Annotated in this window: 58 protein-coding genes, 2 pseudogenes and 1 other annotated feature (1 of these 61 cut by a window edge); of the genes and pseudogenes, 14 read left to right on the top strand and 46 right to left on the bottom strand. The window is 51.0% G+C overall.

Annotated elements, in window-relative coordinates; translation table 11 throughout:
- The 41 genes and pseudogenes from OGW16_RS22740 to OGW16_RS22540 all read right to left on the bottom strand — a co-directional run.
- Window positions 1-435 (bottom strand): annotated as a pseudogene (locus OGW16_RS22740) (gp53-like domain-containing protein); the annotation flags it as partial.
- Window positions 435-1,115, bottom strand: a complete 681-nt coding sequence (locus OGW16_RS22735) for a baseplate wedge 1 family protein (RefSeq protein WP_286518962.1) — start codon at window positions 1,113-1,115, stop codon at window positions 435-437. The pseudogene OGW16_RS22740 and the gene OGW16_RS22735, both read right to left, overlap by 1 nt.
- The gene (locus tag OGW16_RS22730) at window positions 1,112-2,311 is read right to left on the bottom strand and encodes a baseplate J/gp47 family protein (protein WP_286518960.1); all 1,200 of its coding nucleotides are present in this window, start codon (window positions 2,309-2,311) and stop codon (window positions 1,112-1,114) included. The genes OGW16_RS22735 and OGW16_RS22730 overlap by 4 nt, the downstream gene beginning before the upstream one ends.
- Window positions 2,312-2,665 carry a contractile injection system sheath initiator gene (locus tag OGW16_RS22725; protein ID WP_286518958.1) on the bottom strand — a complete coding sequence of 118 codons (354 nt, stop codon included), beginning with the start codon at window positions 2,663-2,665 and terminating at the stop codon, window positions 2,312-2,314.
- The gene (locus OGW16_RS22720) at window positions 2,665-3,417 is read right to left on the bottom strand and encodes a Gp138 family membrane-puncturing spike protein (protein WP_286518956.1); all 753 of its coding nucleotides are present in this window, start codon (window positions 3,415-3,417) and stop codon (window positions 2,665-2,667) included. The genes OGW16_RS22725 and OGW16_RS22720 overlap by 1 nt, the downstream gene beginning before the upstream one ends.
- A 61-nt stretch (window positions 3,418-3,478) precedes the next feature.
- Entirely contained in the window at window positions 3,479-3,862 is a 384-nt protein-coding gene (locus OGW16_RS22715) for a hypothetical protein (protein WP_286518954.1), read from the bottom strand.
- Window positions 3,846-4,664, bottom strand: a complete 819-nt coding sequence (locus OGW16_RS22710) for a hypothetical protein (RefSeq protein ID WP_286518953.1) — start codon at window positions 4,662-4,664, stop codon at window positions 3,846-3,848. The genes OGW16_RS22715 and OGW16_RS22710 overlap by 17 nt, the downstream gene beginning before the upstream one ends.
- 170 nt (window positions 4,665-4,834) lie before the next feature.
- On the bottom strand, window positions 4,835-5,188 hold the full coding sequence (locus tag OGW16_RS22705) for an STY1065/STY2022 family phage-derived protein (protein ID WP_130061015.1): 354 nt from the start codon (window positions 5,186-5,188) through the stop codon (window positions 4,835-4,837).
- A 2-nt stretch (window positions 5,189-5,190) separates the two neighbouring features.
- Window positions 5,191-6,255, bottom strand: coding sequence for a hypothetical protein (locus OGW16_RS22700; RefSeq protein ID WP_115455350.1), 1,065 nt, complete (start codon window positions 6,253-6,255; stop codon window positions 5,191-5,193).
- Between the two features lie 2 nt (window positions 6,256-6,257).
- Window positions 6,258-6,560, bottom strand: coding sequence for a phage baseplate plug family protein (locus OGW16_RS22695; protein ID WP_044702738.1), 303 nt, complete (start codon window positions 6,558-6,560; stop codon window positions 6,258-6,260).
- Window positions 6,560-7,147, bottom strand: a complete 588-nt coding sequence (locus OGW16_RS22690) for a phage baseplate protein (RefSeq protein WP_044702737.1) — start codon at window positions 7,145-7,147, stop codon at window positions 6,560-6,562. Before OGW16_RS22690 ends, OGW16_RS22695 begins: the two co-directional genes overlap by 1 nt.
- A complete protein-coding gene (locus OGW16_RS22685; RefSeq protein ID WP_286518948.1) occupies window positions 7,147-9,129 on the bottom strand; it encodes a lytic transglycosylase in 1,983 nt (660 codons plus the stop codon). The genes OGW16_RS22690 and OGW16_RS22685 overlap by 1 nt, the downstream gene beginning before the upstream one ends.
- Complete coding sequence (locus OGW16_RS22680) at window positions 9,119-9,283, bottom strand: DUF6889 family protein (RefSeq protein ID WP_023229521.1); 165 nt, start codon at window positions 9,281-9,283, stop codon at window positions 9,119-9,121. Before OGW16_RS22680 ends, OGW16_RS22685 begins: the two co-directional genes overlap by 11 nt.
- A 23-nt stretch (window positions 9,284-9,306) precedes the next feature.
- Window positions 9,307-9,759 (bottom strand): phage tail assembly chaperone, encoded by a 453-nt coding sequence (locus OGW16_RS22675; protein WP_278085809.1) that lies wholly within the window; start codon window positions 9,757-9,759, stop codon window positions 9,307-9,309.
- 3 nt (window positions 9,760-9,762) lie between these two features.
- Entirely contained in the window at window positions 9,763-10,203 is a 441-nt protein-coding gene (locus OGW16_RS22670; protein WP_003826314.1) for a DUF3277 family protein, read from the bottom strand.
- Between the two features lie 11 nt (window positions 10,204-10,214).
- Complete coding sequence (locus OGW16_RS22665) at window positions 10,215-11,360, bottom strand: DUF3383 family protein (protein ID WP_286518946.1); 1,146 nt, start codon at window positions 11,358-11,360, stop codon at window positions 10,215-10,217.
- 3 nt (window positions 11,361-11,363) lie between these two features.
- Entirely contained in the window at window positions 11,364-11,909 is a 546-nt protein-coding gene (locus OGW16_RS22660) for a phage neck terminator protein (RefSeq protein WP_048236530.1), read from the bottom strand.
- Window positions 11,902-12,306 (bottom strand): head-tail adaptor, encoded by a 405-nt coding sequence (locus OGW16_RS22655; protein WP_181633535.1) that lies wholly within the window; start codon window positions 12,304-12,306, stop codon window positions 11,902-11,904. Before OGW16_RS22655 ends, OGW16_RS22660 begins: the two co-directional genes overlap by 8 nt.
- A complete protein-coding gene (locus OGW16_RS22650; protein WP_286518944.1) occupies window positions 12,306-12,812 on the bottom strand; it encodes a hypothetical protein in 507 nt (168 codons plus the stop codon). The genes OGW16_RS22655 and OGW16_RS22650 overlap by 1 nt, the downstream gene beginning before the upstream one ends.
- Window positions 12,812-13,228, bottom strand: coding sequence for a DUF4054 domain-containing protein (locus tag OGW16_RS22645; protein ID WP_286518943.1), 417 nt, complete (start codon window positions 13,226-13,228; stop codon window positions 12,812-12,814). Before OGW16_RS22645 ends, OGW16_RS22650 begins: the two co-directional genes overlap by 1 nt.
- Window positions 13,197-13,481 (bottom strand): STY1053 family phage-associated protein, encoded by a 285-nt coding sequence (locus tag OGW16_RS22640; RefSeq protein WP_286518941.1) that lies wholly within the window; start codon window positions 13,479-13,481, stop codon window positions 13,197-13,199. The genes OGW16_RS22645 and OGW16_RS22640 overlap by 32 nt, the downstream gene beginning before the upstream one ends.
- 42 nt (window positions 13,482-13,523) lie before the next feature.
- Window positions 13,524-14,465, bottom strand: a complete 942-nt coding sequence (locus OGW16_RS22635) for a DUF2184 domain-containing protein (RefSeq protein WP_286518939.1) — start codon at window positions 14,463-14,465, stop codon at window positions 13,524-13,526.
- A gap of 13 nt (window positions 14,466-14,478) precedes the next feature.
- Window positions 14,479-14,973: a structural cement protein Gp24 gene (locus OGW16_RS22630; protein ID WP_286518937.1), complete on the bottom strand. Its 495-nt coding sequence runs from the start codon at window positions 14,971-14,973 to the stop codon at window positions 14,479-14,481.
- Between the two features lie 3 nt (window positions 14,974-14,976).
- A complete protein-coding gene (locus tag OGW16_RS22625; protein ID WP_286518936.1) occupies window positions 14,977-16,179 on the bottom strand; it encodes a DUF2213 domain-containing protein in 1,203 nt (400 codons plus the stop codon).
- A gap of 261 nt (window positions 16,180-16,440) precedes the next feature.
- Window positions 16,441-16,974 carry a phage minor head protein gene (locus tag OGW16_RS22620; protein WP_163184071.1) on the bottom strand — a complete coding sequence of 178 codons (534 nt, stop codon included), beginning with the start codon at window positions 16,972-16,974 and terminating at the stop codon, window positions 16,441-16,443.
- Window positions 16,975-17,044: 70 nt separating this feature from the next.
- Complete coding sequence (locus OGW16_RS22615; RefSeq protein ID WP_286518934.1) at window positions 17,045-18,496, bottom strand: DUF1073 domain-containing protein; 1,452 nt, start codon at window positions 18,494-18,496, stop codon at window positions 17,045-17,047.
- Window positions 18,497-18,501: 5 nt separating this feature from the next.
- Entirely contained in the window at window positions 18,502-20,115 is a 1,614-nt protein-coding gene (locus OGW16_RS22610; RefSeq protein ID WP_286518932.1) for a TerL protein, read from the bottom strand.
- A gap of 198 nt (window positions 20,116-20,313) precedes the next feature.
- A complete protein-coding gene (locus tag OGW16_RS22605) occupies window positions 20,314-20,916 on the bottom strand; it encodes a hypothetical protein (RefSeq protein WP_286518930.1) in 603 nt (200 codons plus the stop codon).
- A gap of 246 nt (window positions 20,917-21,162) precedes the next feature.
- A complete protein-coding gene (locus tag OGW16_RS22600; RefSeq protein ID WP_094542901.1) occupies window positions 21,163-22,167 on the bottom strand; it encodes a tyrosine-type recombinase/integrase in 1,005 nt (334 codons plus the stop codon).
- 76 nt (window positions 22,168-22,243) lie between these two features.
- Window positions 22,244-22,789, bottom strand: a complete 546-nt coding sequence (locus OGW16_RS22595; protein WP_286518928.1) for a hypothetical protein — start codon at window positions 22,787-22,789, stop codon at window positions 22,244-22,246.
- Window positions 22,786-23,271, bottom strand: a complete 486-nt coding sequence (locus OGW16_RS22590; protein WP_239043391.1) for a lysozyme — start codon at window positions 23,269-23,271, stop codon at window positions 22,786-22,788. Before OGW16_RS22590 ends, OGW16_RS22595 begins: the two co-directional genes overlap by 4 nt.
- Window positions 23,226-23,501 (bottom strand): phage holin family protein, encoded by a 276-nt coding sequence (locus tag OGW16_RS22585; RefSeq protein ID WP_286518925.1) that lies wholly within the window; start codon window positions 23,499-23,501, stop codon window positions 23,226-23,228. The genes OGW16_RS22590 and OGW16_RS22585 overlap by 46 nt, the downstream gene beginning before the upstream one ends.
- Window positions 23,498-23,896: a putative holin gene (locus OGW16_RS22580; RefSeq protein WP_177711779.1), complete on the bottom strand. Its 399-nt coding sequence runs from the start codon at window positions 23,894-23,896 to the stop codon at window positions 23,498-23,500. The genes OGW16_RS22585 and OGW16_RS22580 overlap by 4 nt, the downstream gene beginning before the upstream one ends.
- Before the next feature lie 125 nt (window positions 23,897-24,021).
- Window positions 24,022-24,594 (bottom strand): hypothetical protein, encoded by a 573-nt coding sequence (locus tag OGW16_RS22575; RefSeq protein WP_048236548.1) that lies wholly within the window; start codon window positions 24,592-24,594, stop codon window positions 24,022-24,024.
- A gap of 12 nt (window positions 24,595-24,606) precedes the next feature.
- Window positions 24,607-25,527 (bottom strand): hypothetical protein, encoded by a 921-nt coding sequence (locus OGW16_RS22570; protein WP_275222593.1) that lies wholly within the window; start codon window positions 25,525-25,527, stop codon window positions 24,607-24,609.
- 211 nt (window positions 25,528-25,738) lie between these two features.
- Window positions 25,739-26,521, bottom strand: a complete 783-nt coding sequence (locus OGW16_RS22565) for an antitermination protein (protein WP_124020986.1) — start codon at window positions 26,519-26,521, stop codon at window positions 25,739-25,741.
- On the bottom strand, window positions 26,518-27,378 hold the full coding sequence (locus OGW16_RS22560; protein WP_286518920.1) for a helix-turn-helix domain-containing protein: 861 nt from the start codon (window positions 27,376-27,378) through the stop codon (window positions 26,518-26,520). Before OGW16_RS22560 ends, OGW16_RS22565 begins: the two co-directional genes overlap by 4 nt.
- Window positions 27,378-28,346: a toprim domain-containing protein gene (locus OGW16_RS22555; RefSeq protein ID WP_286454099.1), complete on the bottom strand. Its 969-nt coding sequence runs from the start codon at window positions 28,344-28,346 to the stop codon at window positions 27,378-27,380. The genes OGW16_RS22560 and OGW16_RS22555 overlap by 1 nt, the downstream gene beginning before the upstream one ends.
- Window positions 28,343-29,959 (bottom strand): DEAD/DEAH box helicase, encoded by a 1,617-nt coding sequence (locus tag OGW16_RS22550; protein WP_286454098.1) that lies wholly within the window; start codon window positions 29,957-29,959, stop codon window positions 28,343-28,345. The genes OGW16_RS22555 and OGW16_RS22550 overlap by 4 nt, the downstream gene beginning before the upstream one ends.
- A gap of 428 nt (window positions 29,960-30,387) precedes the next feature.
- Entirely contained in the window at window positions 30,388-30,690 is a 303-nt protein-coding gene (locus OGW16_RS22545) for a hypothetical protein (RefSeq protein WP_286518918.1), read from the bottom strand.
- Complete coding sequence (locus OGW16_RS22540) at window positions 30,662-30,886, bottom strand: helix-turn-helix transcriptional regulator (RefSeq protein ID WP_032625779.1); 225 nt, start codon at window positions 30,884-30,886, stop codon at window positions 30,662-30,664. The genes OGW16_RS22545 and OGW16_RS22540 overlap by 29 nt, the downstream gene beginning before the upstream one ends.
- Window positions 30,887-30,984: 98 nt before the next feature.
- On the opposite strand from OGW16_RS22540, the gene OGW16_RS22535 reads away from it, so the two are divergent.
- The 11 genes from OGW16_RS22535 to OGW16_RS22485 all read left to right on the top strand — a co-directional run bounded on the left by OGW16_RS22535 (window position 30,985) and on the right by OGW16_RS22485 (window position 34,778).
- Complete coding sequence (locus tag OGW16_RS22535; RefSeq protein ID WP_048214552.1) at window positions 30,985-31,653, top strand: LexA family protein; 669 nt, start codon at window positions 30,985-30,987, stop codon at window positions 31,651-31,653.
- A 170-nt stretch (window positions 31,654-31,823) separates the two neighbouring features.
- Entirely contained in the window at window positions 31,824-32,039 is a 216-nt protein-coding gene (locus OGW16_RS22530; protein WP_047343663.1) for a hypothetical protein, read from the top strand.
- A complete protein-coding gene (locus OGW16_RS22525) occupies window positions 32,036-32,254 on the top strand; it encodes a hypothetical protein (protein WP_286518916.1) in 219 nt (72 codons plus the stop codon). The genes OGW16_RS22530 and OGW16_RS22525 overlap by 4 nt, the downstream gene beginning before the upstream one ends.
- A gap of 60 nt (window positions 32,255-32,314) precedes the next feature.
- Complete coding sequence (locus OGW16_RS22520) at window positions 32,315-32,701, top strand: S24 family peptidase (protein ID WP_193156936.1); 387 nt, start codon at window positions 32,315-32,317, stop codon at window positions 32,699-32,701.
- 107 nt (window positions 32,702-32,808) lie between these two features.
- The gene (locus OGW16_RS22515; protein ID WP_286454095.1) at window positions 32,809-33,000 is read left to right on the top strand and encodes a hypothetical protein; all 192 of its coding nucleotides are present in this window, start codon (window positions 32,809-32,811) and stop codon (window positions 32,998-33,000) included.
- Entirely contained in the window at window positions 32,993-33,355 is a 363-nt protein-coding gene (locus OGW16_RS22510; protein WP_137382969.1) for a hypothetical protein, read from the top strand. The genes OGW16_RS22515 and OGW16_RS22510 overlap by 8 nt, the downstream gene beginning before the upstream one ends.
- Window positions 33,348-33,560 carry a hypothetical protein gene (locus tag OGW16_RS22505; protein ID WP_080859101.1) on the top strand — a complete coding sequence of 71 codons (213 nt, stop codon included), beginning with the start codon at window positions 33,348-33,350 and terminating at the stop codon, window positions 33,558-33,560. Before OGW16_RS22510 ends, OGW16_RS22505 begins: the two co-directional genes overlap by 8 nt.
- Window positions 33,526-33,753, top strand: a complete 228-nt coding sequence (locus tag OGW16_RS26490) for a ParE family toxin-like protein (protein WP_437124552.1) — start codon at window positions 33,526-33,528, stop codon at window positions 33,751-33,753. Before OGW16_RS22505 ends, OGW16_RS26490 begins: the two co-directional genes overlap by 35 nt.
- Window positions 33,750-33,974 carry a hypothetical protein gene (locus OGW16_RS22495; RefSeq protein WP_109017438.1) on the top strand — a complete coding sequence of 75 codons (225 nt, stop codon included), beginning with the start codon at window positions 33,750-33,752 and terminating at the stop codon, window positions 33,972-33,974. Before OGW16_RS26490 ends, OGW16_RS22495 begins: the two co-directional genes overlap by 4 nt.
- 100 nt (window positions 33,975-34,074) lie before the next feature.
- Complete coding sequence (locus OGW16_RS22490) at window positions 34,075-34,440, top strand: hypothetical protein (protein WP_251119773.1); 366 nt, start codon at window positions 34,075-34,077, stop codon at window positions 34,438-34,440.
- Window positions 34,441-34,586: 146 nt separating this feature from the next.
- The gene (locus tag OGW16_RS22485) at window positions 34,587-34,778 is read left to right on the top strand and encodes a helix-turn-helix transcriptional regulator (protein WP_061549023.1); all 192 of its coding nucleotides are present in this window, start codon (window positions 34,587-34,589) and stop codon (window positions 34,776-34,778) included.
- Here the strand turns inward: OGW16_RS22485 and OGW16_RS22480 are convergent.
- On the bottom strand, window positions 34,759-35,940 hold the full coding sequence (locus OGW16_RS22480; protein WP_239043399.1) for a tyrosine-type recombinase/integrase: 1,182 nt from the start codon (window positions 35,938-35,940) through the stop codon (window positions 34,759-34,761). The two genes, OGW16_RS22485 and OGW16_RS22480, sit on opposite strands and share 20 nt — an antisense overlap.
- Window positions 35,941-36,115: 175 nt before the next feature.
- On the opposite strand from OGW16_RS22480, the gene sbcB reads away from it, so the two are divergent.
- Window positions 36,116-37,546 (top strand): exodeoxyribonuclease I, encoded by a 1,431-nt coding sequence (gene sbcB, locus OGW16_RS22475; RefSeq protein ID WP_286518913.1) that lies wholly within the window; start codon window positions 36,116-36,118, stop codon window positions 37,544-37,546.
- Window positions 37,547-37,606: 60 nt separating this feature from the next.
- Here sbcB and plaP read toward each other — a convergent pair whose 3' ends face one another.
- The 4 genes and pseudogenes from plaP to OGW16_RS22460 form a co-directional block, all read right to left on the bottom strand.
- Entirely contained in the window at window positions 37,607-38,968 is a 1,362-nt protein-coding gene (plaP, locus tag OGW16_RS22470; RefSeq protein WP_016153551.1) for a putrescine/proton symporter PlaP, read from the bottom strand.
- Complete coding sequence (gene yoeI, locus OGW16_RS26405; RefSeq protein ID WP_100194947.1) at window positions 38,958-39,020, bottom strand: membrane protein YoeI; 63 nt, start codon at window positions 39,018-39,020, stop codon at window positions 38,958-38,960. Before yoeI ends, plaP begins: the two co-directional genes overlap by 11 nt.
- A gap of 164 nt (window positions 39,021-39,184) precedes the next feature.
- Window positions 39,185-40,169: pseudogene (locus tag OGW16_RS22465) on the bottom strand (LysR substrate-binding domain-containing protein).
- Window positions 40,170-40,209: 40 nt separating this feature from the next.
- On the bottom strand, window positions 40,210-41,034 hold the full coding sequence (locus OGW16_RS22460; RefSeq protein WP_286518911.1) for an SDR family oxidoreductase: 825 nt from the start codon (window positions 41,032-41,034) through the stop codon (window positions 40,210-40,212).
- A 174-nt stretch (window positions 41,035-41,208) separates the two neighbouring features.
- On the opposite strand from OGW16_RS22460, the gene hisL reads away from it, so the two are divergent.
- A complete protein-coding gene (gene hisL, locus OGW16_RS22455) occupies window positions 41,209-41,256 on the top strand; it encodes a his operon leader peptide (RefSeq protein ID WP_100250077.1) in 48 nt (15 codons plus the stop codon).
- Window positions 41,232-41,354 (top strand) — a sequence feature (His leader region). It overlaps the preceding gene by 25 nt.
- Before the next feature lie 45 nt (window positions 41,355-41,399).
- Window positions 41,400-41,669, top strand: partial view of an ATP phosphoribosyltransferase gene (gene hisG / locus OGW16_RS22450; protein WP_003030161.1) — the 5' end (the start) only. The gene runs 630 nt beyond the window's last position; only the first 270 of its 900 coding nucleotides appear in the window; it begins with the start codon at window positions 41,400-41,402; its stop codon lies off the right edge, out of view.

Raw genomic sequence — 41,669 nt, 5'->3', positions numbered from 1 at the left:
ACCAAGGTATGTGAGAATGTCTGCAATAGTATTTTTCCCGATAATGTCACGGCCTACAGAAGTTAAATCAGTCTGCGCTGCTGTATCATTTCCAGTGAAATACGGGAGTTTATTTGCACCGGTTTCGAGCCCAGCCAATGCCGTCAGCGTGGCATCAAGCGCCTGGAAATCCTTCCCAAAAGCGGTCCCCATTTTGGAGATAAAGCCGTTCAGGTCACCATCATCAAGCACGTCCATCCCACTTTTGTTGGCTGTATACTGTGCCAGTGCTGCCGCAATAAAGCTGGCCTGTCGAATGGCTTTGTTTACCTGCGCTGATTTTGCTGGCCCGCTAATAAAGCCGGACAAAAGCGCCGGTAGTGCTTCCCAGTCAGCCTGAGACATCACGTTAGCATTCGCTGCTGTCGCGAACGGTTTAAAGTTGTTTGTTGCCATTAGAGTATTGTCCCCCATGCTCCAACATCGAACCCGCCGATGTATTCGTTATCCATATCAAACCCAAAGAATTTAGAGCCCTCAGATGGTGCTTCTACCGAAGGCGTTTCAACATCACCGGCCCATACGCCAGCAGCTTTAACGGTGAGATAGCCCTGTTTGATAGCAGCTATCAGTTCGAGTGACACATCAGAAATATCAGTCTCGGGGAATACCCAGACCGATATCGTCATGTCCTGGTTGTCGACAATTTGCATCCTCAGGCCTGAGCCTGCAGTCGCAGCGTCAAGGATGGGAGGCAGAGAGTCGTTCCGACCGTCCCAGTTGTTGATAGCGATTTTCGCTTTCAGAATGATGCGGTACGTCTCATCACTCAGCGTCGTATAGCCAGAATCAGGATCATATGGCCCTTGCCAGATGCCCTGGTCATACCCAACCCCGTCAGTGTCCCAGCTGAAATAAACGCCGCTAATTGGCTGGCTGACGATTCGACTGCGCCCAATCCACAGACCGAGGATATCGAGCTGGACGCCGACAGCGGTATCAATATCGAAAGCGCTCACCAGTCCCTTGGTGGCCGCAGTGATATCAATCAGTGGCCGTGTACTCAGATCAACGTGATCAAAGAATCTGGGCTTAGTGGCGTGATAGTTGGTGATTAAGTCTGTGTACTTGCTCATGACGTCACCGTTAGAACAATATTTTCAGGCTTACAGGATGCTGACTCGTTGTATGCAATATTGATATTTGCCGCCGCTACAGTTCCGGTTGATTTGCCAATTAGCAGCTCCTGAATATCGTAATAACGAGCACTGCCACCACTGACCACGCCCAAGTTTGCCGGAGAGTAAATGCGACTCAGCAGAACCGAATCACCGATCGTCAGCCCGTTGATGTAATCCGCTACTGCCTGTTGAATCTGCACACCGATTTGCGACGTGTAACCGGCAAAGGCTTTCAACGTGATATGTCCGTAAATTGGGACATCAGTAGAACGCGAAAAACTGATCACGTGTGGATTGCCGTAAGTGTCCGGTACCGTGACAGAGGTCGTCCCGTAAGTCGCCGTTCCCTGCCCCTTATTCCCCCGGATTGTCTGGGCAATTTCTGTCACATCGCCACCGTCAACAATCGCGGAAATAGAGTGCGGGGGCAGCCCGTTACTATCAGTTGTCCCAGTATCGTTCTCGTAGAGCTTGTGACGTGTCACACCAGCGACGTTGGCGATCGCGCCGTCGACGCCTTCAAACGGTGTGATGGACGGTAGCGCGACGCTCTGCCCCTGCCTGATGCGCAGCTCTGCGTCGGTTTCTGCCGGTGCGCCTACAGTGGCCGCTGCTGGGTTTGTTACCGATGTCCAGCCGCGAGTCGGCGAATTGATGGTCGTGATGGTCCCCGTCAGCGCGGCTACCGCTCCACTGTTTGAGCAGGTTGCAGTTACCGTCACAGTGCCACCAACACCGATCGTCACCGAGACAGGAAGACGCCAGATCACATTATTAGTATCCTTCACGGTGCCATTAATGATGGTTGTCCCTGCGGTACCGGTTAAAACCAGATCCACGGTAGAGTTCGTCGCCCCTTTACGCGCGATACCGTTAATTTTCACGTTACTGGTCAGCGCTGCGCCGTAACCTGTAGCAGGTGAAAAGCAGTTATAGACGGAAATGGCCGTGTTATTGGCATCGTGAATAGCCAGCGCCACCAGCGCCACCATCTGACCGTCTTTGCTGTCCGGCTCCAGATAAGCGTCACTACCATAAATCTGCTGGAAATAGCTCGTCAGGGTATCGAGTATCGTCTGGTAATCAGGCGCACTGATCCCCTCAGCGGTTACCGTTGCCGATAAGCCGAGTGTGTCCAAATTGAGGGCCATTTATGCCTCGCTGGTTACTGTCGTTGTTCCGTAGAAAGTGTCGATTTCAGCGAAGAACTGGACGCGGCGCGTCGTTGTGTTCACTGTCGTATTGAAAGAGAGAATGGATTTAACGCCCCGTGTTTCGAGGATGCGCTTACGGATCGCCAGGTTGTAGGTTTCGGGTTTCTGTTTACCGAGCACAGACTGAATCCACGGTGTTCCCTCTGTGGTATCGAGAAACCACTGCCCATACCATAATTCGAACCGCGTTTTCACAGCCTGCGCCACGGCTTCAGGCGAGTTAATCAGCCAGGTATCATCGCCGCTGCCAAAGGTGTAATCACCATCGGCACCTTCACGTCTGTATCGCATTAATTCACCTCATCCGTATCATCGTTGCCACGCTGTACCCCTCCGTGGGTGTGCGTATTGTCGATGGATTTACCGTTAGCTTTGACGGTACCGATAAACTCGACTGCGCCAGTAATTTTGGATGCGACGCCTGAGACAACAGAACCAACCATGCCGCCCAACCAGGACAGGAGCCCGTGAATAGTGACTTTCTCCGAGAAGTCGGCCAGAGGGGTAACTACATCCAGACCGCCAGGCGCTACGATTTTAATTTTCTGCGTAGTGGGGTTGAGCTCAAAGAACGTGCTTCCGTCGTCGCTGCGCAACTGAGCAGCCCCCGTGTTGATTCCGCTGATTTTCTGCGCCTGCGACTGTGGCCCAACTATACAGAATGCATCTGATAAATCATGCAGCCGCTCGTCGACAGGCTCCTGCACCCCGCCGTTCTGCCACCAGAAATCGATGCAGCGATCGGCAAAAATCACCAAGCATTCATCACCGGCTTTAACCGGGAACGTTAGCGTGCATCCCCCGCCGCGCGGAAAAACCACTGGCACATCCACCAGCAGCGGGTAGTTATTGGTAACGCGGTTCCCGTCGTTATCGGTTTCAACCGAACGGATAGCAGGCTGCACAACTACCGTAACCGCGCCGGGATCGAATGACTGAACGATGCCAGGCAAAGCTACGCGGATCTGGTTTTTAGTGGTTTCCCGCTCAGATTTGAATGTTTCGGCAAGGTCGCCGCTGCGGGTCTGGTCAGATAATGCCATTTGGTCGGCTCCTAAAAGCAAAAAACCCGCCGTTAGGCGGGTTTTCTTTTCGAATACTGAATTAAGGTAGCATTGACTTGATTTGTCTGGCATTCGCTATCGCTGTGTCTTTGTCATACTGAGTGACTGTTTCTGATAGCTTATAATCGGACTTAGTGCGCAACTGTTTAGTTAGGTGCAAAATGCCTGCCAGTTCATACTGTTTGGTCGGAGGCATGCCTCCATTGAGTGCTGCACAAAGATTTGAATTTAGAGAATTAATCAGTTTATCGTGCATTCCTGATGGTGCAGTCGACAGAGCTATACCAGCCTTTTGAACCCTATCGATAACATGCAAATAACCGGAATAATATGCCCGGCTTACCGAGTTTCTGAGTTGCATTTCGTCAACCGCTGATTCGAAATCACATGCTAAATCCAAGAAATCATCAGACGTTACAGGCATCAGTTTTATCTTCCTCTGACTCACTCACAAAAACAGCGCCAACCTCCCAATCAATCAATCCTTCATCAGCACGTTTAGCTATGAGACTTAAATTCATGGCTGCACAAACTTGAGGATTAAGATTAGGAACATGCAATTCATAAAGCAATGATGTTTCATCAGGATATTCCGAAACATCAATTAAATGGTTTACAGCTTGCAATTTTTGCCCAAGATTCAATTCGTCGTACATGATTTCAGCGAGATGCTTAATAGTCTTTGACTTGCCAGTTTTTTCAGCAAGTTCTAAGTAGCTCATTCCGTTATCCATGTCGCACCTCTCTTTCTCATAACCTTTCGGGAAAACCTCTTCCAACATATTGGTCTTGGTAAGTAGAGAATACATTTCACGCATGAACCCAAAATCACCAGTATTCATCGCATAAAACAAGGCATCACGAGCGATCAATGGGCTCACAACATAGCATTGTGAACGCCGCGTAACTTCTCGCGCTTCAATAGGCCCACAACGCCAAAAGCTACACAAAGAAAACTGACGCCAAGTTATCCAATCTTGAGGGCGCAACGCTAGCGCCTCTTCCATTAGCTCAGAACCAAGCTCAGGATTGTTTAAAGAATAGTAGATCGTACCCAAAGTTACAGATTTTAAACCTTTTGTTCGGATCTCTTCTGCCTGAGCCAACATACGTTTTGCAACGAAATCCGTAATTTTCTGCTCTAAGAACAAATACGGCCTTATGTTTGCAAGTATACGATTGGTTGTATCAATATCCCTATCTTCTTGCGTCTTGAGCTGCGTCACAAAGTCTCACTCTATGGTGTTTGTCCAGAAAGAACCCTTGAACAGGGGCAAGAGATTGTCTGTGTTATTATGGTTTGAGTCAACCAGCCACAACAACTTATGTTGTGCATTTATTACAATGTAGCTTTACAGGCATTGGGTTGCCACGATTTAAAGCGCAATATTGAAATTCAACCATCAACTTTCTTACACGGGAAAGATCCGATGATTTTCGGCGCGTCCATGCTGTTCTGCAGCAGTTGGACATTCAGGAATCGCGTTTCGGTACCCGGACGGCGAATGTATTCAAAGCCGTAGTTGTTACCGTCTTTGGCAGGCATAAGCCCCATGTCTGCCTTCATACCGTTTCCATTACCGAGAGTTTTGATTTTCTGGGAGGTAACAGTCTCACCATTAATCCTGAACAATGAGTCAGGAACCAACTCCAATTTGTAACCACCACATTGCAATGTGATGCCGCCGGGATTTGCAGCAAAAGCTAACCCAGGCAGGAAACAGAGTCCGATAACAATCAACTTTTTCATTCTTATCCTTCCCGCTGTAAAGACGACGACGAACGGAGGTCCGCCGCGCCACGCGCTTCGCACATCATATCCATGTACCACGCCTGGCCCCTTGTATCGCCAGTGTACATAATCCCGCGCACAATATAAACGCCATCCGTTGCGATGCTGGCAGGTTGTGCTGTGGTGCCGCTGAGCGTGATATTACCGTCCGTGTTCTGGTCGGTGATCTGCCCACCAGCCATAGCAATATCGTTATTTGACAGCGCGGTGCGGTACACGGAAGCCTGATCCAGCTGAATGAGCCCGTTAACCCGGATGTTCGGGTTAATCAGCGCACGGACGTTTACGCCGTTGCCGATAGTCTGCTGCGGCATGCCGATAAGCCCGGTGGCGCTGTTGAGCGCAATCGCGTCGTGAACATACTCGTTATTCGCCACCATCTGGCGTTGACCGTCCACGAACTGCCATGTTGCGCCACATTGTCCGGCCACGTTATCCATAAGATGCCGAGTCATACCAAACAGCACCCGCCCTCGAGGGAATACGGTAGCAGGCATTTCAGGCGTCAGGCCTTCGGCCGCGCCTTTGGCCTCGAAGTCTTTCATCAGCGCACGGTTCACATCTGCGACCGTGTAACCGGCTGCCAGAGTCTGCGAGGTTATGCTGGTGGCAAAAGCCAGATCCGTATCGGCTGCCTGAATCAGGACATAGGAATCAATGGGGCTGTCTTTTCCTGTGACCGAGTAGCGAATTTCACCGCTGAAAATCAGTCCGTAGTTGCGTCCATCACTCTGGCCCACCGTGTCGGCGTCGACTTCCCGCGCAATGCCGACGTCACTGGCTGCCACCTCCGACGCTATGCCATCATAGCCAGCGATGAGCCGCACCTTAGAAAATTCCTGCCCGGTGATGCGGTTCACCGTATCAGCTGACAGGTTATAGATTTTGAACGTTCCCACGCGTGACGCGCTACTGATGTTGAACCAGTCAATCGTAAAGGTCACTTTAAAATCGCTGAGCTCAATACCCTGCCCGTTCTCGTCCACGAGCTGCAGCTCGAAATGTCTCATCCAGTTCTGTGACATACTTACTCCGTTGATACCAGTAAATGACTGCGTCCGCCGAGGTCAGTTTTCGTCGGATAATCCTGAGTGCTGTCATCGCAGACCACCACCAACTTAAAACCAAGCCCCATATAGGTGTACTGCGCCAGCAGGTCAGCACCCGTGACGAGAGGAATACCGGAGATTACCGGCTCCCCTCTGTCGTTCTGCAGATCCATAATCCAGTACAGATCGCGCCAGGTGATGCTAATCCGCCAGGTGGTACCAGCCAGGATGATGCTGAATTGTTGATTATCCGCTGTCAGCGGGATTTCCTGAATTGCCATTAGCCGAGCCCCAGTAATGACGCCGCGTTGTTCGATATGCTTTGCAGCAGTGAGGTATTTGGCGGCTTAGTAGTTTTGGTGCCAGTATTGAGTACCGCCGACGTGCTGGCGCCGTCCTTCATGTTGGTTTTATCCGCAACGGTGATTTGCTGCGTCTGCGAGATAAGAACCTCCCTTAGGGTGAGGACAGCAGACAGGACGTTTTCGGTTGTCTTGTCTGTCGTCACTTCCAGCGCGCGGATCAGCATGTTGCTGTACAGCCGTTTGCCGGTCACCACATCGAAAGGAATACGGCTAGCCTGCAGGTCGAGTATCTCCTGATACGTCTGCTGGGGACTCAGCCCGAGCAGGCTGGTAGCCGTCAGGTTACTGGCAAAATCCAGCAACGCTCCGCCACCAGCGAAACCAACCTCCATCACCACTTCAGACGGTTTTTTGTAGGCATGGTCAGCGATGGCGGCCCCGACCTCGACCGGGTGCTCTGTTATCTCCAGCGTGTCGCTGTGCTTTTCAGAAACAACGACGTCGGGGACAATCATTCCTATTTTCCGGCTCTGCTGCTGAAAGAGCGTAGAGAGAATATCCATTAGCCCACCTTCGTTTGATTGCCGCGCATAACCTGGGCGTTCGCCGACTGCTGCCGGCGCTCGACCTCAGTACCGACAGAACGCGGATCACCTCCACCGTAGATGTGATAAGTGTTCTTCTGGCTAACCTGAGCACCGCCAATTCCTGCGATGGCAGCCTTCCCGATTAGCTCCCTTGAATAGATGTTTCGCCCATTTTCATGGTGAATAATGCTACTCATTAATGCAGACATGGTTTGTGGATCTTTCATATTCAGGGCAACACGAGGATCTACCCCCAGCCGCTGAGAAACAGCCTGAATATAAGCAGCGGTGTTGTTGTTATCTGATGCGGGAGCCCATGTAGAGATAATTTTCTCCACACTGTTAATTCCTCGTCCGGCATATAACATCAACTGTCGCGAAAGCGCCCGTAAACCGTCAAAGGATGTTTCGAATCTGGCAAACCGTCCGCCAGGACTTTCCAGTGAAGCTCCCGCCTGACCTGCAAAATTCAAATTTCCGGGATTATTATTCCGTTCACCACGTTTAACGGCTTGTGCATGTTGTTCTGGTTCATCATCGCCAAACCAGCCGCGCACCGTTCGGCCCACGCTGCGAGGATCGAAGCCCCAGTGCTCTTTAATCCAGTCGGCGGTACCGTTGGCGCTGTCGGTCACCATTGGCATTGCTGACGGCTTATCGCTTCCCTGATTAAGCAACTGTTTGCCGATGCTGGCAGCATCAGCCCAGCGACCATCTTTAATGGCGTTGAGCAGGTCGGCGATCATGTTCAACATCTTGCTGAACTCGCCCATCTGGTCGATGAAGTTGCTGAAATCCCACTTCAGGGACCATGATTTCGGATCGATATTGAGTAGTTTCGTCAGTGCTTTCGTCAGGTCGTTAACGGTCGCTTTCAGGTCACGAACCATCTTCAGCGCGGCGTCGACTTCAGGTTTCCATTTCCCCCAGTCAATCAGGCTCTGACCGCCTTCCTTCCAGGTCTTGTAATCCTCCCACAAGAGAGCAATACCCGCCGCCATCGCGGTTATCAGGCCAATCGGTGACATCCAGAACGTACTGTTCAGAATGCGCAGCGCTATCGTCAGTGCGCCGAACAGCGAGATCAGCTCCCGCGTCTGCTTGTCCAGCGATTGCCACCAGGTGATAAGGTCTGATGCACCTTCGATAAGCCGGAAGAACAGCCGCCCGATAATATCCCCGAGTGCCAGAATGCCTTTTATGGCTTTCGTCAGGGTCTGCTCAATGCGCGGGAAGTTATCGAGGATGTGGCGGCGCAGCGTGTCCAGCGAACCCGCAAGGCCACCAGCAAGATTAGAGCCGATTTTGTCACGGGCCATGCCTGCCATCGCGCCGAACTCGCGCAGGGAGGTCATGAATTTATTGGAGCTTCTGGCCGCTTCGTCAGCATTGAAGCCGATAGCCTTCGCCATCGCACTGTACTGCCCGGAGAAACCGCCCACACCCCGGCGCATTGCCATGAGGGTATTTTCATCAATACCCAGCATCTGCGCATACTGGTTAGCCCGGTAATACGGCATGCTACTGAGCTTCTGGCCGACGCCCGTAAAAATGGCGGCCATGTCGCGCATGTTACCGCTGGCGTCTCTCGTCTGTACGCCCAGACGGTTCAGGAAACCTTCCGCACCGGGATTGTTACGTACAAACCGGGAGAGGCTTTCCAGTGATCCGCGTGCTGCGTCCACGCTGCCGCCCATTTGAGAAACAGCGTAACCAATCGACTGAATGCCCTGAACGGTGGCACCAGTACGTTGTGACGCCCAGTAGAGGTTATCCAGACCGGAGGCAATTTTCGCCGTGTAGGCCACTACCGAAAGCGCAGCCCCCTCGACGGCCAGTCCCATTTTGATGGCGTTTGCGGTCGTACCAGCAAGGACTGAATCAAATTTAGCCGCACCAGCCTCGTCGATATCGAAGCCGAGCGAGACGAGGAAATCTTTAATAGTCTCAGCGTTCATTATCCTCTCTCCATTTCTCAATACGGCGCTGGTTGTCAGCCTTAACGGCCAGATGGTCATTCATCAGCGCGATATCGCACAGATCGACTGATCCATCCTTCAGCGCGTAATAAGGGATTAACCCGGCATCAACCGGGTCAAGGAGATAAGACAGCCCGTCAGGCAGGCTGTTGAGGGTTAGCCCTGAGGCTGGTCCGGCGTCACGCTGGTAGGGCTCACGGGCAAAAAATTTCCCAGCGAATCGGCGACCACCCGCGCCACCAGCTGGAGCATGGTCAGCAGGTCGATATCGTCGAACATCAACTGCCCGCTGTTAAATACTGGCGTCCATCCGTCCATATGCTTACGTGAAACCACAGACAGACACGGATGAATAATCGCGTTGGTATCTTCTTCGCTCAGGGAAGACAGTACATCAGCGATGCGCGGTAGCAGGGTTTCAAACACCGGCTTAAGCGCATCAAACTTAGCACTATCGATTTTACCGTCAGCAGGCAGAAGGGAGCGAATGCTCCCGAAATCTGCCATCATGCCCGCCAGTACCGGCAGCAGTTTGCGCGTCACTTTCAACTGATCAAACACACTGAGTTTTGCCACGCGGTAATCGTGGTCTTTGATTTTGCATTCCATCTATCAGAACTCCCCGAGAACCTGGTCGATTTTGCCGCAGTCAAACACCCAGGGCATCGTATTACCGGCTTTAGCGTTGGCGTTATCCGGCTGTTTCTGGAACGCCACGCTGCGCGCCGTGATGATGTCTCCGCTCACCTTGTTTCGGATCACAATGACGTTGTTTCCCCAGGTGCCTGAGGACTGACTCTGTGCGTTATACGCCAGCGACAGCTTTTTGTTTGTCGGCGAGGTCTTCAGCAGATTGACGGTTACCGTGCCGCTTTTATCCGCGTGCAGGCTGTGCATCACTTCGCCATCAGCACCAATTGTCATGGTGTTTTTAGGACCGCCCATTGCAACGGTGATCCCCTCCTCTGAACTGGCGGAACCGTAGCCCAGATCAATCTCGCCGGTCGGGCCGGAGAGTGACGCCGTGACGTCCATAAAAGAATAGGTAGACATTCATGTTCTCCTTAGCGAACGACGTTGATCTGCACATCAGCGAAATGAACCGCACCCGCCAGCTTACAGGCCACCTGAATAACCGGTGCCTTACGTGCTTCACGGTCTGCCTGCGCCTGCTCGGAAATCGGCTGCGCGTAGACGTAATAGCCTTTTGTCAGCGTGTCGCCGGAATCCAGTTGCCCAATCGGGCCACCATTCCAGACGCCAGCAGCCACCAGCCCGTTCGTGACAGACTGATCCATTGATTTCTCAACATTGGAAAGAAGACGTGTAACACCCGCATCAGTCTGTGGGACTTTGGTTGTGCTGGTGTAGAGCAGGTTATAGAGGTTGGTCTGAACGTAGTTCTGCAGCCAGTCGAGCCCGTGGCGCTCATCGAAGAAATCACCGCTGGACATGACGCCCTGCTGCAAAATTGCCGTATCGTTCTCGTAATACACGTAAACGTTACAGTTTTTGGCATCCAGCGCCTTAGCCTGGCTGAGATCCAGAGTCTCGTAGGTGATACCCGGTTCCTGCTTGAATTTCAGAGTAATGGTCGTGTTACTGCCGTTGAAATTCACAGTAAACGCACGGCCAAACGCAGACAGCGCGGCGTACTTGCTGCTGGTGGAATACTGCACAAACGTGCGAGCGTATTTTGCCGCCTTCAGCTTATAAGCCAGGTCGGTAGTGGAGGTCGCGTTTACCGTCTCAGGCTCTGCAGTGGTAATCGCCAGAATTCGGCTGAGACTGGAAGACTCGATCGCGGCGGCCACGCTCAGCCAGTCAGCGTCGTCGATATCGTCATCATCAGCAACGGCAAGGCCATACCAGCTCGTGTAATTCAGTACGGCGTTCACAGCCTGCAGCAGTGTTTCCGTCGAACCGCTTTCAGCCGATACCAGCGTTTTAGCCCAGCGACCGACATACACCTGCTGAGGTTTCGGTGATTGCGAGAAATACACCGTAGCGGCTTCATATTCCGGGCTATCCACGCCGAAATCTGTGCCGATATCTTCCGGGGATGAGTAGAGGCGAATGCGCTCAGAAACCGGGATAACCGTTGAGCTCCCGAGAATGAGCAGCGAACCAAAGTTTCGACCAGTAGCCGCACGCGGCCCAATGATCACGTCGACATTCACGACGTTAGATACAGGTAATCCCTGCGGCATAATTTAGTCTCCGAAAAATGAGACGGGCGCATCTTGCAGCGTCCGGACGTTGTAGGTACGAATGTTTTTGCGGGACAGCGTTATGGTGAGGTCGTAGCGCCTCACCCACTGGTTATTAATGAGCTCTGGCAGGTTGTAGATAGTCCCGGCCTCCACCAGCGAAAGTCCCGAGCGATTCAGCTCGGCGTTGTTTTGCTCGACGAATATCCCCGCGCGGAAAGTTGATGCCGTGCTGGCTCCCTGAGGCCCATAGAAGCAGCAAATCACTGTGACCTGCTCCCATATCCATTGCTCGGATTGTTCTTCCGACACCTGAACATCGGACTGGCTTAACGGCTGCGGAACGGTAGTGATACCGAAGCCACACCACGTCACCCCGTTGTTGGGGATCTGCGGCTGCGGGTCAGTCCATCGGGGAAAAACCAGAGAGGCCGGCAGGCCAGAAACACCACGAATCCACCGGCTAATTTCTCGCTCCAGCGCCTCGTCATACTGTGGGCTATCCCCGACAGGCGTCAGATACCCGCGCACGGTGCTGTCGTTACTCAACTGGCGTCCCTCCGTTAAAATCCACCAGCTCACAATGTGCCTGGACGAATCCGGCGCCGTAACTGGTGTACGGGTCGACGAACGTCACGCGATAGTCGCGTCCGTTATAGGTTACGATATCGGCATCAAGTCGCGGGGTGCTGTCTGTACCGGGCTGGCCCTGAGTTAATCTGAACTGCGTCACGATGAGGATCGCACCGCTGATGTTCTGGCCTGCCTCCATTCGCCTGGCTTCCAGAGAACGGTCAACCGTCACCACGCCAGAGAACGGGATATCCTGAACGGTGTTTTTCGCGAAATTGTCCTCATCCACCGTCTGAACCTGCCGGTGACACACCAGACTGGTGTCCATGAAGTCGGGATCGAGAAGAACATCGCTCACATCGAGAAGAGGCATTATTTTTTCCTCACGACGTAGTTAATTGAGCGCAACAGGTAACCGTGTGCATACAGCGGCTTGTCGCCGGGAATGCCCTCAGCACGTCTGCGTTCGAGGGTTTTCTCAGAAAGAGGGTGCAGTCGGTCGCCAGCACCGATAACAGCTTTTGCAGCATCACGGGCAATCTGTCCGGCGCTCTCCAGCTCACGCACTGCTGATTCAGTCTGCCCCTCCAGCGCGGCGTTTGCCGCTGCTTTGAGGTGCGCAGTTGTTCGGGGTTTTGAGTCCTCGATCCCCATCTCCAGAAAAGGACGCGGGGGAAGTGTGACTGTCGTACCGTCGATTTCCACCGTTGCGCCCGTTGAGTGGAGGTAGCCCAGTTCCGCGTTATTAATCGGTGAGCCGTCCTCACGCCCTGCCTTATCCTCAGGTATTCCCACCAGCACATCCATTCCGGATAACTGTCTGAGGGATTCCAGAACAGACTCGGCATTGTCCGCACGTATCGCCAGGCCACTTTTCATTACGGCGTCCCCAGTTGAATAGCCCCGGCACCGAAAATCATCAAGTATTCCCAAAATTCAGCGCCGTAGCGGGTGTTGTTCCAGAAACCCGCATCAGGATTCATGGTCATGCTGGCGTCATAACTCACAGAAACCTTGTCCACTGATTTCGATGTCTGTACCCCGCTGTTTGCACCACCGGCACTCCCGATCGCCGCACCGCGCATGTCAGCCGCGTAAAGCGCCATGTAATGCGCGACGAATAACTCAACGACATAGGAGAAAATGTCTTCACCGAACCGGGATTCACTCATCAGCACATCCGCCAGAGAGAGGCGGGCCTGAATCATCGTCGTGGGGTATTTTGTTTCATCAGCGAACTGCGGGAAGTCAGCGCGGAATTTCTCAGGCGTCGGCAGGCTTTTGTTTTTTGCCATTGGCTTTAGCCTCTGCAAGTTGTTCTTCAAGCTCGGCAATGCGGGTTGCCTGCTCTGCCGCCAGCGCTTCAAGCCCGGCAATGCGCGGGTCGTCCTCAAGCGCCGGAGCTTCACCGTCAGGCGAGCAATGCGCTTTCACAAACCAGTGATCCGCCACGTCGCCTTCAACGTCATGAAAGCCTGCTGCAAAAGCGGTAATACTGGTGCCATCGTTAAAATTAAACGGGGCCAGTACGTAGATTTTCTTTTTCATCGCAAATCCTCAGGGGTTAGCCCCGTTTCCGGGGCTACAGGCTTAGATGCCGTCCATGTAGTTCAGGGTTTCCGGATAGACCGGTTCAACCGCACCCAGCTTGCCGTAATAGGTCACCAGTTGGTAAATGCCGCGGTACTGGATCGGAACGCTCTGCAGAGGGACCATCGGGAAGCGGACAAACTTTTTATCGTTCGTGTACGCCACCATGCGGTCTTTGTTTGCAACGCCGCGACCGATAGCCCATTTCACCGGACGGATGTTCAGCGGTTTGCCGTTCTGGTGGAAAGCGATGGTGTTGGTCTCCAGGTAGGTCAGCAGAGACTGGTTACCCGCAGAAGAAACAATCGTGCTTGCCAGGAAGGAATACTGGTCCGGCGGGATCAGCAGGTCTTCCGGTACCTTGGAATACGCGGAGCGGGTCCATGCATTGCTCAGCACCTGGTTGATGGCTGCGCGAATTTCGTCAGGGGTGGATGTTGCGAAAGTCTTCGCCGCGTTTGTCGGCGTAACCTGCGACAAGTTCAGCAGCCCTTTAGCACCTTTTGCCGCATCCCCGATATACACTTGCTCGTCCGTGTCCATGTTCCACTTCAGCTGCATGCCTTCGTACTTCTGGGTGTCAATCGGACGGCCAACCTGAGCGGCAGCGGCGAGTTCAACCACCGTCCAGCCCAGCTCCATCCCCCACAGTTCCAGAGGAAAACCTGTTTTTGTGATATCGACATTCAGCCCAGAGATGGCAGTGGCTAACTGGTTAATCCAGTTCTTACCGTTCGCGTTCGGAGAGCCAGCGGCCGCAAACGTGGTGTTGGTGAAAGAGCTCATCTCATCCGCGATAGAAACATCTTCACGCAGTTCGATATCGCGGCTCCACGTCTGAGACGTCAGGGGGAGGTTCAGCGTCTGGTCGAGTCGCTCCAGCTCGTGAACCAGAAAAGCACCAGTGCTGTCGACTGTTGCCTGATCGAAGGTCATTGGCATTTGTCATGCTCCCTTAAATGTTATATGCCAGTTCAATGTTGCCCTCGGCGTCGCCGGGACCATTGAAATAGGCATTGGTGATCTGAACGGTGTTTGCATCGTCGGCAACCGCGAGGAATGCACCCAGCGGGCTTGCGGCGGTCGGAGTACCGACGCGCATAAATACCGGGGCATAGAGAGCAACAGCAGAGGCGTCACCGCCGATATTGACCGTGACATAGCCGCGCTTCAGATTGTCGCCGGCAAAGTTGTAGCCGGTGCCAACCTGGCGAATCTTGTCGGGCTGCGAAGCCGTCGGATAAGGACGCACAAAAATACCCGCCATTACTGTCACCGGGTCGGCTGCCTCGATGGGAACAAACTTACCCGCGACAATCTTCCCGCCCAGCCCATACGCCGGGAACGGTTTATTCGCATCGAGAATATGCGGCTCTACGGTTAAATCCTGTGGGCGTGAAATACCCCCGGCAATGCCCGCAGGCATCCGGTAAAGAATGGTGTTAGCCATGTTTTAGCCTCGTTTAGCCCAGAGTTCTTTCGCGGCTTTATTGATTTCCGCGATAGATTTTGTGGTGTTGGTTGTCATCGTGCGGAAACTGTCGACAGTCTGCGCGGCGGTATTGCGGTTTTTAGCCAGTTCAGACACGGCGTTAAACGCCATATCTACGGTGGCTTTTTTCAGGCCAGTAACATCCGCATCGCCAACGATGGAACGAACCAGCGTCTGATCGGCAGCGGCAAGGATCTGGCGTTTAAAGGCCGTGGGCTTCGCTTTCGTCGGCAGTTGAATACCCGGCTGAATCAGGTCGGCACGGTAGGCGGCATCACCTGTCACAGCGCCTTCCACCTCGCCTTTTTCGTCCTCATCCTCATCGACCGTAGTCGGTGCAGTCGGGGTGAGCTTTGCCACTGCGGCAATCAGCGCCTTACCCCATTCCGGGATATCCTCTTCCGCATCAGTGGTTACTGGCAGTGTCGGTGCAGGCATCGGGGCCTGAGGCGAGAGATTAATCACCACCCCGCCAGGCGTCATGGATGACGTCACATCGTCGTTATCACCAGTCATATTGTCTGGCGGGTTATCGATCAGGTTCGCCATTTCGGCGGCGTCGTTGGTTTTACGGGCCTTTAAAAGCCGGGTAAACCAGTTTTTAGTCGTGCTAGGCATAGCATCCCCTATTTTGCAGCGGAAACCGGCCCGCCCGTTTGGGACAAGGGCCAGATGGTTACCGGTTATCGCAGACTGATTTGCGAGGCCGGGTGAGATTTGTTCATAATCAGCGTCATATCCACAACTGACCTCATCATCACCATCGTCGATAGCCTGTAGGCCCTCGGGGGTTTTAACAATGACATCAGCAAGCAACAGGTCGGATACTGAACCTTGCCCGCGCCTGACGTTCTGAATGTGCCCGTTGGCTAACTGGCGCCAGTTCTCCGGAGTGACAAAGATAATTTCCCCGTTGAAGTCTCGAGGGTGACCGATTGTCACCGCCATACCTTCAAAGGAAGCCATCGCACGTTCGCTAAAAACCTCTTCCGGCGTGCGTCTGACAATCACCTTTCCTCGTGCATCCGGCTCCAACTCAGGACGTTCTGTGGCGTCATACTCCTGCTCGCCGGTGCGCCCTATCGGCACGTCCTTAAAGAGCACCGAGCCGTCTGCCAGTTGGAAACGGGTGTTACCCAGGCGGGTTTTAAAGAAATATTTCATGGTTTACCTGCTGGATTGCGGGCAGTAAAAAGGCCGCTCAGCGGCGGCCTTGTGAGATGGGAAAAATGTTCAAAATTACGGGCTATTTAACATAAGAGTTCTTACCCGCACCGACGAAAATGAACTCGATTAAAATGTCCCCTTAAAGCCGTAAAAGTAGCGATTAACTGGGCTGAAAATCGGTCTTTTCGAATACAACATTTCCATAACATTTCGCGGGTATTTCAGCTCGCATAAAATGAATGCTCAACGCCGTATTTTTCACTTTCTCGGCTCTGGTATCTGTACTTCCGGCCAGCATTTGCAGTTCGGTAAACATCCGGCGTGTCCGGTCATGCCGTCCAAGGTCGGCGGGTTATCCCAGCGAACGAATTTATCTTTCATTTTTCGATGAGAATTACGCGTCCCTGCACCTTCAATACGCCACCAGTATCCCTCTGAGCCAACCGAAAGGGCCCGGGCCTGAGTCAACGCACCAGTTGCGCGGCCAATCTCCGTACGGGCAATCAGTTGCGCCCTGCTGGCGGTCACATCTCCGGAAGCCATAATCATCTCGTAGAGCTGATCCGGACGTTCGCCAGTGATAACCGCCTGCATTGCGCGTTGCTGAATGTCCATCACGCGATCAGCAGCCTCCAGAGGAAGGGACTTCATCAGTTGGATCTGACGATAAACGATATCCTGCGCCACCAGCCCAACAGGAGTGTTACCCACCACATCACGCAGACCAGCGGCAATTTCTTCCGAGACAGATCGCCACTGGTTCCACTCTTCACGCTCAACCTGGGCAAACATTTTGCGACCAACCATTTCCGCCCAGTCGCTGATGACGTCCGAATAGTCCACAAGGGTGCTGGCGGTTTTGTCAGCGCTGGCCTGTGAACCATCGTAAGAGCCTGCTACGATTTCCCCGATTTGGTTTGCTATCGCCAACAGGCTTTTGCGGTACTGTATTTCCGAACGTCGGCGGAGGGCTGGTTTCAGATTCATCCTCCGACCACTGGGTCTTCGCATGGTCGATATCCTCATCGGTAATTGATGCGCCGATACCTGTCACGCGCGCCGTTTCCCTGAGGTCGGTTAGTGCAGCGGCAGGAGGCATTCCCAGTTCACGCACAGCGGTTGCCAGTGCGGTAGTGGTATTGCTCGCTACGGTTGAACGGTCAACGTCTGACATCTGCCACAGAGGGTTAAATTCAAAAGTGAAATCGTCAGGCAGTGGTTCGCCAAACTCCGAACGATGAAGCACGTCATAAAGCAGCCGAACCGGTGCTCTCAGGGTGTTTTCCTGTAGTGCACCAATATCGTCGTAGTAGTTAGCCAGATCGGAATCGCCCGTTGAAAACCCCTTCGGTGACTGTCGAAACAATCGAACCAGCGGAATACCAACGGCACCGGCAATGTCTTCTTTGAACTCACTCAGCAGGTCTGATAACCCGGCAAACGAGTAGGAATGCGTCTCGAAGGTATCTTCTGAATCAAAAAGAGACATCCCCTCATTAGTCTGGAACTGGCGTACCATGTCCATTTGTTTGAGCAGCGCTTCGTATGGCTTTCCACCCATTGCAATAATTTTGCGCAGTTCCTTGATTTTTGCCGTGCGCAGATGCGCTTTGTAAGCGAGTTGTGCCGCACCAACACTCGTACTGTCATACGATGTCAGGCGGTCGAAGATCCGCTCTACAACGGACATCCCCCACTCGTTTTCCGTGAGGGCCTGCTGATACGGGAGGGTTATGCCATCCATGCGAATCAGTCGGCTATAGTTCACCGTCCACGGGGGAATACCCTGCGCCGAGGTCACAATATCGTAGGTTTCAGGCTTACCAAGCTCCGGTCCAAGCGTCTTGATACGCCGCCCGAGGTTCGGGTTAATCATCCAGCGGTCAAGCACGGCGAGGCCTTTAAAGCTGCCTTTCCCTACTTTATCCAGCACCAGCGGCGTCAATGGTGCCTGACCCTCGATGAGGATTAACCCCACGGCACCGCCATACAGCCTTGACCATTTCAGAACGAGATTCAGCCGTTCCCATAACTTCAGCTCTTCAAATCTGGCTTCCAGAATACCCCGGCGCTTCGGATCGATTTCGCTGGTGATTCTGGCCCCTTTTTTCGTCATATCGTCAGGCTTGGCATCGACAGCAGCACCGATAATCCACGATGAACGATAGGCCCACTCCACCAGCAGACGGTTGCGGCTAGTGTAATTGGCACGGTAAGTTGATGCTGCATGCTGATTTGGCTGCTGCAGGCCAACACGAGCAACAAAGTTATCGTAAGAGTCCGCTGTGGCGACTCTTCCTGTTTTTTTCGCCATAGCGGTTATGCTCCAAGTTTGGACCAGATGTCGAGAGAGGAATCCATCGGTGCGTAGTTGATCATCACGGAGTCAGCCAAGTTTGGTGATTTCGTTCCTTCCGGCTGTTTATCCACGAGGATTTTACCGACGGCGTTTTTCGACCACGTAGGCTGTGAAAGCTCCATCAGCAGGCGGTCAATATTTTCTATCTCGCTGCTTATAGAAATGATTTCGTCGGGGTTGTAGTCCATCCCGTTCAGCGCGCGGAAGGTGTTCCGAAACAGCTTGCGAAGATGCCACCAGCTCTGTGCTTTAGCGTTCGCGAAGAAGTCTTTATTCAGGCGCGCCGCTTTACCGTTATCACCAGGAACGGCTTCATCTTCCGGATCGAATACGCTACCGCTACCACGGAAAGGCGTAGCTGTGATTGTTCCCCGGCCTTCAGCCTGCCTGAGTTCGTTTATCACGCGAGCATCACCACGCGCACCGGCCCCCAGACCGTCCTCATCGAAACGGAACTCATCCAGACCGTAATCGTCACAATACCCAAACGATTTAACGACAGAGGCGTAGATGTCGCTGCCAATGCCAGACCATTCGTGAACGTTCTGCAGAAGGAAGCCATAGCGGCAGGAAAAGCCGTTTTTGTCTTTCCCCTCGTCTGCGATATCCATTGCGCCGAGGCGCTGGCCGCTGGGCTGAATACCCAGTTTGATATGCGCGTCGACAGCAGCCTGCACCCATTCAGAAGGAATGAGAATCCCCTCAGTGGATGCGCTGTAGTTCAGGTCCAGTTCCTGAGCAACGATAATCGGATCATCAATTTTCAGACATTCATTGCGGTACCACTCATCATCCTTGCGCGGGTCGCTGCGCCAGTGGAACGTAAACACCGGGATATTTCCGCTGTGGCGCTTACGGGCAAAAGGGTTATTCATGCCGTTGACGGATGAAAGGTCTATACGGCAGCGGGTCGTCTGGGAGAGCGCAGCATCGATGAGTAATGGCCGTTTGAGGAATGCCGACTCATCCACGAAATAAAGCGTGGTACGGTCACCACGGCCAATGTTATCGCCAGCCTCTCCCTTAATCACCGCGCCCGTTTCCGGGAACTCCACGCGCATGTAAGGAGCATGTTTTTTGTCACTCCATGAACCGCGAAACTCTACCGGCAGCAGCTCGACAAACTTACGCGCTTTCCAGAAAAGTGCTTTCGGGTCGCCGGTGCTGTCGACATATTCCTCTTTACGGGAACCGAACCCGATCACCATTTCTTTGTTGAACAGGCAAAGCGAACAGGCCAGACCGATAGAGGTCCAGCTCAGCCCCATTTCGCGGCTTTTTTCTGTAAGTCCATGCTCAAGACTGGCGCGCCTGTCCATGATCCAGTTAATCCATTCCTCCTGGCGGGGGAACAGCAAAAACGGGATAGTGGCAGGCAGGCCATAATCGAGGTTACGCGGGTCCGTCGTCATGCCCCAGTCGATGATGAACTGGGCTGGGTTAGTACGGTAAAACTCACGGAGTGCCGGAAGCATTTCAGGCGCTTTCCTGATCCGCTCCAGCCTCTCCATTCTCCACTCAAACACGGCGGTATAGTCCGGTTTGCGGAAGTCAAAGGGGAACGGGATCGGCACAGAAAAATTCCTCAAAAACGCCCCGATTTAACATAATGGTCGTTACCCGCACTGGCGCAACAGCCCCCATCACGCAAACGGCGTGAAGCCTCTGTTTCGAACAGAAAAGTGGTCAAATCGGGATGAATAAAACGTGCATAAAACGGGTCAAAAAGTGCATAGCGTTTTTTTGGTTCGAAACGCCTGTTTTTGCATTTTTCAGCCTAGGTATTTTTTGTAGATATCTGCTGCTTCCTGTGGGGTCAGGTTCGCCGCGTCAGCTTTGGCTGCCTCGTCCATATTGTTGAACGATTCGAAAATTTTCGGTGCTCCCAGCTCCATAAGCAGAGTGGGCGGAACCTTAATCCCCTCAGCCTCAAGTAGCTGCGCCGCCTCCAGCGCGGAGTATTTCCCGGCCACCTTGTGTTTCATCACATCGCGAAGCACATCACGCTGACGGTCTTCTTCCCCATAAACGCTGCGTCCGAGGCCAAGGGCTTTGGCAAACACCGCAACATCATTGTGTGTTGGCAAGACATCCTCGACCGTTGTTTTCAGGCCATCGGGGGATTTAGTGACAGTCTTTCGCTTACGAACGTCCAGGTTTTTACCTGCAACATTGTTAATCCTTTCCATCAGAACTTCGCGAGCCTCGGTAAAGGCACGGTTAAAGTCGGCATGTTCCTTACGCCAGTTGCGGATAGTCGCCTCGTCAATTTCCAGTCGCTGGGCAACCATGCGGTTTGAGATCTTGTTACGGGCTAAGGCCATGTCAAGAACGATACCGACGTAGGCCTTCTTAAAGCTATTTTTTCGGGCCATACGCTTACCTGAAATCGGGTGCTGTTTATATTTTGTTCAAAATCATTTTTCCGCATTTTGCGTGCGGAATAATTCTGAGAAAAAATCCACTCCGGGGCTGCAAGCCTGCTGGGTTTGAGTGCGGAATTAAAACGTCGAAAAAATGCGGAGTTATCTATTTTTCGCCAAAACTGCGATTTAATGCCATGAGGCCGCGCAGAATGGGGAGATAGTGGATCGCCCTAATATTTCCACTATGTGGATAACTCAGTCTAAATCCATCTCCACTACTTCCCCGAACAGGTGTCCGTAAACGTCCATCGTAGTTTTGATGTTCGAATGTCCAATAAGTCGGGAAACCTTCAGAATATCGACGCCTTTGTTTGCCAGGCGAGATACAGCAAAGTGGCGAAGATGATGGAATCGCTTAATGCCATAGTCGTTCAGGGTTCTGACGAGAATACCCTGAGTGCCATAGCTGGTAGCGAGGCATGCGCCGGTAAACTGGTTGCAGATAAGAGGCTCAGAGGAACCAAGCTTACTTTTATCCAGCAACGCGAAAAGCTCACGCGGCATCCGTACCCGGCGCTCCACACCTCTTTTCAGCCCCTCATGTATCACACCGTCAACTACATGCCCCCGGATGTCGATCCATTCGGCTGACACGTCGTTATAAGTAACCGCCAGAGCCTCACCGATACGAAGGCCACAAATCCCGAGCCAGCACGCGATGCGCTCACGAACTGGCGCGTTATTCAGTAGCTCTCTGACCGATGATGATGGCGGTATGGTGATGGGTCGACGCTTTCGGCGCGCGGGACGGTCAACAGGGTTAAAAGTGGTGAGCCGCTTTTCCACCAGCAGGAAGAAAGCCGAACGAATCCAGCGATGGCAGCCGGTGCGAACCGAATCAACGATATCCCGATGGCTGATATGAAGAATGTTTTTTTCCAGTATCGGCCCGTCTACAGCGAGAAGATCGTGACGGCATTTCGTATAAGACGACAGCCGTATGATATTTTTTTCCAGCTTGCCAGCCTGATAGCCCAGATAAAACAGAATTAACTTTCGGAAAGTCCATGAATGGTTTATTCCGCTCCAGCTGGCAGTTCGACAATCCAGCTCGATATTCTGTTTTTGCCAGAAAAGATGTGCGGCATCATCAATATTCTTAAAAATGCGGCGGCGTCCATGACCGGATTTTTCATCCTTCCAGTGGACGTAATATTTTGATTGTCCATTGGCATCAGTGGATTCTTTTATCGAAGCCATACTGAACAATCCTCACTCAAAAAACATTATCAAAGCCACTCGGTGAACGGCTTTTGTAATGTCATGCTGGCAATAGTCATTGCCTGCCCTTTTCAATTTCACGAATTCCAGCCAGCTGGTTATTCGCTTTTTCGATGGCGGCCAGTAGCGGCTTGATCCAGAGAACAGCCTGGCAATACGTCAGCGAGCTGGTGGAAGTGGCGCCATCACTGGCTGCGTCAGCGTTCCCGGAATCGGTGTGCATTGCGCTGGAACGTAAACGGTGCGTGTATTTGAGCAGCCCACCAGCGACATCAGCAGGAACAGGCAGATCACAGGTTTTTTCACGACGGAGGATCTCCCGGTATTCGATAACCGTTTTATCTGAGCTGGCATCAACCAGCGAGTTAAGTCGGCTGGCGTTTTCGGCCACCTGGTTAAACCGGTTGAAGTTGAAGGCCTGAACAGCGATAACCATACCCTGCAGGGTGTTGTCACTTCGCAGAACGTCATTATCACTCTTCAGGGTAGCAACGTCAGATCGACTGTTTGCCAGCAGGACACACAACACAGCAACAACGATAACCACAGACACCAGCGCTATCGAACGCCATGCAGCTTTTATATCAGCAAAGGTGATCACGACAGAAACAGAGCGCGCTCCGCCTCTCGCCGACGGGTCAGCCCGTTCAGGACTTTGCCACCAGCTTTATTCCAGCGTAGAAACTCGTCTGCAGAGCCGGTGTAATCACCGCAGTTAAGTTTACGCAGGAGAGTTGATGTCGACAGTGCTCTTGAACCGAGGTTATACGTGAACGACACCAGCGCATCGAACTGGCCCTGAGTCAGTCCAACCTTGACCAGCCGCGAGACGTCGCTTTCGTAGCTGACCAGTCCGGTCTTCAGTAGTCGCTCTGCCGTTTCCTGCTTAATGGTCATCCCGGCGCGGATCGGTTTTCCGTCGACAGGCTGAGTCCAGCCATAGCCGATCGTCCAGACGCCGACGCTGTCCTGGTAGGCTGTGAGTTTGCAGCCTTCGAACTCTTTGATCAGGGCGATGCCTTTATCACTGGTTTGCATTACGTTGCCCTCACAAATTTTGCCAGGTTCCCAGCGGCCAGCCATACCGCAACGCAAACCGTCGCATTCAGCATGAACTCACCTGGATCGACCTGCATGTAATCACCGTGGATGATCCGGAATGCGGTATACCCGGCGGACAGAATAATCAGGTACGCAAACAACGAGACGCCCAGCCGATAAGATTTTCCCGTCTTATTGAAGAACATCAGACGGAACATTATCAGCAGACAGATCACCGCGTTTGCGTGAAGCATCAGCGAATCCCATGTCATTCATCACCCCCGTCCAGTCCGGGAAGGCTCCCGTTTTTGGATTTGGACAAAATGCGAAGAAGGATAGCGACCGAAATGGATGCGGCCACCAGCGCACCGATATTTGGTGATACTTCGATGGTAACTGGTGGTGTCAGCAAACTCAGTGCGGAGTTAATAACGCCAGCCATAATTGTCGCCATCGGCACTGCGAAAGAGACACCGCCCAGAAAAGAAATGATCGCGAATATCGCCTGTTTCCATATCTGGTGCGGCTCAGACGTCAACACATAGAGCGCAGCACCTCCGAGGGAGAAAAGCATTACGCCTGGAGTTGCTTCGGGAAATAGGGTAGCAAGTGTCACCCCCACAGTCCCGGCGGTAACCCCACCTGCTACAGTTAATGGATCAGACATATATTTTCCGTGTGTAGGGTTCGGGCTATCGGGCTGGATTTAACACAAAGCACGTAGCGGATGATTCCCGTGAGCCTGAAATAAAAAAGGCCGCCCGAAGGCAGCCTCAAAGTATTTAGATTTTTTTACAGCGATGATTGGTGGAACCGAACTGCAAGGAAGTAAAGTCCCAGCAAAGTAGTTGTTATGATATTCATTAAGATGAATATATAAACGCCAACAAACACCGTTTTAAGCCACAAGATTGCATCAGGGGACCAGAATGTGAGCAGCCACAAATGGAAAGGCTTCCCAATCAGAATAGAAATCATCCCCAAGCAAAATAACATAAAGCTCACAAGAGCTAGATAACCAAAAAGGTAACAAACAAAGCGCCTGCGCGTCAGTTCGACAGTAAGCTTTTGCCCTCGGAATTTCTCTACTAGAGTCGGAGGTACGCCCGCCATTACTTCGTCGATCGAAGAGCTAGAAAAAGTAGAAACCGCAGCCAGTGCTGCGATATAAAAACCAATCAAGACTTGAAGTAATCCATTAACCTGAAGCAGGAGCCCATTAGTCTCGATTAAAGAAATTTTGCTAGCATGGAAATAATAAACAATAGTGACAATAAGAGACACTGCAGCTGGTATTTTGTAATCATACCAGTCCTTTTCCTCATGCTTGATGCGGAGATAACTCAGCGGCGAAAAAAGTTTCATATGAAACTCCCGTTAGAGCAACCCTATCATTTTCGTTTCAAGCTGCAGATGTACTGTGCTTTCACATTGGTTGATGAGGTTACCTAATATTACCCTCTCACTTTTAGTGAACAGTTTTGTGGCAGCATCTTCGTTACGGTCAAGATCCAAACTGGCTTGCTTGCCATCTTTTGAGTAACTAATTGAAACCTTGGTATATCCAGACTGCTGCCCTTTCTTTCTTAAAATCTCTAACAACCTTTCTTTATCTTTCAATGGCGGCTGTCTAATGATTTTATACCTTACGGACCTTTCTGAAAGCTCAGTGTACGCCGTTTGGTCCAATCCACCTTTCCTTCTTGTGCTCACAAGCTTAACGTTATGAAGTTTTGCACCTTTTAGGGCATCCATCAGCGTCTGAGAACCATGGGAGAAGATATCAAGTTTTGGTCTATGTTGACACATGGCCTTTGTTGCTGGATTTTTAAACTCACACCCTACGAATGCTTCTCGCAGCATTGCGTTCAAAAAAGGCTCGAGAACCGACTTGCTTATTCCCGGAACAGATTCAACGAGTGTTTTGTAATGATCTGCTGTGTGCGGTACAACTTCAGTAGAAATCACAATATGACAAGAAACTGCGATGCCTTCCCCTGCAAGCTTAGGCTCTACCCGTAGATTTCCTGTAGTAAGCTCACCAAAAACGGGATCTGATCCGTTCTTATCGCTCAGTTGAATAAGCAACGTGGCTTGTGGCCCCCCGACTGCATATTTCATTTCTGAAATTCTGACCGCTCTAGAACCATTGTTGTAAAGCTTAACAGCATTGCCTGCATTCACCAGCAGGTTAAGCTTTGTAAGAATATCAGCGATCGGAATGCTTGGCGCTGCTGGATGTGTAGGACTCAAAGCAAAATCAAAAAAAGAAACCCAACGCTCGTTGTTAGAAAGCACAATGCCACCACTTAAATTTTGTTCACGAACATACAGTAACTTAGCAGCGAAAAAAATAAAGTGATCACAAATAAAAAACCCGCAAAGTAGCGGGCTTTTTGAGATTAATTATTTACAGGGCGTTATACTCCATAATCAGAAGCATACAGGACGGTTTTATGCAAAGTCAACACCATCATGCGAAAATTTGTCGCCATTTGTTCCGATCGTATTAATTACTGGTTGCCTTCTGAAATTCTGATGATGCCCGACTCTCCTCCTTGTGCAGTACATCAATCAGCATTTCATAGAATGGCTTCCAGTTACGCGACCATGAGGACTGATGGAGATCCGGGAGACGCTTCAAAATAGCGCGGTGTACCGTTGCAGAGGAGACAGCAGAAAAGCCATTGCCTGAGCAACGTTCACACGTTTTGAATACCGGTGCGCCACGCTCCTTGGTAGCGATGCGGTCGAGCACCTCACCTTTGCCGCCGCAACGGCATCGGGCCAACAGCTCACCTTTACCGTTACAGGCGGTGCAAAGACGCTTAACCTGTTCACGTTCTATTTTTGGCGTAACAATCTCGTCACCATCGATGTTGTAGAGTCCAGGGTACTTAACCACGTCCTCACTCACCTCAATAAGTCCGCTACCGCTGCAACAGTGACATGTCACGCTGGTTGCAGCAGAACGGGAATACTCAGCAAAGGCAAATTGCGCCAGCGTCAGCATACATGCTCCAAGAGCATCACCAGCGGCTTTGCGGACATTCTTTGGGGCGTTTTTGATAGCAAACTGCGCCAGCGCCTGCGCCGCCAGTTGTTCATCCGTCTTGCTGATCCCAGCTTTACCGAAGAATGCAGCCAGGCCGAAACGCGCGCGACTGCTGGTGGTGCCAATGGCCGCCATAACATCGGTGCCGGTGAGACGCTCCGGAGAGGTTCCTTTAACTTCGTCGCTGATATGCATTCCCTGAGGGCTGAAATGTTTGAGTGATGCTTCCAACTTCATTGTTCGCACTCCCCAACCAGATTAATGATAATGGCGTTTGTAACCTCGCCTAGGTCATTGAGTCTCTCGTTCTCCAGCACCCACCGGCAAACGTCCATTGCTTCTGTGCGCGTGACTGGTTTGATTGTTGTCATCAATTTTTCCAGATAATGCTCTCGGTCATAGACTGAATTATGATGCTCGGAGTAACCGAATTCATAACCGAGTTCTTTGCCTGCGGCATTGCGTACGCTATAAAGCCAGTCCCAGTAAACAAATTCGCGAACAACATCAGAGAGAGTGTGGGGCTCTGGCAAAACATCACGATAACCATCAACATAATCACGACGCTGATCGTCAATTTCAAACATACGACCGCCGCCAATATGGCCGGCTTCGAGTTCCTCTGGAGTCCATCCCCAGTCATAATCATCGATGAATTTCGCAGAGGACTTAATAATTCGCTCGGCCTCTACGTCCTCCATCGCTGCCTCATAGCTGCCGAACGTAGCGCGCACATCAGCAGCTTTTTTGATGTTCTTACGCGCATTCTCAATAGCCCTGGTCGGGTTATCCATGCCGATGGTACCGAAAGCTACCAGGAAAGGATCGCCGCCATTCGCCAGCAGATAACGCGAGTAGCGTTCCTCGGCCTCTTTTGGGGTGATTCTAATTTTCTCCAGCGCAGCTTCTGCAGCGTCCAGATGTGTCGGTTCATTCAGGCGGATAACCTCCAGTACCCACAGATAGGCATCAGTCTGTTTATGCCCGGTGATTCTCCGTTGCTCAGGCAGAGGTTTGATGTTTGCGAGGGCGGAGCTGTGCGCTGCCGTCGGGATGGTGAATAGTGCTTTATGTTCGTTGTTATCAGTACGCATTACGCAGCCGCCTTTTTCTTGTGGAAAACCAGCTCACGAACCTGATCGCCGTTCATGAGCATGTTGTTGAAGTCGTCGTGATCCGGCCAGTACACGCTCACGCGCTGCAGGTCATTCTTTGCCAGCAGATTGGCATGAGCGCATTCGTAGGCCGCAGCCAACCCGGTAGCGCTGTTCTCGTCACGGTCAGCAAAAATAATGAGGTGCTTAACGCCAGCCGGAACGCGGAATTTCTTCATGAAGTTGGCCGTCATGGTTGCCCAGGTATTTACGTTATAAATCTGGTGCGCAGAGAGGGCTGTTTCGATGCCTTCGGCGATACCAAGAGTGCTGGCTACCGGGAACATCCGGATCGCTACTGAGCGAGCGTGATCAAGATAGTTATCTTCCTGCAGGGATTTTTGGCGCTTTGCACTGGTGCCAATATCTGCCTTTTTGGCGCCATCGAGTAATGTCTGGTGCAGATAGCACAGTTCCCCTTTATCGTCAGTGGCGAGGGAATAAAGCGACTGATACACCCTCCCTGCATGGCGCTGCTTGTCGTTGAAGCGAATCGCTTCAGGAGGCAGACTGAAAATACCGCGCGCATTGAGATACGCAGCACCAGAAGTGCCACGCAACGACTGCAGCTTCGCGAACTTATTCAGAACCTTTGTACGCAGGCTGGTAGCACTGCTGCTGACCGGGATTTTTACACGCTGAAAATCATTACCGATCAGGTGGTCTATTTCCCTGCAAACCTCATTAAATGGCTTCCCCTGTGTCAGTGTGACAAGCTTCATACCGTCACCGCTGCCGCAGGTACAAATCCACGTCCCCCGACCGTCGCGGTCGTCAATACGTAGCTTGCCGCGCGCTCCACATACCGGACATTCGCCTTTAAAGTGGTTTTTACCGGTGATCGGCGGAAGGCCGAAGTGCTCAAAGATGGTAGGCCAATGCCCAATTGCTGCTTCTGCCGTCTTCATGCTCGTTTTCCTAACTGCTGTTTGATATCGCTAATCACTTTCTGTGCTTGCCGAATGGAGGATGGCGCAGGTGCACCAGATGCCGCCTGCATACGTTTGGCCTTCTCCTGACCTTTCGCATAAGCGATCAATTTGTGCCGGATGAAATTCGAAACAGTCGGTGTGATCTCCATCGGGAAATCACTTAGCCCGTTAGGCCACTCGTCGAAACGTTCGCGAAAAGTGTTAGCGCACCAGCCATCACTAACGGGCTTTTTCCCCTGCGATACGCGCTGGCGCTGATAGAATTTGATCTGGCTCCACCAGGCCTGTTTCTCTGCCTTTGTGGGCAGATGCTGGTTTTTACCCAACTTTTTGAGTTTTCGGCCGGTGTCAGTATCGACGTCCTCACCGCCCAGCGGCTTATGTCCACATTTCGGGCATACGTACACACCAGCGGGTTTCATGTAGTGGCATTGAGAACATTCATGGGGGAGTTTTTCAGCCCGTTCCTCAGCTGCGCGGCGTGCGCTTTCCTCCATGCCGTCAGACTTACCGGGAAGATCGTCGTACTCGATAGAATCCGGATAACCGAGGCGGTGCACGGTGCCACTGTGATCGAAGATGAGGCAGGATTCTTTACCCGGTGCAGTGCGCAGGCCACGCCCGAGCGCCTGCAGCCAGCGAATTTCGCTTTTTGTTGGTCTGGCGTAGATGATGCAGCGAACGTCACTATCGAAGCCGGCCACCAGAACGCCGACACTAACGATGATTTTAGTTGCACCAGTTTCAAAGCGGTGAATGATGGTCTGACGCTCATCCACTGGAGTGTCGGCGGTCATGACCTCAGCGTTAACACCCGCCTGGTTAAACTGGATTGTCAGGAAATTGGCGTGGGCTACGTTGACGCAGAAAGCGATGGTAGGCAGATCCCGGCCATTCTCCAGCCAGTTCTGTACAATGTCGCCCACCAGCGTAGAGCCACACATAATTTCAGCCAGCTGCGTTTCGTTGTAATCGTTGCCGTATTCAAGCGAAGACTTGGTTTTTACGCCTTTCAGATCCGGCTTTGTTGGTGCGTAAAATTCGTATTTACTCAGATCGCCACGCTGGATTAACTCGCCAATGGTGGTCGGCTTAATCAGTCGGTCATAGTATTTGCCCAGGAACGGAGAGAACGGCGTACCCGACAGGCCAATCACCTTTACGCCTTTGCCGCGCAGCCGCTCGATATCCTTCAGGATGCGTTTTTTACGCAGGTGTGCTTCGTCGATAATCAGCAGATCAATATTTTCAGGAAAAACACGACGAATAAGCGTGTCGGCGCTGGCAATCTGAATTTTACGGGCTGGATCGTAGTTCGGGTGATCCGCCCAGATATAACCGATTTCATCCCCTGGTAACCCGTACTCCACAAAGCGATTGGCTGTCTGACCAATCAGGATGGTGTACGGTGCACAAAACAGAACACGCATACCACGGCTGACGAACCCGGCAACGATGAAAGCGGCCAAACCCGTTTTACCGCTACCGGTTGGCGAGTACACCATGAAGGTGTCGTTTGCCTTCCAGTCACGGCGCAACATGTTTAGCGCTCGTTCCTGTGCAAAATTCGGCGTGATCGTCAGCTCCATTGTGCTACTCCCGTGCTGATGAGATAATAATTCTGTGATGTGGTTTTCATGGATTCCCTCTCACATGGCTGGTGGCCTCCCCAAAGGCTGCCAGCCTCCCTTCTGATTCAGCTCCTCTGAAAAATCACTCTTCCAGGAAGAACCCTTTTCGTTTCTCAGCGCCTGAGCGCTTTGTACTACCTTGCTGATACAGGCGTTTTTTTAAATTGCGCCCTTAAGACAGTGATCTACTTAACCAATGGATCTCTCCTGTTGGAAAAGACCCTATTCCTACCCCTGCACCCAATCCCCCCTTACCCCCCTTTCCCTCTTCCCCATAAAAACGTACTACTTACCTAGTACATATGAGGAGTTGGGTCAGTTGGTTGCCAACCTGAACAGGCACCTTTAAGCCTGCTTCTGTTCGGGTACCTTTAAACCCGAAACAATCAGGAGCACTGTCGCGTTCCAGCCAGGGGAGGTTCGGCGGTATACCCCTGTAAAGCTCTGCCCTGATTTCTCACAAACAGGCGAAGCCTTGTGTTTGCTTCATGCCTTGCCCGGTTCTCCTTGCGGTAGGAAACAGGTTCAGCCTCGAACGTCTCCTGGTACACAGCTGCATAACGCTGGATAGCTTTTTGTCGTGCAGTTGGTGTCAGGCTAAGTAACTGTTGTTTAATCCACTCGGCATCCGCTTGTGAGTAGGTTTCCGGCAGTATTGAGTTATCGAAGTTGCTCTCCGGTATGTTCATCGGAAAAAACCTCATCCAGACTGGTTTCATATCCGAGCTGCTTAAAAGCGCTCACGATTCGTTTACCCACCTCAATGTCAGGGATTCGACGACCAGTTTCGTAATGGCTAACTGCCCCCTGAGAACTGGCAATCAATGCGGCCAATTCTCCCTGCGTAACCTTTGCTTTCAGCCTTAGGCTCTTGATTCCGCTCATTCGGATAGTTCCTATCTAAATAATACATAACGTACTATACACACTTCAAACAATAATACAAAATGGAACTTGTTCAAAAAATACGGATTGTAATAATCATGAACATGAAACAGAGATGGCAGGACCTGGCTAAATCCAGGATGAAAGAAGTCGGAATGACTCAAGAACAACTAGCTGAAGCTCTAGGAATAACCCAGGGCGGGCTAGGTCATTGGTTGAACGGTAGACGCGAACCCAACCTGGAGGTCATAGCAAAGATTTTTAACATACTTAAAATGCCAGGTTTCGTGGTGAATGCTGATGGAACGGTCAGTGACTCCAGAGCCGATCACAATGTGACATTCATCGGAATTAACGAGTCGAAAGGAAGCTACCCTGTAATTAGCTGGGTAAGTGCAGGGGATTGGATGGAAGCTGTAGAGCCATATCATAAGCGGGCTATAGACCGTTGGTACGATACAACTGTGGAATGTTCAGAGGATTCATTTTGGTTGGACGTGCGAGGTGATTCAATGACATCACCAGTCGGCCTAAGCATTCCGGAAGGTATGGTTATACTGGTCGATCCTCAAGTGGAGCCTATCAACGGGAAATTAGTTGTAGCAAAGCTTGATGGAGACAACGAAGCCACTTTCAAAAAACTGGTTATCGATGCTGGCCAACGATTCCTCAAGCCGTTGAACCCTCAATATCCGATCATTCCCATAAACGGTAATTGCCGTATTATCGGCGTCGTGGTCGATGCAAAAATAACCAACCTGCCATAGTGCACAAGCCGCGAAAGCGGCTTTTTTATTCCCTCCGTCACGAATCAAACAAAAAAAACCTTAACAAACATAGAGATAAAAATTAATACATCAGATTAATCCGTTTTGTATTGACGATAATTAATACGTTATGTATTATTTAATCATCAACAAGCAAACGGAGCAAGAAGATGAGCACTCAACAATTGGTGTCTGAAAATGGTCCCATCCACAAGCTAGCTATGGATATTGATCGCGTGGTAAACGTGCTTGAATATGCCGAATCTGATCCAGATACAGGCTATAAGCCAGCAGCCCTCATTCAAATTTGCATTAACCAATTAAAGAAAAATCTTTCAGTTATAAATCGCGAAATCGGGCATGACTGGCCGGAGAACAAACAATGATGACTGATACTGTAGTTCTCAATAAAGATGAAACAAGCTCGATGGTCATGAGTTGGGCTCACGATATAACTTGTTGTTCATCTTCATTATGGCTACTTCTTGAAAGAATGACCTCTGAGGAAGAAATAAGAGAACACGCATTAATTACTTTGGTTGTAAAAACACTAGAAGAAGTAAACGAACAAATAAATAACTTCGAAATTAAACAACTATAAACACCAACAATTAATAAAACACCTTAAATGGTGTGACCAAACTCACCTTGAGGAAATGAAATGCAAACTTCACTTTCTTTTAACAAGCCAATTAAAGCACCTCAAATGTTATTTGGCTCTGACAACATTAATGATTTTGGAAACAGAGTTAAGAGCTGCAGGATGGAAGGTGATTCAATGCAGCCGACTATCGAACCCTGTGAGGTAGTGGCTTTTGTTGATTGTGGAGGCCGCGTACTTACACCTGGTATATATGTTTTTACGGGCGATGTTTTCGGCCGTAGCTGCCTGTTCATTAAGCGAATAGAGCCATTGCCGAACGGCGCATTAAAGATTATTTCTGACAATCTCCATTACCAAACTTTCACGCTTAATGCTGGTGATCAAAAAGACATGCGTATCCACGGAAGGGTTGTCGCTTCTTTGGCTGTGAGGCACTTCATATGACTTTCATTATAGATAAATCGGCATATAGAACAGCATGCCTTTATGCGTCCTGCGGTTACGAGGTAATCGCGCGGCTTTACCTAAAAAAAGCATATGGGAGATAGAAAATGTGGAACCCAAAAACGGCAGGAATAGATGAAATTCTTTTAGAGGCGGAGAACCTTAACACCATTCTGGAAATAGTAATAAGCAATAATGAGTTAAACACAACTCAAAAGAATTCTTTACTAGGTATGGCTCTTAATGCTTCGGCGAATTTATTGTATTGGTGTGAAGCGGAGGAAAAGCGACGTGGATAACTTAATCAATACGTATCGCCACAGAATTCTTAAATCTGCGTTATTACGCCATCAGCGAAAAACAGGAAGCACCTGCATCATCATTAATATGCCTAAGGGTGGAATTAACACTATCGAATTAACAGAGATACTAATTGACGGCCTGTTGAGGCGATTCGAAAAAATGATCCTCAGTGAGTACGGAAATATTGAAGGTGTAAAAGCCATCCGAGGAATTTACAGCAACGCCGTAGATGTGAATGGCAGCGGTGAATTCCTGACAGAAAGCGGAAAGGCATTAATCGACGAGCTCATTTCTGAGCTGGTTGAGTTTGCCAAGAAAAAATCAGTCACAGCGGAGACAAGCCATGAGTGATCAGACACCAATTATCACGCACGAACCAGTAAATATCGTGCTGACGATCGAGAACGGAAAGGTTATCCACGCGCGCCCAGTTCAGAACGGCGAGGTTACAGCATCACTAGAGACATTTTTATGGATGGCAGAACAAGCCGGTTACACGGTAACCCCACCAGCAGGAGGCAATGACAATGACCCTGACAGCGATACGAATTCCTGAGTGGGTACACCTGCAGGCGGTCCATGTACTCCGCCAGTTCAGAGCCAGGCGGATTCATCCCTGCCGTATGCACGGCTCCGGGAACCTAAGCCTGCGGGTTAATCGCCGCTGGCGGCTGCTGTCCCGAGACGGCGGCCAGAACTGGGAAGTGATGAGCCATGAACGATACAGCAAACGGAAGGACAGAAAATGAAAATCCAATACCAGGACTATGGCGCCGTAGCGAACATCGTTATCACCAGTACGGTGTTTGAGTTCCGTAAACATAACCGGGTTGTCGATGCCACGCTGCTCTGCACACCAGGTATCATTGCAACCCGTAGTGGGATGTTCTTCATGAAGACGGCTTTATCAGGTAAATCTCGCGACATGCTACGTGCATATAAAACTGTTCAGCGGGAGGCTTCACGATGAAGTCATTCCTCCTATCTATGCTATTTGGCCTGTTATTGGTGGCCGCTATTTTCGGGGCGTTGATTGAGTACAAATTTATGACGAATTTCGGAGGTTAACAGTGGAAAAATCGCATATCAATACTGAAAACATGAACACAATTCACGACTGCCTGTCCCAGCTCGTGATAGCTGAAGAGACTCAGATCAGCATTGAAGATCAGTTGGCTAAGTCAAATAGCAGCAGTGAGTGGAGTGTTTGGCGTAAAAAGGCAGAGAACGCTTTACGGGTTGTAAAAGCAAAGCGTCGCATCATTACGGCTCGCCTTGCTGTTCTCCGCCAGATTGAAAAAGAGAACAACATGCAACTCCACCAGCAACATAACGATTACCTGGTTGCTGAGTTGAAAAAGATTGTTACCCCATCCTCTTTTGAATGCTGTGTTCGTCGGGCTACTGAAAAGCTGGGGGGGGGGTTAATTGAATAAGGCATTTGAAATATGGGTGCGCCAACGGTACGGGAACCGTTACGACCTTACTCGAGACATTGAAGGGTTTTACTGTCGGGAAGTAACGAGAAGAATGTTTGATGTGTGGTGCCACTGTCGTGGCCTGAGCGTGGTGTGAGGTGGGTATGAGTGATATTGAAATGATAGACGAAAAAGAAGTGATGAAGATGATCCGGGTTTCGTCTCGTATGACCATCTGGAAATACACCAAGCATCATAATTTTCCGAAACCGATCCGCACCCACCCCAAACAGTACTTACAATCTGAGGTGGAAGCGTGGATTTTAAACGGCGGAATTAACCCGAAATCTTCCTGATATGCCAGAATATCTTTTCAGCATACAGCTCATAGGCGGCTTTCTGTTCAGCAATCCATTCATGCTTGTTATAAACAGAAAGTACGCCGCCCAGTTCATGTCCCAGCATTTTTTCAATTACGTGCGGGGCTACCCCTTCCTCTGATAATCTGGTCGCCAGGGTCCTTCTGAAATCATGTGCGGTAAACTCCCCTATCCCCAGTGACGCCTCAATCCTTCTAAGAAATCGATTTGCGCCGGAAATAGTCATAGATTTTTTTAAATCTGGCCCCGGAAAAAGAATATCCCCGTACGTCATTTCTGCTTTTTTCAGTAAACCATCTGCAGCGTCAAAAATTGGACGCCGGATAATCCTGTTCGTTTTACTTTTCTCTGCCGGTACCGTCCATACACCTTCCTCACGATCAAACTCCCCCTTTACAGCCAGGCGAAGTTCACTGTTCCTAGCACCGTAGAGCATCAGTAACTGATGAAATAATCTGTTTGATGTTGATGCCCTGCTTCGTTCTATAGCCAACCATATCTTAGCCAACTGGTTATAACTGAGAGTCACTTCACCGACCGAAGATTTGACGCCAACATCCTTTGGTTGCAGCAACATCAATTCGGTTGTACTTATAAATTGTCGCCGCGTACACCAGCCAATCGCAGATCTAAGTTGTACCAGCAACTGACGAGCACGGCGAGGGTTTATTCTTTCTTCTTCAGTGAAACGCTCAACCCATAAACGAACCGGAATTTCTTCAATGGGCATGCCAGCAAAGGCATTACTCATGTGCTTTATAACAGTAGACTTATAGAGAGCTTTTGTTTTTTCCCTCAGCGCCGTATCAACATAGTTTTCTTCCCAGTAATCCAGACAGTCTTTTACCGTTGGTTTTTTCTTTGACTTATTGATACCGGCCATTAATCGCGGATCGATACCTTTGTCGACTGACTCTCTTAAATCTGCGACCATGTTACGTGCATCACGTAGAGTAATTGCTGGATACCGCCCCAAGCCAAGACGGTGCTGCTTTCCATCCCATCGAAAACGAAACTGGAAGCTAATCACCCCCCTTGGCGTGATGCGGATGCCCAGGCCATCAGAATCAGTAATTTCAGATGGACCAGAATATGGTTTACCATAGATAGAACGTAGCTTAGTGTCGCTGATAGCCATTTTAGTATTTTGTACTCAATGATTTTGATGTTTATGTACTTACTATGTACTCAATATCGCATGTACCAATCTTAACAACAATATCTATTCGTGTACAAAAACAGACAATCAACGACATATTCAAAGCATAAAACCAATTATTTCATATACATATTACATCAGGCGTGTACATCAGGTGACAGTTAAAAACGACAACATACAGAGCACATTCCTCTTCCACGATTACGAGACCTTTGGTACCCATCCGGCGCTGGACAGGCCCGCGCAATTTGCGGCTATCCGCACAGATAACGATTTCAACATCATCGGTGAACCTGAAGTCTTTTACTGCAAACCCGCAGACGACTATCTGCCGCAGCCTGAGGCGGTGCTGATAACCGGAATCACCCCGCAGGAAGCACGTGAAAAGGGAGAGAATGAAGCCGCTTTTGCTGCGCGCATCCACGCCCTGTTCACCGTGCCGAAAACCTGTATCCTGGGCTATAACAACGTGCGCTTCGATGATGAGGTGACGCGCAACATTCTGTATCGCAATTTCTACGATCCCTATGCCTGGAGCTGGCAGAACGATAATTCACGCTGGGATCTACTGGATGTGATGCGCGCCTGCTATGCCCTGCGTCCTGAAGGCATTAACTGGCCGGAAAACGACGACGGCTTACCCAGTTTTCGCCTGGAGCATTTGACCAAAGCCAACGGTATTGAACACGCCAATGCCCACGATGCGATGGCCGACGTGTACGCCACGATCGCGATGGCACAGTTAGTGAAGTCGCGCCAGCCGCGCCTGTTTGATTATCTCTACAGCCATCGTAATAAGCACAAGCTGGCCGCGCTGATTGATGTCCCGCAAATGAAGCCGTTGGTTCATGTTTCGGGTATGTTTGGCGCGTGGCGCGGTAACACCAGTTGGGTGGCACCATTGGCCTGGCACCCGGAGAATCGCAACGCGGTGATTATGGTCGACTTAGCCGGTGATATTTCGCCGCTGCTCGAGCTGGACAGCGACGCGCTGCGTGAGCGGCTCTACACCGCTAAGGCAGATCTGGGAGATAACCCCGCTGTACCGGTCAAACTGGTGCACATCAACAAATGTCCGGTCCTGGCACAAGCGAACACTCTGCGCCCGGAAGATGCCGATCGTCTTGGCATTAACCGCCAGCAATGCCTGGACAATCTCAAGGTTCTGCGCGAAAACCCTCAGGTACGCGACAAAGTCGTGGCTATCTTCGCCGATGCACAACCCTTTGTGTCATCTGATAACGTAGACGCCCAGTTGTACAACGGCTTTTTCAGCGATGCCGACCGCGCCGCGATGAAAATCGTTCTGGAAACCGAACCGCGCAATTTACCGGCGCTGGATATCTCCTTTGTCGATAAACGCATTGAAAAACTGCTGTTTAATTACCGCGCGCGTAACTTCCCCGGAACGCTGGATGAAGCCGAACAACAACGCTGGCTGGACCATCGTCGTCAGGTATTCACGCCGGAGTTTTTGCAAAATTATGCCAATGAATTACAGATGCTGAGTCAGCAATATGCGGACAACAAAGAAAAGCTGATGCTGCTGAAATCACTCTGGCAGTATGCGCAAGAGATTGTATAAATCCCACGTATAAAAAAACGGAGAACATGTCTCCGTTTTTTTTTCAGCTAAATGCCGTTATTACGCGATATCTTCGTCGTACTGCGGTACCGGATTACGGAAGCTTTTGGTCACGCAAGCCAGGTAGATCAGGCCAATAGCAGCCCAGATCAGGCCCAGAACCATTGAGCTCTCTTCCAGGTTCACCCACAGCGCGCCAACGGTCAGCGCACCGCACATTGGCAGGAACAGGTACTGGAAGTGGTCTTTCAGCGTTTTGTTACGCTTCTCACGGATCCAGAACTGGGAGATTACCGACAGGTTAACGAAGGTAAACGCCACCAGCGCACCGAAGTTAATCAGCGCCGTCGCCATCACCAGGTCGAAGTTGATTGCCAGCAGAGCAATCGCACCAACCAGAATGATGTTCATGGACGGAGTACGCCATTTCGGGTGTACGTAACCGAAGAAACTTTTCGGGAATACGCCGTCACGGCCCATCACGTACATCAGACGCGCTACGCCTGCATGCGCCGCCATACCGGACGCCAGTACGGTAATGGTAGAGAAAATCAGCGCGCCAACCTGGAAGAATTTCCCAGCGACATACAGCATGATTTCCGGCTGCGAAGCGTCTGGATCCTTGAAGCGCGAGATATCCGGGAAGTACAACTGCAACAGATAGGTGGAGACGATAAAGATCAGGCCACCAATCAGCGCGGTCAGGAAAATCGCACGCGGGATCACACGTTCAGCGTCTTTGGTTTCTTCAGACAGGTTGCTGATACCGTCAAAACCGGTGAACGAGAAGCACAGGATGGTGGCCCCCGTGATCATCGGGATCACATGCGCATCACCAGACCAGAACGGACGGCTACTCGCCAGCGTACCGGCACCTTCCCCTTCGAACACGCCATAAACGACCATGCCGAGGATCACTGCAATCAGTACCACCTGCAACAACACGATGACGGTGTTGAAATTCGCAACAGATTTCAGGCTGCGCAGGTTAAAGGCGGTCATAAAGGCCACCAGCGCCACCACGAATATCCACGATGGAATCGAGGGCACCAGCGCTTCAAAATAAATTTTCGCCAACAGAATGTTAATCATCGGCGCGAACAGGTAGTCCAGCAGTGATGACCAACCCACCATAAAGCCAACGGTCGGGCTAATGGATTTCTGGGCGTAAGTGTAGGCAGAGCCTGCAGACGGATAGCGACGCACCAGTTTACCGTAGCTCAGTGCGGTAAAGAGGATGGCAATCAGTGCAAAGGCGTAAGCTGTCGGGACGTGACCATCGGTCATTCCTGATACGATACCGAATGTATCGAACAGCGTCATCGGCTGCATATAGGCAAGGCCCATCATGACAACCGGAACCAGCGTAAGCGTTTTACGTAATTCCACGCGAGAGGTGTTTGGAGTAGCGTTATGCGACATGGTTATCCCCCATTACGGTGAAAACCGTCGCGTAAGCAAAAAATTGCCCCATTTTTTGTTAATCCTCAGCGACAACAACTGTCGATTTTTAAGTAAGTATCTATCCGGTACGAAGCCCGGCCTCTTTAATGAATGATTGGTTTGATGCAAAAAAAAATAACCGACGCGTATGAAAACGTCGGTTAATGTCATTTTTTGCAAGCGGCGTATTTTGCACTAATTTGGAGAGAAATAACAAGAGATTGAAGCAGCTGTAAAAGAATATTTTTTCTTAACTGATTGATTTATCAGCAGCCGTTTTAACGTACACCCCCGCAATAGCACTATTTGCTAAAATCTCATCCCGCCACCAGGCACTGGCTAGCCCGGCGGTCTGTTCATTCCAGCCTATCCACACAGGTTCAAAGACAATTTGCGCGACCACTTTTTTCTCAATCAGCGCGCCGCTCTCCAGAAATCGCTGCGCCAGGTAGCGCGGAATATAGCCACATCCCAGACCGCTGATTTGCAGTTCCAGCTTGGTTTTGAAGTCAAAAACGGTAATCGCTTCCTGATCGTCAAGCACCTGAGAACCTGAGGCGCTGGCATGCTGCGCATTGTCGCCCACCACAATGGCGCGAAAACTCCGAATGGTGCGACGACTTAACGGCTCCTGTTCCTGTGCCAGCGGGTGATGCGGCGCAACCACAAACACCTGTTCCAGAACCCCCAGCCGCGCAAAGCCAAATTCGCTCGCGGCAGGCGGTTCATGCATGGCGCCGACGATAATATCCGCCCGTCCCTGAGTGAGGGCATCCCATGAGCCGCCCAGAACGCCATTAATAAATTTCAGGCGCGTCACACTGTGGTGTTGATAGAAAGATTCGATGAGTGGGGCCAGCAGCGAAAAGGGAAACGTATCATCTACGCCAATAACCAGTTCATTCTCCCAGCCTTCGTGAAGTTTAATCGCCTGCTTTTCAAGTTCGCGGACGGTGTGCAGCACCTCCCGCCCCTTTTCCAGCAGCATCTGACCGGTGCGGGTAAACTTCGCCCGATGTCCGCTGCGATCGAGTAGCTGAATATTAAGATCGCTTTCCAGCTTGTGGACGGTATAGCTAAGCGCCGACGGCGTCTTAAATAATTTTGCCGACGCCGCCGCGAAACTGCCCTCTTTTTCCAACGCATCGAGAATGATAAGAACATCCAGCAGTGGTTTCATACTCGCCCCCTGGCGGTATCAGCGACACTCTGCTGGCCTGTCACTCCATCGGCATCACCAGCGGGTCGGGATACTGGTACTCAAACCCAAGCTCATTACAGATACGGTTGCCATCAATGACTTTACCTTTACCGTTATCCTCACCGCCGAGAAATTCTGGCGGCTCCATCCCCAACTGGCGGGCCATCTGCGGATAGAACACATTACGCGCCGGATGCATAGGCGCACATATATTATAGATGTGTCCCCCTTTGGGCGCTTGCAGCAGCAACGAGATGGCAGAAACCACATCATCCAGATGCACCAGATTGACGCCATGATGACCATCTGGCGCCGTCTTGCCAGCGAAAAAGCGACCAGGATGTCTGCCCGGCCCCACAAGCCCGGCCAGGCGCAAAATATCCACCGAGGTGCCTGGTAAATTGTGCAACCAGTCTTCAAGTTCTTTCAGAACGCGACCGCTCGCCGTAACCGGGTTACGCGGCGTCCCTTCTTTCACGATGCCTTGTGCATCGCCATAAACCGACGTCGAGCTGGTAAAAATAATCCGCGGGATACGATACGCCAGAGCACTGTCGACCAGTTCCTGCATAGCTTGCAGGTAAAATGCCTCCCCCGGGCCGCTACGGCGCGCAGGTAGCGTAATAACCAACGCATCGGCGTCCATCAGTGCGTCGAGATCGTCTGGCTCACAGACCAGTTCAGGCTCCAGGCGCAGCGAGTAGCTCTCGATACCACTCATGCGGGCCGCTTCCACCCCATCCAATGTGGTTTTGCTGCCGGTAACCTGCCAGCCTCTCGCCGCCAGCGACATAGCTAACGGCATGCCTAACCAACCTAAACCGACAATTGCGACCTTTTTCATGCCTTCTCTCCTGACTTTTGGCCTATAACGCAAGGCTACGCTAGCCCACTGTGGCTGACAATTCATAGTATCAATATGAAATGAATTAATGATCAAAAAAAGCCCTTGCTTTCCGTAGCTAAAGTGGTTTAGGTTAAAAGACATCAAATGAATAAACATTCATCGAGAAAATTTATGACACGCGCTCAATTTAAACACCATCATCACCATCATCCTGACTAGTCTTTCAGGCGATGTGTGCTGGGAGACATTTAAATCTTCCAGCGGTGCATGAGCGTATGAGAAAGCCCCCGGAAGATTTCTTCCGGGGGCTTTTTTTTGTGCGTGACCCAAACTGATTCAGACAGGATAACGAGGAATAAAGAATGTTAGATAACACCCGTTTACGCATAGCTATGCAGAAATCAGGCCGTTTAAGCGATGATTCACGCGAATTGCTGGCCCGTTGCGGCATTAAAATTAATCTCCACACCCAGCGCCTGATTGCGATGGCGGAGAATATGCCAATCGATATCCTGCGCGTGCGTGATGACGATATCCCTGGTCTGGTAATGGATGGCGTCGTTGATCTCGGCATCATCGGGGAAAACGTTCTCGAAGAGGAACTGCTCAACCGCCGGGCACAGGGTGAAGAT

The organism is Citrobacter sp. Ce104, from assembly GCF_030334595.1.
In the GTDB taxonomy this organism is placed as follows: domain Bacteria; phylum Pseudomonadota; class Gammaproteobacteria; order Enterobacterales; family Enterobacteriaceae; genus Citrobacter; species Citrobacter europaeus.
This window is presented reverse-complemented; position numbering and strand designations above follow the sequence as displayed.

Bases quoted from the DNA above. Each gene is read 5' to 3' on its own strand.
- OGW16_RS22730 (WP_286518960.1), bottom strand. From the start codon at position 2,311: ATGGCCCTCAATTTGGACACACTCGGCTTATCGGCAACGGTAACCGCT.
- OGW16_RS22620 (WP_163184071.1), bottom strand. From the start codon at position 16,974: ATGTTTGCCCAGGTTGAGCGTGAAGAGTGGAACCAGTGGCGATCTGTC.
- OGW16_RS22495 (WP_109017438.1), top strand. From the start codon at position 33,750: ATGAAAATCCAATACCAGGACTATGGCGCCGTAGCGAACATCGTTATC.
- OGW16_RS22555 (WP_286454099.1), bottom strand. From the start codon at position 28,346: ATGAAGACGGCAGAAGCAGCAATTGGGCATTGGCCTACCATCTTTGAG.
- OGW16_RS22540 (WP_032625779.1), bottom strand. From the start codon at position 30,886: ATGAGCGGAATCAAGAGCCTAAGGCTGAAAGCAAAGGTTACGCAGGGA.
- OGW16_RS22565 (WP_124020986.1), bottom strand. From the start codon at position 26,521: ATGAAGTTGGAAGCATCACTCAAACATTTCAGCCCTCAGGGAATGCAT.
- OGW16_RS22505 (WP_080859101.1), top strand. From the start codon at position 33,348: ATGAGTGATCAGACACCAATTATCACGCACGAACCAGTAAATATCGTG.
- OGW16_RS22530 (WP_047343663.1), top strand. From the start codon at position 31,824: ATGAGCACTCAACAATTGGTGTCTGAAAATGGTCCCATCCACAAGCTA.
- OGW16_RS22545 (WP_286518918.1), bottom strand. From the start codon at position 30,690: ATGAACATACCGGAGAGCAACTTCGATAACTCAATACTGCCGGAAACC.
- OGW16_RS22580 (WP_177711779.1), bottom strand. From the start codon at position 23,896: ATGTCTGATCCATTAACTGTAGCAGGTGGGGTTACCGCCGGGACTGTG.
- plaP (WP_016153551.1), bottom strand. From the start codon at position 38,968: ATGTCGCATAACGCTACTCCAAACACCTCTCGCGTGGAATTACGTAAA.
- OGW16_RS22715 (WP_286518954.1), bottom strand. From the start codon at position 3,862: ATGCCTGTAACGTCTGATGATTTCTTGGATTTAGCATGTGATTTCGAA.
- OGW16_RS22700 (WP_115455350.1), bottom strand. From the start codon at position 6,255: ATGTCACAGAACTGGATGAGACATTTCGAGCTGCAGCTCGTGGACGAG.
- OGW16_RS22650 (WP_286518944.1), bottom strand. From the start codon at position 12,812: ATGAAAAGTGGCCTGGCGATACGTGCGGACAATGCCGAGTCTGTTCTG.
- OGW16_RS22705 (WP_130061015.1), bottom strand. From the start codon at position 5,188: ATGAAAAAGTTGATTGTTATCGGACTCTGTTTCCTGCCTGGGTTAGCT.
- OGW16_RS22585 (WP_286518925.1), bottom strand. From the start codon at position 23,501: ATGACATGGGATTCGCTGATGCTTCACGCAAACGCGGTGATCTGTCTG.
- OGW16_RS22735 (WP_286518962.1), bottom strand. From the start codon at position 1,115: ATGAGCAAGTACACAGACTTAATCACCAACTATCACGCCACTAAGCCC.
- OGW16_RS22725 (WP_286518958.1), bottom strand. From the start codon at position 2,665: ATGCGATACAGACGTGAAGGTGCCGATGGTGATTACACCTTTGGCAGC.
- OGW16_RS22675 (WP_278085809.1), bottom strand. From the start codon at position 9,759: ATGGAATGCAAAATCAAAGACCACGATTACCGCGTGGCAAAACTCAGT.
- OGW16_RS22575 (WP_048236548.1), bottom strand. From the start codon at position 24,594: ATGAAACTTTTTTCGCCGCTGAGTTATCTCCGCATCAAGCATGAGGAA.
- OGW16_RS22590 (WP_239043391.1), bottom strand. From the start codon at position 23,271: ATGGCTGGCCGCTGGGAACCTGGCAAAATTTGTGAGGGCAACGTAATG.
- OGW16_RS22615 (WP_286518934.1), bottom strand. From the start codon at position 18,496: ATGGCGAAAAAAACAGGAAGAGTCGCCACAGCGGACTCTTACGATAAC.
- OGW16_RS22720 (WP_286518956.1), bottom strand. From the start codon at position 3,417: ATGGCATTATCTGACCAGACCCGCAGCGGCGACCTTGCCGAAACATTC.
- OGW16_RS22460 (WP_286518911.1), bottom strand. From the start codon at position 41,034: ATGAAAAAGGTCGCAATTGTCGGTTTAGGTTGGTTAGGCATGCCGTTA.
- OGW16_RS22550 (WP_286454098.1), bottom strand. From the start codon at position 29,959: ATGGAGCTGACGATCACGCCGAATTTTGCACAGGAACGAGCGCTAAAC.
- OGW16_RS22600 (WP_094542901.1), bottom strand. From the start codon at position 22,167: ATGGCTTCGATAAAAGAATCCACTGATGCCAATGGACAATCAAAATAT.
- OGW16_RS22685 (WP_286518948.1), bottom strand. From the start codon at position 9,129: ATGAACGCTGAGACTATTAAAGATTTCCTCGTCTCGCTCGGCTTCGAT.
- OGW16_RS22605 (WP_286518930.1), bottom strand. From the start codon at position 20,916: ATGGCCCGAAAAAATAGCTTTAAGAAGGCCTACGTCGGTATCGTTCTT.
- OGW16_RS22630 (WP_286518937.1), bottom strand. From the start codon at position 14,973: ATGGCTAACACCATTCTTTACCGGATGCCTGCGGGCATTGCCGGGGGT.
- OGW16_RS22635 (WP_286518939.1), bottom strand. From the start codon at position 14,465: ATGCCAATGACCTTCGATCAGGCAACAGTCGACAGCACTGGTGCTTTT.
- OGW16_RS22645 (WP_286518943.1), bottom strand. From the start codon at position 13,228: ATGGCAAAAAACAAAAGCCTGCCGACGCCTGAGAAATTCCGCGCTGAC.
- OGW16_RS22625 (WP_286518936.1), bottom strand. From the start codon at position 16,179: ATGAAATATTTCTTTAAAACCCGCCTGGGTAACACCCGTTTCCAACTG.
- OGW16_RS22525 (WP_286518916.1), top strand. From the start codon at position 32,036: ATGATGACTGATACTGTAGTTCTCAATAAAGATGAAACAAGCTCGATG.
- OGW16_RS22670 (WP_003826314.1), bottom strand. From the start codon at position 10,203: ATGTCTACCTATTCTTTTATGGACGTCACGGCGTCACTCTCCGGCCCG.
- OGW16_RS22655 (WP_181633535.1), bottom strand. From the start codon at position 12,306: ATGCCTCTTCTCGATGTGAGCGATGTTCTTCTCGATCCCGACTTCATG.
- OGW16_RS22480 (WP_239043399.1), bottom strand. From the start codon at position 35,940: ATGGCTATCAGCGACACTAAGCTACGTTCTATCTATGGTAAACCATAT.
- OGW16_RS22560 (WP_286518920.1), bottom strand. From the start codon at position 27,378: ATGCGTACTGATAACAACGAACATAAAGCACTATTCACCATCCCGACG.
- OGW16_RS22535 (WP_048214552.1), top strand. From the start codon at position 30,985: ATGAACATGAAACAGAGATGGCAGGACCTGGCTAAATCCAGGATGAAA.
- OGW16_RS22520 (WP_193156936.1), top strand. From the start codon at position 32,315: ATGCAAACTTCACTTTCTTTTAACAAGCCAATTAAAGCACCTCAAATG.
- OGW16_RS22665 (WP_286518946.1), bottom strand. From the start codon at position 11,360: ATGCCGCAGGGATTACCTGTATCTAACGTCGTGAATGTCGACGTGATC.
- OGW16_RS22485 (WP_061549023.1), top strand. From the start codon at position 34,587: ATGAGTGATATTGAAATGATAGACGAAAAAGAAGTGATGAAGATGATC.
- OGW16_RS22695 (WP_044702738.1), bottom strand. From the start codon at position 6,560: ATGGCAATTCAGGAAATCCCGCTGACAGCGGATAATCAACAATTCAGC.
- OGW16_RS26490 (WP_437124552.1), top strand. From the start codon at position 33,526: ATGACAATGACCCTGACAGCGATACGAATTCCTGAGTGGGTACACCTG.
- OGW16_RS22690 (WP_044702737.1), bottom strand. From the start codon at position 7,147: ATGGATATTCTCTCTACGCTCTTTCAGCAGCAGAGCCGGAAAATAGGA.
- OGW16_RS22640 (WP_286518941.1), bottom strand. From the start codon at position 13,481: ATGAAAAAGAAAATCTACGTACTGGCCCCGTTTAATTTTAACGATGGC.
- OGW16_RS22515 (WP_286454095.1), top strand. From the start codon at position 32,809: ATGTGGAACCCAAAAACGGCAGGAATAGATGAAATTCTTTTAGAGGCG.